At 63.2% G+C, this 54,910-nt stretch carries 42 protein-coding genes and 2 pseudogenes; 21 read left to right on the top strand and 23 right to left on the bottom strand.

Annotation, left to right across the window (positions count from 1 at the left end):
* Both AC630_RS01145 and AC630_RS01150 read right to left on the bottom strand, forming a co-directional pair.
* A partial coding sequence (locus tag AC630_RS01145; RefSeq protein ID WP_074116675.1) for an AsmA family protein occupies positions 1–3,489 on the bottom strand: 3,489 nt, incomplete at its 3' end.
* A 152-nt stretch (positions 3,490–3,641) separates the two neighbouring features.
* A complete protein-coding gene (locus tag AC630_RS01150; protein ID WP_074116711.1) occupies positions 3,642–4,874 on the bottom strand; it encodes a cytochrome P450 in 1,233 nt (410 codons plus the stop codon).
* Positions 4,875–5,003: 129 nt separating this feature from the next.
* On the opposite strand from AC630_RS01150, the gene AC630_RS01155 reads away from it, so the two are divergent.
* Positions 5,004–5,630: a TetR/AcrR family transcriptional regulator gene (locus tag AC630_RS01155; protein ID WP_074116676.1), complete on the top strand. Its 627-nt coding sequence runs from the start codon at positions 5,004–5,006 to the stop codon at positions 5,628–5,630.
* A 183-nt stretch (positions 5,631–5,813) separates the two neighbouring features.
* A complete protein-coding gene (locus AC630_RS01160; RefSeq protein ID WP_074116677.1) occupies positions 5,814–7,880 on the top strand; it encodes an adenylate/guanylate cyclase domain-containing protein in 2,067 nt (688 codons plus the stop codon).
* 169 nt (positions 7,881–8,049) lie between these two features.
* Here AC630_RS01160 and AC630_RS01165 read toward each other — a convergent pair whose 3' ends face one another.
* On the bottom strand, positions 8,050–9,372 hold the full coding sequence (locus AC630_RS01165; protein ID WP_074116712.1) for a TAXI family TRAP transporter solute-binding subunit: 1,323 nt from the start codon (positions 9,370–9,372) through the stop codon (positions 8,050–8,052).
* 175 nt (positions 9,373–9,547) lie between these two features.
* Between AC630_RS01165 and AC630_RS01170 the strand changes: the two genes are divergently transcribed.
* The 3 genes from AC630_RS01170 (at position 9,548) to AC630_RS01180 (ending at position 12,573) form a co-directional block, all read left to right on the top strand.
* Positions 9,548–10,309, top strand: coding sequence for a bestrophin-like domain (locus AC630_RS01170; protein ID WP_074116678.1), 762 nt, complete (start codon positions 9,548–9,550; stop codon positions 10,307–10,309).
* A gap of 167 nt (positions 10,310–10,476) precedes the next feature.
* Positions 10,477–11,463: a cysteine synthase A gene (locus AC630_RS01175; protein WP_074116679.1), complete on the top strand. Its 987-nt coding sequence runs from the start codon at positions 10,477–10,479 to the stop codon at positions 11,461–11,463.
* 354 nt (positions 11,464–11,817) lie between these two features.
* Positions 11,818–12,573: a ThuA domain-containing protein gene (locus tag AC630_RS01180; protein ID WP_074116680.1), complete on the top strand. Its 756-nt coding sequence runs from the start codon at positions 11,818–11,820 to the stop codon at positions 12,571–12,573.
* A gap of 304 nt (positions 12,574–12,877) precedes the next feature.
* On the opposite strand, the gene AC630_RS01185 is transcribed toward AC630_RS01180, so the two are convergent.
* Complete coding sequence (locus tag AC630_RS01185) at positions 12,878–14,161, bottom strand: serine hydrolase domain-containing protein (protein WP_167561108.1); 1,284 nt, start codon at positions 14,159–14,161, stop codon at positions 12,878–12,880.
* Positions 14,162–14,370: 209 nt separating this feature from the next.
* Positions 14,371–15,140: pseudogene (locus AC630_RS47965) on the bottom strand (molybdate ABC transporter substrate-binding protein).
* Between the two features lie 5 nt (positions 15,141–15,145).
* Here AC630_RS47965 and AC630_RS01195 point away from each other — a divergent pair.
* Positions 15,146–16,198: a LysR family transcriptional regulator gene (locus AC630_RS01195; protein WP_083636088.1), complete on the top strand. Its 1,053-nt coding sequence runs from the start codon at positions 15,146–15,148 to the stop codon at positions 16,196–16,198.
* Positions 16,199–16,558: 360 nt separating this feature from the next.
* Here AC630_RS01195 and AC630_RS01200 read toward each other — a convergent pair whose 3' ends face one another.
* Positions 16,559–19,642, bottom strand: coding sequence for an ATP-binding protein (locus AC630_RS01200; RefSeq protein WP_143197726.1), 3,084 nt, complete (start codon positions 19,640–19,642; stop codon positions 16,559–16,561).
* A 332-nt stretch (positions 19,643–19,974) separates the two neighbouring features.
* Here AC630_RS01200 and AC630_RS01205 point away from each other — a divergent pair, with 332 nt between their 5' ends.
* The gene (locus AC630_RS01205; RefSeq protein WP_074116682.1) at positions 19,975–20,295 is read left to right on the top strand and encodes a hypothetical protein; all 321 of its coding nucleotides are present in this window, start codon (positions 19,975–19,977) and stop codon (positions 20,293–20,295) included.
* A gap of 47 nt (positions 20,296–20,342) precedes the next feature.
* Complete coding sequence (locus AC630_RS01210; protein WP_074116683.1) at positions 20,343–21,071, top strand: sulfite exporter TauE/SafE family protein; 729 nt, start codon at positions 20,343–20,345, stop codon at positions 21,069–21,071.
* A 90-nt stretch (positions 21,072–21,161) separates the two neighbouring features.
* Here the strand turns inward: AC630_RS01210 and AC630_RS01215 are convergent, their stop codons facing one another.
* Complete coding sequence (locus AC630_RS01215; RefSeq protein ID WP_074116684.1) at positions 21,162–22,376, bottom strand: ABC transporter substrate-binding protein; 1,215 nt, start codon at positions 22,374–22,376, stop codon at positions 21,162–21,164.
* Between the two features lie 118 nt (positions 22,377–22,494).
* Complete coding sequence (locus AC630_RS01220; RefSeq protein WP_074116715.1) at positions 22,495–22,758, bottom strand: GlsB/YeaQ/YmgE family stress response membrane protein; 264 nt, start codon at positions 22,756–22,758, stop codon at positions 22,495–22,497.
* 280 nt (positions 22,759–23,038) lie between these two features.
* On the opposite strand from AC630_RS01220, the gene AC630_RS01225 reads away from it, so the two are divergent.
* Positions 23,039–23,218 carry a hypothetical protein gene (locus tag AC630_RS01225; RefSeq protein ID WP_074116685.1) on the top strand — a complete coding sequence of 60 codons (180 nt, stop codon included), beginning with the start codon at positions 23,039–23,041 and terminating at the stop codon, positions 23,216–23,218.
* A gap of 764 nt (positions 23,219–23,982) precedes the next feature.
* Here AC630_RS01225 and AC630_RS01235 read toward each other — a convergent pair.
* Positions 23,983–24,228 carry a DUF1127 domain-containing protein gene (locus AC630_RS01235; RefSeq protein WP_074116687.1) on the bottom strand — a complete coding sequence of 82 codons (246 nt, stop codon included), beginning with the start codon at positions 24,226–24,228 and terminating at the stop codon, positions 23,983–23,985.
* 122 nt (positions 24,229–24,350) lie between these two features.
* Here AC630_RS01235 and AC630_RS01240 point away from each other — a divergent pair, with 122 nt between their 5' ends.
* Together AC630_RS01240 and AC630_RS01245 are read left to right on the top strand one after the other, a co-directional pair.
* Positions 24,351–24,740 carry a GntR family transcriptional regulator gene (locus tag AC630_RS01240; RefSeq protein WP_074116688.1) on the top strand — a complete coding sequence of 130 codons (390 nt, stop codon included), beginning with the start codon at positions 24,351–24,353 and terminating at the stop codon, positions 24,738–24,740.
* A 5-nt stretch (positions 24,741–24,745) separates the two neighbouring features.
* Entirely contained in the window at positions 24,746–25,639 is an 894-nt protein-coding gene (locus AC630_RS01245) for a slipin family protein (protein WP_074116689.1), read from the top strand.
* Between the two features lie 127 nt (positions 25,640–25,766).
* Here AC630_RS01245 and AC630_RS01250 read toward each other — a convergent pair whose 3' ends face one another.
* The 5 genes from AC630_RS01250 to AC630_RS01270 form a co-directional block, all read right to left on the bottom strand.
* On the bottom strand, positions 25,767–27,065 hold the full coding sequence (locus AC630_RS01250; RefSeq protein ID WP_074116690.1) for an MFS transporter: 1,299 nt from the start codon (positions 27,063–27,065) through the stop codon (positions 25,767–25,769).
* Positions 27,066–27,153: 88 nt separating this feature from the next.
* The gene (locus AC630_RS01255) at positions 27,154–29,544 is read right to left on the bottom strand and encodes a bifunctional diguanylate cyclase/phosphodiesterase (RefSeq protein WP_074116716.1); all 2,391 of its coding nucleotides are present in this window, start codon (positions 29,542–29,544) and stop codon (positions 27,154–27,156) included.
* Positions 29,545–29,816: 272 nt separating this feature from the next.
* Positions 29,817–30,794, bottom strand: a complete 978-nt coding sequence (locus tag AC630_RS01260) for a hydroxyacid dehydrogenase (protein ID WP_074116691.1) — start codon at positions 30,792–30,794, stop codon at positions 29,817–29,819.
* Between the two features lie 12 nt (positions 30,795–30,806).
* Positions 30,807–32,660, bottom strand: a complete 1,854-nt coding sequence (locus AC630_RS01265) for a TRAP transporter large permease (protein ID WP_074116692.1) — start codon at positions 32,658–32,660, stop codon at positions 30,807–30,809.
* 7 nt (positions 32,661–32,667) lie between these two features.
* Positions 32,668–33,699, bottom strand: coding sequence for a TRAP transporter substrate-binding protein (locus tag AC630_RS01270; protein WP_074116693.1), 1,032 nt, complete (start codon positions 33,697–33,699; stop codon positions 32,668–32,670).
* A 416-nt stretch (positions 33,700–34,115) separates the two neighbouring features.
* Here AC630_RS01270 and AC630_RS01275 point away from each other — a divergent pair.
* Together AC630_RS01275 and AC630_RS01280 are read left to right on the top strand one after the other, a co-directional pair.
* A pseudogene (locus tag AC630_RS01275) lies at positions 34,116–35,608 on the top strand (caspase family protein).
* A 274-nt stretch (positions 35,609–35,882) separates the two neighbouring features.
* Positions 35,883–37,562, top strand: coding sequence for a SulP family inorganic anion transporter (locus tag AC630_RS01280; protein ID WP_074116694.1), 1,680 nt, complete (start codon positions 35,883–35,885; stop codon positions 37,560–37,562).
* A 6-nt stretch (positions 37,563–37,568) separates the two neighbouring features.
* Here the strand turns inward: AC630_RS01280 and AC630_RS01285 are convergent, their stop codons facing one another.
* The 3 genes from AC630_RS01285 to AC630_RS01295 all read right to left on the bottom strand — a co-directional run bounded on the left by AC630_RS01285 (position 37,569) and on the right by AC630_RS01295 (position 40,923).
* Positions 37,569–37,931 carry a hypothetical protein gene (locus AC630_RS01285; RefSeq protein WP_074116695.1) on the bottom strand — a complete coding sequence of 121 codons (363 nt, stop codon included), beginning with the start codon at positions 37,929–37,931 and terminating at the stop codon, positions 37,569–37,571.
* A gap of 116 nt (positions 37,932–38,047) precedes the next feature.
* On the bottom strand, positions 38,048–39,373 hold the full coding sequence (locus AC630_RS01290; RefSeq protein WP_074116696.1) for a Spy/CpxP family protein refolding chaperone: 1,326 nt from the start codon (positions 39,371–39,373) through the stop codon (positions 38,048–38,050).
* Positions 39,374–39,498: 125 nt separating this feature from the next.
* Positions 39,499–40,923, bottom strand: a complete 1,425-nt coding sequence (locus tag AC630_RS01295) for an FAD-binding oxidoreductase (RefSeq protein WP_074116697.1) — start codon at positions 40,921–40,923, stop codon at positions 39,499–39,501.
* Between the two features lie 107 nt (positions 40,924–41,030).
* On the opposite strand from AC630_RS01295, the gene AC630_RS01300 reads away from it, so the two are divergent.
* A complete protein-coding gene (locus tag AC630_RS01300; protein ID WP_074116698.1) occupies positions 41,031–41,531 on the top strand; it encodes a thioesterase family protein in 501 nt (166 codons plus the stop codon).
* Between the two features lie 124 nt (positions 41,532–41,655).
* Here AC630_RS01300 and AC630_RS01305 read toward each other — a convergent pair whose 3' ends face one another.
* Positions 41,656–41,826, bottom strand: coding sequence for a DUF1328 domain-containing protein (locus tag AC630_RS01305; RefSeq protein ID WP_074116717.1), 171 nt, complete (start codon positions 41,824–41,826; stop codon positions 41,656–41,658).
* Between the two features lie 240 nt (positions 41,827–42,066).
* Between AC630_RS01305 and AC630_RS01310 the strand changes: the two genes are divergently transcribed.
* The 6 genes from AC630_RS01310 (at position 42,067) to AC630_RS01335 (ending at position 48,255) form a co-directional block, all read left to right on the top strand.
* Entirely contained in the window at positions 42,067–44,667 is a 2,601-nt protein-coding gene (locus AC630_RS01310) for an ATP-dependent helicase (protein WP_074116699.1), read from the top strand.
* Positions 44,668–44,758: 91 nt separating this feature from the next.
* Positions 44,759–45,175, top strand: a complete 417-nt coding sequence (locus AC630_RS45135) for a hypothetical protein (protein WP_074116700.1) — start codon at positions 44,759–44,761, stop codon at positions 45,173–45,175.
* Positions 45,175–45,843 carry an OmpA family protein gene (locus AC630_RS45140; RefSeq protein ID WP_074116701.1) on the top strand — a complete coding sequence of 223 codons (669 nt, stop codon included), beginning with the start codon at positions 45,175–45,177 and terminating at the stop codon, positions 45,841–45,843. Before AC630_RS45135 ends, AC630_RS45140 begins: the two co-directional genes overlap by 1 nt.
* Positions 45,844–45,998: 155 nt before the next feature.
* Positions 45,999–46,535 (top strand): Mpo1 family 2-hydroxy fatty acid dioxygenase, encoded by a 537-nt coding sequence (locus tag AC630_RS01325; RefSeq protein WP_074116702.1) that lies wholly within the window; start codon positions 45,999–46,001, stop codon positions 46,533–46,535.
* Between the two features lie 30 nt (positions 46,536–46,565).
* The gene (locus AC630_RS01330) at positions 46,566–47,597 is read left to right on the top strand and encodes an NAD-dependent epimerase/dehydratase family protein (protein ID WP_074116703.1); all 1,032 of its coding nucleotides are present in this window, start codon (positions 46,566–46,568) and stop codon (positions 47,595–47,597) included.
* Positions 47,598–47,628: 31 nt separating this feature from the next.
* Positions 47,629–48,255: a methyltransferase family protein gene (locus AC630_RS01335; protein ID WP_074116704.1), complete on the top strand. Its 627-nt coding sequence runs from the start codon at positions 47,629–47,631 to the stop codon at positions 48,253–48,255.
* Between the two features lie 1,144 nt (positions 48,256–49,399).
* Here AC630_RS01335 and AC630_RS01345 read toward each other — a convergent pair.
* From AC630_RS01345 to AC630_RS01355, 3 genes are all read right to left on the bottom strand, one after another.
* Positions 49,400–49,594 (bottom strand): DUF2934 domain-containing protein, encoded by a 195-nt coding sequence (locus AC630_RS01345; RefSeq protein ID WP_143197729.1) that lies wholly within the window; start codon positions 49,592–49,594, stop codon positions 49,400–49,402.
* A 280-nt stretch (positions 49,595–49,874) separates the two neighbouring features.
* Positions 49,875–50,081, bottom strand: coding sequence for a hypothetical protein (locus AC630_RS01350; protein WP_074116707.1), 207 nt, complete (start codon positions 50,079–50,081; stop codon positions 49,875–49,877).
* 320 nt (positions 50,082–50,401) lie between these two features.
* Positions 50,402–50,884 (bottom strand): nucleotide exchange factor GrpE, encoded by a 483-nt coding sequence (locus tag AC630_RS01355; RefSeq protein ID WP_074116718.1) that lies wholly within the window; start codon positions 50,882–50,884, stop codon positions 50,402–50,404.
* A gap of 671 nt (positions 50,885–51,555) precedes the next feature.
* Here AC630_RS01355 and AC630_RS01360 point away from each other — a divergent pair.
* Positions 51,556–52,857 carry a PQQ-dependent sugar dehydrogenase gene (locus AC630_RS01360; protein WP_074116708.1) on the top strand — a complete coding sequence of 434 codons (1,302 nt, stop codon included), beginning with the start codon at positions 51,556–51,558 and terminating at the stop codon, positions 52,855–52,857.
* A gap of 2 nt (positions 52,858–52,859) precedes the next feature.
* On the opposite strand, the gene AC630_RS01365 is transcribed toward AC630_RS01360, so the two are convergent.
* Both AC630_RS01365 and AC630_RS01370 read right to left on the bottom strand, forming a co-directional pair.
* The gene (locus AC630_RS01365; RefSeq protein WP_074116709.1) at positions 52,860–53,684 is read right to left on the bottom strand and encodes an aspartate dehydrogenase; all 825 of its coding nucleotides are present in this window, start codon (positions 53,682–53,684) and stop codon (positions 52,860–52,862) included.
* Positions 53,685–53,791: 107 nt separating this feature from the next.
* The gene (locus AC630_RS01370; protein WP_074116710.1) at positions 53,792–54,733 is read right to left on the bottom strand and encodes a LysM peptidoglycan-binding domain-containing protein; all 942 of its coding nucleotides are present in this window, start codon (positions 54,731–54,733) and stop codon (positions 53,792–53,794) included.
* Positions 54,734–54,910 lie beyond the last annotated feature (177 nt).

Consider the following 54,910-nt stretch of genomic DNA (forward strand, 5'->3'; position numbering starts at 1 on the left):
GGGAGCCGCATGCGGGGCTTTCGGCGTCGGCGCGCCCTTGGGTTCACCCTTGGGCTTCGGCGGCGCGCGGCGCGGATCGCGACCCGGTATCGGCACGTCGGTCAGCGACGGCTCCGGCGCCGGGTCGGGAGAGACGAGCGTCGGCAGCGCGGCGGTCGCCGGCGGCGGCTCGCCGCGTTCGATGGCGTCGAGCCGGCGCGTCTCGCGGTCAATCGTGCGCACCGCAAGCCAGGAGGACAGCGGTGCGAGGTCGATGGTGCGGCTCAGCCTGTCCGGGGGACCTGCCGCGAACAACTGGATCTCCGGCGGCGCGCCTGACAGGCCGGTCATGATCGGCGTCAGGCTGGCGCGAATGTCGGCCTGATCGGCGGGAATATCGTAGCCGCCGGAGACGATGGCGCGGGCGTTCTTCGCCTCGAGCGGCGTCGCGCCGACGCGCAGCCGTCCGTCGCGGATCGTGAACGGAATCTGCGCCGAGGCGACTGCGATGTGACCTGCCAGCAACGCGGGCTCGACGAGCTGCCGCAACCGGTTGTCGTCGGTGACCTGACCGCTGTCGCTGGCGCGGATGGCGATCTCGAAGGCGCGCGGATTGAGGCCGGCGATCTCGGCGGAGTCCAGCGTCACCGTGCCGTTGCCGGCGAGCGCGCCGATCAAGGCCGCGACGCTGCGGCCCTGGCTGGTCAGCGCCATCTGCACCGACGCGCGTCCCTTGGGCAGCGCGAGATCGCGGTAGCGCAGCGTGGTCGCATCGACATTGGTGAGATCGAGATGCAGGTTCAGCGCAACGCCATTGGCGCCATTGCGTGCATCGAGGCTCGCCGACATCTCGCCGCCACCGATGCCGCCCTTGAGCGCATCGAGCGCGAGCGACTGGCCGTCGCTCCGGATCGTGCCGCCGACGGGGCGCAGCTCAATGCCATCAGGCAACGTGCCGTGCAACGCCTGGAAGGCGATCCGGCCGCGCCAGCCACCGAGAAGCCCCGCGCTCAACGGCTCGCCGGCGTCGCGTCCCGCCGCGCCGATGGCCATCGCGAGCGCAGGCATGAGATCGAGCGAGTCGAGGCCGACTTCGCCGTCGACGCTCTTCTCCTGATCGAGCGTCACCACCAGATGGCCACGCAAATGCGAGCCGGCCGCGCTGCTGTCGAGATCGTCGAAGGTCAGGCGATTGCCGGAGAGGCCGACGCGCGAGGACAGGCTGACGCTCTGCACCGACTTGTCGGCCGGGCTGGTCCCGAACAGCGGCGCCAGATTGGCGTTGCGCACGCGCAGGTTCACGCTGCCCTTCGGCTCGGACAGTTCGACATTGCCCTGCGCATCCGCGTCCAGTCCGCCTCCGCTGAGCTTGGCGTTCAATTGCAGAGGCCGGCGCCAGGTGCCGCTCACCTTGCCTTCGAACTGCGAGGCGCCCTCGCCTGCGGCCACCACGCGATCGAGACCGAGCAGCGCCAGCATCGCGCCGGCCTGCGGCGTCGAGACTTTCGAGACCAGCGTGAAGTCGCTGTTGCGCAGGCGGTCGAGATCGATGCCGTTGACTGCGGCCGCCGGCGTCTGAGCGGCCAGCGTCGCTGTGGCCTTGAGCTGCGGCGCGTCGAGATCGAGCACGACGCGGGCGTCGCTCCGATCGGCATGTTCGGCGTTCTTGTCGAGGCTGAGGTCCAGCTTCAGGCGGGTCGCGCCGGGCAGCGATGGGATGGCGTCGAACCGCGCGCGGACCGCGGGCGCAATCGGCTCGAGCAGCGCCGTGAGCTCGCGGAGCGAATTGGCCGAGGATTTCAGCGCGAGCTTGCCGGTGGCCCTGGTGCGGTCGAAGTTGCCGCTCGCCTCCGTGGTCACCCCGCTCGCCTGGCCGAACCGCAACTGCTCCAGCGACAGCGCCGCGGGATTGTAGCCGAGCTTCGCCGTGAACGGCCGCAGCTCCTGGCCGGCGGAGATCGCGCGGCCGATATCGAGCGAGAGCTTTGCTTCGTCCGGCCATTCGCCTTGCGGTCCGGCGAGCGCGCGCACGAAGCTCGCGGCGGCATCGAGATCGAGGCGGTCGGCCTTCAGCTCCGCGTCGATCCGCGAGCCCTTGCTCGCGCCGGTCTGGACGAAGCCGATGCGGCCCTCGACGGCGCCGCCCTCGATGTCGGCCTTCAGCCTGTCGATCGCGAGAAGGTTGGCCGCGATCGTCACGTCGCCTGTAAGGCGCAGCGGCCTGGTGCTGCGGCGGTTGACCTCGTTGCGGCCCTGGAGCCAGGCCATCAGCGTATCGGGGTCGGAGGATTCGACGCTGAGACGGCCACTGAAACTGTCGGCGCCGGGCGTCGCGCCGTTGAGCGAAAGCTGCGTCATGCCGGGCGCACGCAGCTCGAGCCGCCGGAAGGTCCAGGATCGGCCATCGGTCTGAAGCTCGGCCGTGATGTTCTGGAGCGGACGGCCACCGAGCATGATCTGGTCGGAGTTGAACTCGATCTGCGCCGGTATCGGCGCCTGCGGGATCGCCGCAAGACCCGCGCGTAGCGCCGGCAGGATGCGCAACGGCTCTGCATCGTCCTTGCCGGCCAGCCTGTCGGCATCGACCTGGCGCGCCGACAGCACCGCGCGCAGCAGCGGTGATGCGCCCAACCTGAGGTCGCCGACGCCGCCGAGCTTCAGCGCAGTGTGTTCAGTGCCGAAGCTCGCATCGATCTGGTCGAACTTGGCGCCGGCCGGGTCCGCCTTGAGTTTTGTCGTGAGCTTCCAGGGTGTCGGCCCCGCCTCGCCTAGCTTCTTGACCGCGGGCACGGCCAGCGTCAGCGCGCCGTCGAATTTCGGCTGGCGGTTGTCGAAGGCGAGCACGCCTTCGAGATCGGCCAAAATGGCGCGCTCGCCGGGATCGATGTTGAAGTGGAGGCGGGTCGCGCTGCCGTCGGCGCTCGGGCCGGAGGAGACGCGGAACGGATAGCGCACCCCGGCGGCGGTGAAACGGCCGTCGCCGCGCACCGAACCGGCGAGCGAGCGCACGTCGCCGGAGAAAGCGATGTCATTGAGCTCCAGCGTCGAGCGGCTGGCGGCATCATGCAGGGCGATGCGGCCGGTGAGGTTCAACCGCTCGATCGCCAGCGAGGCCAGGTTGAAGGTGCCGCTCGCGGTGGACGGCAGGTCGACCCGCCCGTTGGCGGCGAGGCCGAGGTCTGCGGCCATGCCGCCAACTGTCAGCTCGGTGGCGCGCCATTCGCCCCGCATCAGCGAACCCAGGCTGAACTCGACGTCGAGCTTGTCGGCGCGCAGGCGGCCGAGATCGTTGTTGCCGCCGAAGGCAACCGAGCGCAGCCGCAGCGTCGGCGCCGGCAGGAGCCGCGCGTCCAGCTCGCCCGCCACCCGCACGGGGACGCCGATGATCCTAGTCGCCTCTGCCTCGAACTGGGGCCTGAACTGGTTCCAGTCGATGAAGTAAGGCCCGATGAGCGCAGTCAGAAGCGCAATGATGAAGGCAATCGCCAATCCGAGCAGCGTCGTCTGCACGGGTCTCCCCTCGGCCAGACCGGCGTCACGACCAAACCTTGGCCAGACCCAAGCCTCAGGGGACTTCAGGCGCGCCGGAACAGCCCCTTTATAGAGGGAAGTGTGGCGAAGTCACAGCGACTGTTGCGCACGGAGGTTAACGCCGAACGCCCTCACCAGCTCGCCGGCAGCCGCTTCAGGCCACGCAGCACGAAGGTCGGCCGCCATTCCGGGTTCGCGACGTCGTCGATGCGCAGATCCGGCAGACGGCGCAAGAGCGTGGCGATGGCGATCTCGGCCTCGATGCGCGCCAATTGGGCACCCAGGCAGAAATGGATGCCGCCGCCGAACGACAGCGGCTTGACGTTGGCCCGGGTTACGTCGAGCCGGTCGGGGCGATCAGGATAGACCGCCGGATCGCGATTGGCCGAGCCGAGCAGGCAGAGCACGGTCTCGCCCTTGGGGATCTTCACGCCGCCGAGATCGTCGATGTCCTCCAGCGTGACGCGGCCAGTCATCTGCACCGACGAATCGTAGCGCAGGAATTCCTCGATCGCGCCTGCCATCAGCTCCGGCCGCGCCTTCAGGAGCGCGAGCTGGTCCGGATTGCGGTGGAGCGCCAAGAGACCGTTGCCGATCAGATTGACGGTGGTCTCGTGGCCCGCACCGAACAGCAGGATGATGTTGGCGGTCAGTTCCTCGTTGGTGAGCTTGTGACCATCCTCCTCGGCCTGCACGAGCTGGGTGATGAGATCATCCCCGGGAGTGCGGCGGCGCAGCTCGAACAGCTGTTGGAAGTACATCTGCGCCATCAGGTTGCCCTCGTTGCCCTTCTTGATCTCCTCGGGAGAGAGGGGCACCGGGTCGAGCAGCCGTCCGCCGTCGCGCGAGCTCTTGTAGAAGACCTCGCGATGCTCCTCGGGGATGCCGAGCATGTCGCAAATGATGGTGACCGGCAGGCGGAAGGCGAAATCCTCGATCAGGTCCATGTGCCCGCGATCGATCACGGCATCGATAGCCTGGTCGACGATCTCCTGGATCCGCGGCCGCATATCCTCGATCCGGCGGGCGGTGAAGGCCTTCACGACGAGGCCGCGCAGGCGAGTGTGGTCGGGCGGATCGGCCTGCAGCATCCAGTGGCTCATGCTGCGGAATACCGGCTCGTCCATGATCGCAGGGCTATAGCGGCGCTTGGAGCGCTCAACGAAGTCCTTGCCGAAGCGCTTGTCGCGCAGCACGAGGCTGACCTCGGCGTGACGGCTGGCGACGAACTGGCCGAACGGGGTCTCATGGATCGGATCGATCGTGCGCAGCCGGTCGTAGTGCGGATAGGGATCGCGGATGAAGTCTGGTGACAGCGGGTTGAACAGCGGTCCGCCGCCGCCGGGTTGCACTTGCTCGTTCATGGTGACCTCAAATCGGTTGCCGCATGACACGAATACGCAGGCAGCCCCGATGCCCGGCGTAACCATCCCCTGGAATTATCAACTCGATACATTGTTGTATCGAATTGCATTCTGCCCTAACCTGCCCCGATGTCAAGAGTGAGAACCAGGCCGACCAGGGACGACACGCGCGACAAGCTGTTCGAGGCGGCCGCGCGCGTGTTCGAGGAGGACGGCATCGGCGGCGCCAGCATCGAGGCGATCGCGACCGCGGCCGGCTTCACCCGCGGCGCGTTCTATTCAAACTTTGGGAGCAAGGACGAGTTGATCATCGCCATGCTCGAGGACCATGTCGAACAGTCGATCCGGCGCAACCTCGACATCCTCGCGCGGCACAAGAATCTCGACGACTTCATCGCGGCCCTGAAAGCGATGGATCGCGCCCGCCAGGACCCCCTCACCCGCTCGCCGCTCCTGCACATCGAGATGATCCTCTATGTCGCGCGCGCCGAGAAACGGCGGCCCGAGCTTGCCAAGCGCCTGCGCGCCCGGCGCAAGATGATCGCCGACATCGTCGAGGCGACATTGAAGAGCAACGGCCAGAACGACACGCTGAACCCGGCATGGATCGCCTCCGTCGTGCTGGCGCTCGACGACGGCTTTCGCCTGCACCGGCTGATCGATCCGGAGACCGCGCCGGCCGACAGCTTCTGGCGCGCGATCACCGATCTCCGGCGCAGCACGGGGCTGTCATCGGACCAGGGCGCCTCTTCATAGTCCAACGTCGGAGAGATTGCTCGGAATCATCACGGCCATCCAAACGCAATCCGCCGAAGGTGCATAGCGCCACCGGTCAACATCGATCAGTTGTCACCGATGCGGCTACCAAGTTGAGCATAGAGAATGCGCCCTAATCGCTGGAATACCTCGAACTTTTCTGCGTTGCGGCTAAGCGCGGCGATGTCCGGATTGTTCGTCCTTCTGAGCATTCCCGTACTGATCTTCATCCTGATCTACAACTACGAGCGCAGCTCTGCCGCGATCAACGCTACGCTGAACGACGTTGTGACCAAGACCAAGCAGGCAAGCATCGAAGATGCAAAGAACCTGATAGATCCGGTCGCAACCACACTCGGACTCATCGCAGCGCTTTCCGCAGAAGACCCGCAGTTCTTCAGGAAAGAGGAAAGCCGTGAACTGCTCTACCAGGCGCTTACCTCGGGGCGACAAATCGATGCGGTCTTCGTCAGTTTCGAAGACGGCTTTCATCGGGTTGTCACCCGGATGGACGATGACCGCAGGCGCTCCGATCCGAAGATTCCGTCGTCAGCAAATTGGCATTCCAGCTACATCGATAGCTTTGCCGGCCGGCCGCGACGGGTCCGGCATCGCACGTTTTACGATACCTGGCCCCACGTCGTAGGCAGCTATGACGTAGATACCATTGAGGACATCAGAGCGCTCGCTGGCTACCAGGCGGCGAAGAGCACTCTCAAACTGGTCGTGGAGGGACCTTGGCCAAATCCCGATACCGGCTATCCGGTCATTACCCTGAGGATCCCGATTGTCGCACACGGCCAGTTTATCGGCTGCGCCTCGGGCAATATCACGCTCAACGTGCTTTCAGATTTTCTCACGAGCCACCGCGCCAGTCCCCACAGCACCACGGTGATCGCTAGCACGACCGACGCCACGATTATCGCCTATCCAGATCCCAAAAAAGGCGTGCGGCTGGAGAACGGTCGACTCGAACTCGCCAGACTCGACACTATTGCCGACGACGACCTGCGCGAGGCGTATCGACTTCGCCACGAGACCAAGCGGGACAACTTCTTCTTTCACTCACCGCAGCACGGCCAGGAGATCAGTGCGACCTTCACCCGTTTTCCAGAAACTTTCGACAAGCCTTGGGAGGTGATTACTCTTACGCCGACGGACGATTTTGTCGGCACCCTCAAGCGGACTAACCGGCAGATGATCGCCGTGATCGGCGTATTGACGGGGATCGAATTGCTGCTGATCTATTTCCTCTCGCGGCGGTTGTCGCTCCCCATTGAATCCGTGTCGTCGGCGCTACGATCGGTCAAGGATCTGACGTTCTCGCACGCGGGCGCGATGCCGCCGCCATCTTACATCCGGGAAGTCAAGGAGCTGCAAACAGCCGTTTCGCTGTTCGAGACCTCGCTCCGCTCGTTCTCCTCGTTCGTGCCGCTGGATGTCGTTAGAAAGCTGATCAAGACTGGAATGCCGCTTGGCCTCGGCGTCGAGCAGAGATTCATGACGGTGATCTTCACCGATTTGAAGGATTTCTCCACGTTGTCGGAGCAAATGGCTCCCAATGATCTGCTTTCCCAACTCTCGGTCTATTTTGAAGTCGTCTCGAACGCCATAGCGGAAGAGTCAGGGACAGTCGACAAGTTCATCGGTGATGGCGTTATGGCATTCTGGGGCGCTCCGGTCCATCGCGAGGACCATGTGCTGCGTGGCTGCTGTGGCGCGATGCGAGCAACGCGTCGCATGGAGCAACTCAACGCAGACTGGCGCAAGGAGGGCCGGCCGCCGTTTCATCTCCGCGTTGGCTTGCATTGCTCGGACGTACTGGTAGGCAATGTCGGGGCAACCGAGCGATTGAGCTATACCGTCATGGGCGATGGTGTAAACGTCGCGGCGCGGTTGGAGGGCATCAATAAGACTTTTGGCACGACGATCTGCATCAGCGACAGCGTGTTCGAGGCTGTCGAGCCCGAAATCATCGCAAGACCAATCAGGAAGGTTCAGGTCAAGGGCCGCAAGCGCGAGTTCATGATCTACGAGCTTCTGGGCATCAAGGGCAATGATGATCCCGAGCTCAAGGTCACCGAGCACGAGATTGCACTGTGCGATCGAACGAGGGAAGCCTCAATCTACTTTGAGCGAGGAGAACTGGATCAAGCCGCGCGACACTACGAAGATATTCTGCGAGACTTTCCCGACGATCCAGTTGCAACGTCGCTGCTTGCCATGTGTCGCGCGAAAGTGCCCATCTAAGGCCAGGCTGCCGCGCAAGGCAGCGGTGGAAGACAAGATCACCGGGCTCAGCGCCAAGCGAACAGTAGTGATGTCCGAGCAGGTCACTGCCATGTCCCACCGCGAATAGCCCAATCATAGACCGTCGAGTCGACTTTACGCTCAGCGTCCAAAGCGGAAGCCGCCGCCACTACGATCCGGCCTTCGAGGTCGGTGCAGCAAGCGCTGATCTGCGATCATGGATAAGATTCTCGAGACGATGAGCGGCTACGTTCAGGGTAGCGGCATCCAGTGCGTTCTCGTCGTCCGTTGCCGCTCTGGCGCGTTGCGCGCGCAGGACCTCGTCGATTTGATTTTCGATCTCTGACAAATCGGATTCCGTCTCGGCGTTCCGGATCTTCCGTCCCAGCGCATAAAGCGAATCCAGCGCCGCTTCTTTGGTCTGGAAATCGCCCGACCGGAGAAATCTCCAGGCCGTCGCCAATACCGTGACGAGCGCGCCCAATGCCATTGGAGCCAGGAAAATCAAGTTGCTCCACTTGTCCAGGAAGCCTTGCTGCGTGCCATTGTAGTACTCTGCCGCACCCGCATGAACCGGAAGATATGCGCCGGGATCAGTGTCCGGCGCCTTGACCTGCGCGAGGATTGGCTCCTCGCGCAACAGGTCCCTGCGTGCACTCATCAAGGCTTGCGTAAAGTCGGCGACCAAATCGTTATCGAGGCTCTTCCTGGCGACGAGGTAAAACGAAACCCTCAGCGTCGTGACATCGTCTTCCGGATTCGGAGGTGAGCCTCGCAACGTTCCCTTGGGGATGTCGAAGCTCTCATAGGCGCGTTCTTCCTCCGCAATTGCTCCCGCATTCTCGATCGGGATCGGTGTCGGCGCCGCTTTCGCGTTTTGGGCGAAGAGTCCACGCACCATTGACAAATATTTCTCGGTGAGTGGCAGGACGAGAAGAACGGCACGCACCTCCTTGGTATCAAGCGCTCGACGTATGTCCGCCGGCGCAAAGTTCTTGAACACGACATTGGCGCGATCAAGGTTGTATGCCTTTGTAAGCACGCTGACGATCTTCTGATTGGTCTCGCCCCCGACCACGCCGACTGTTACGCGCTTCAGGCCGGCCATGTCCGTAATTGAGGATCCCGGGGGCGTGACGAGCAACGCCACAGCTTGAGCGAGGACAACGACTGCCTGTGCCTGCGACAGGTCGCCGACGTCTCCACGAACAACCGCGAGGTCCGTCTTGCCCGTCGAAAAGGCGCTCGCGGATTCGGCTGCGCCGGCGGTTTCGACGATTTTGAGCCGTACCGGAGCATTCGTTGCGGCAAGCCGGCTCGCAAGCGCTGATAGAACCCTTGGAGCTTCGCCGTCCAAAGATCCGACCGCGATCGATAACGTCACCGGCCGAATGTACCACCGGTAAGCGACGTAGCTTGCGCCCGCAGCCAAGGCGACCAGCCCTGCAACCACAACAATGCGCAGCCAGATCGGTAGCCTGAACGCACCCATGTTCTTTCCCAACAAGCAGTCGATATGCCGAATCTCGACAACCGATAACTTCAAGGTGCCCAGCACCGAGGATTGTATTAGCTTGCCAATGAGGCGGAGAAGCAATTGACATAGATCAACGAGCTTACCCCTCTGCCGGTCCCTAAGGCAACGATTGCGCAGGGAGTTGATTGCAATGAGCCCAATAGTGGTGTCCTTGATTGCGCTCGTGGTTATTTTAGGAGGCGCGCTCTTTGGCGCGTTGCTGCGCAACGCCTTGCCGGAGCACCATCTGGCGGACGACACGAGGGATTACGTGCGGCTCGGGACCGGGCTGATCGCCACCATCGCGGCGCTCGTGCTTGGTCTGCTGATTGCCTCGGCGAATAGCTCGTACGATACCGAGAGCAGTCAAGTGCGGCGCTTGACCGCCGACATCATACTACTCGACCAACTCCTGGAGCAATACGGGCCGGAGTCACGTGATGTCCGCGACCTTTTGCGGCGTGCGGTCGAGCCCCTTGTCGAAAGGATCTGGCGCCAGGACATTTCGGAGTCCACGAAGGGAACGCCCTTCCGGGCGACCGCCGTGTCGGAAGATGCCTTTGCAAGAATTCAGGCGCTGTCGCCAAAAACCGACGCGCAGCGTTCGCTCAGGGATCGGGCAATACAGGTCGCTACTGACACGGCACAAACGCGCCTGCTGCTGTTTGAACACGCGGACAACTCGATCCCCATGCCCTTTCTCGCTGTGCTCGTATTCTGGCTTGCCGTCATTTTCATGAGCTTCAGCCTGTTCTCGCGGCTCACCCCGATCAACATCGCTGCAACGCTGGTGTTTGCGATTTCCGCTTCCGCAGCGCTTTTCCTGATCCTGGAGTTGAGCCAGCCGTTTGTCGGACTGATGCAGCTATCCAGCACGCCGCTGCGCAACGCTCTTGCGCCGCTTGGATCCTAGCCAGCCCCCGGGCTGGCCGTGAGCAAAGCCCTGCGCCGTCAGCGCAAGAATAGAAATGCCGATTGGGAAGGTCGCACGCCCAAAACATTGCACAGATCGCCTGAACTAGAGAATCGAATTGCCCGCCTGCGAGCCTAAAGTTGCAGGAGTGCAAAGGTAGGCAGGCGATGAACGGTATCCGAACAGGCTTCCTGGACTCCATCGGCAATACGCCATTGATCAGGCTGCGAATGCCCTCAGAGGCCACAGGTTGCGAGATCTACGGCAAGGCCGAATTTCTCAATCCCGGCGGTTCGATCAAGGATCGCGCGGCCCTGGCCATGATCGACGACGCCGAGCGACGCGGCAAGCTTGGGCCAGGCGGCGTCATCGTCGAAGGGACAGCCGGCAATGTCGGCATCGGCATAGCGCTGGTGGCGAATGCACGCGGCTATCGCAGCGTGATCGTGATGCCTGACACGCAAAGTCAGGAGAAGAAGGACATGTTGCGGTTGTGTGGCGCCGACCTGCGCCTGGTGCCCGCCGTGCCGTACTCCAATCCCGGTCACTACGCGCGCTATTCCGGTCAGCTCGCCGAGGAGCTCGGCGCTTTCTGGGCCAATCAGTTCGACAACGTTGCCAATCGGGAGGGCCACTATCGTACGACCGGGCCGGAGATTTGGGAGCAGACTGGCGGACGAATCGACGGCTTTACCTGTGCCGTTGGGAGCGGCGGCACTTTGGGTGGGATCGCGCGGGCCCTCAAGGAGCGAAATCCCGGCATTCAAATTGCGCTCAGCGATCCGATGGGCGCCGCTCTCTATAACTGGTTCACGAAAGGCGAGCTCACGACAGAAGGCGACTCGATCACCGAAGGTATCGGGCAGGTCCGTGTGACCAAGAACCTGGAAGGCACGCCGATTGATGCGGCATACCAGATCACGGACGAAGAAGCCCTGCCTGTTCTGTTCGACCTGATCGAGCATGAAGGACTGGTGTTGGGCGGCTCGAGCGCCATCAACGTCGTTGGAGCCATGCGACTTGCGCGCGACCTCGGTCCAGGCAAAACCATCGTGACCATCCTCGCGGATGGGGGCCAGCGCTATCAATCCAAGCTGTTCAACCCGGAATTCCTGCGCAACAAAAACCTGCCCATACCACGGTGGATGGGATAGCGGGCCGCCATTGGCCATGCTGCTATCCGTTCTTCTATTGATCAGAATCCGACACCATCCCGATGCTTCGGCAAGCTTTGCTATCGGTCAAGGCGGCCATCGACCAAAACCGGCTCAACATCCGCTTCGAGCCACGAGCGGAAGTGCTCCGACGATCCGGCCGCGAGATAGTTGCGCGTCTCACGCCGAGGACTCTGTAGGTCGCAGCTGTTACAAAGAAACGACGCTGGGGGCAAGGAATTGAACGTGGTCGCTGCATAGGACGGCGAAGGGCGATGCGACGGAGCCAACGCTCCGCCGATCTGTGCTAAGCTTCTTTCTACGCGTGACTGGTTCGGTTTTGCGGAGGCGATTGTGAGGCGACGTGACTTCATCGCGCTCCTCGGCGGCGCAGCAGCAGTCCAACCACTTGCCGCGCATGCGGAGCGCCCGCAAGAGCGCATCCTCTATTTCACCTACTCGGCTGGCTTCCGGCATGATGTCATACCTCTTTCGAAGGCAATCCTGACCGGGCTTGGACGCAATTCGGGTGTTTTTGAAGTCACTGCAACGGAAGACACGTCCGAATTTTCCAGCGAGAACCTCGAGCGATACGCCGCGGTGATGTTTTACACGACCGGCGAACTTCCGATGAGCGACGCGCAAAAGACAGCTCTTCTCGACTTCGTGCGCTCGGGCCGCGGGTTCATCGGTGTTCATTCGGCTGCGGACACGTTCTACACTTGGCCGGATTATCTCGATCTGCTCGGCGGCTACTTCGACGGTCATCCCTGGCACCAGGCCGTAACAGTCGAGGTGCTTGACCCCAGCAATCCCCTGGTGGCTTTTCTCGGGAATTCGCTGCAAGTCGAGGACGAGATCTACCAAATCAGCGACTTCGACTATCGTGGATCACGCGTGCTGCTGCGCCTCGACCCAAGTTCGGTGGATCTTGGCAAGACCGGCGTGCATCAACGGTTCTATGGTTGGCCTCTCGCATGGACCCGACGTTACGGCAACGGACGAGTATTCTACACGGCGCTAGGCCACGAGCCGGCAGTTTGGCAAGACGCTCGCTACCAGCGAACCCTCACGAACGCTATTCTCTGGTCCTTGCGAAGGTCGCCCTAGCAACTTCGCATTTGCGCCACCCAGCTAATGCCCGTGCCGGAGGTTCGGACCGTCTTGGCTTGCGACTTTCTGTTTCGGGGTCAGAAGCGACGGTCAGCCCAGCGATCCTGTGGCGTCCGGTTTCCCGCAAACCAGCCGACATGGCAGCGGCTGTTGCGTTGTTCAGCTCAGGGCCAGAGTCGGCAGTCGCGACCCATGCCACATACTAGTACGCTTTCCCTGAAAGCGGCCTTCACGGCGAGTTCGGCCGCAGTCCGCTGGGGCGGCATCTCGACCGTGCATTTCGCCACGCGATAGAGCCCACCTATCGCGCGCCGCGACCGAGTTGGTCAACGACAGCGAGCCACAGTGCAATAGTCTCTGCTGAGGCGTCCGTATCGACTGCTTTCGGACGCACTGCTGTATGTACCATCACCAGCTTGGTCGCCGGATCGACAAAGATCATCTGGCCGCGGATGCCAAGCAAAACGAACTGGCGTTTGGCGCCGGGCAGCAGCCAGACTTGATAGCCATAGCCGTAGTACTTTGTGGCCACACCTGGCGCGAGATAGGTGTCGGACGAACGTACCGTTGTCGCATCAATCAGCCATTGGCGTGAAATGATCTCGCGCCCGTTCCACATGCCGTCATGTGCGAGCAGGCGACCAAAACGGGCGTAGTCGCGCAATACGGCGTTAAAGCAGCAGAAAGTCACCTCCTGGCCGGTACCGTCGATCGCCCACGAGGCGTCGGCCTCGGTGCCGATCCGCTGCCATATCTTCTCACTGAGGTAATCGGCAACTGGCTTGCCTGTCGCAGCACGCAGGACGAGTCCAAGGATCTCGGTCTCGGAACTGGCGTAGTGCCATCGCGTATCTGGCGGCGCGACGCGGGTGTTGAACTGCGCGATGCTGACCTCAGGGGCCTTGCCAGGCCGGCCGAACAGGTCGCGCCCGAGGCGCGCGATATCGTCCTGCCCGTCGTAGATCTCCTTGAAGTCGACACCGGAAGACATGTGCAACAGCGCGCGGATCGGTGTCTTACCGTACTCGGTTCCTGCGAGCGCAGTTACATAGGTCGCGACGTCATCATCGATCGATTTGATAAGACCGTCGGCCGCAGCGATTCCGATTAGCATCGCGGTGATGGTCTTCGCCATCGACTGGGAGAGAAAGCGATCGCCGGCCGATCGCGCGTATTGATAGTGTTCGTATAAAATAGTGTCGTCCCTGGCGAGCAGCAGTCCGGTCGTCGGCTGTCGGCTGAGATAATCCGCGATGGTCCGGCGCTCGCCGCGGAAGCTGTAGTAGATCTCAGGTTCGGCGGCGCGCTGAAACGACCAGGCTGCGGCTGCACGTCCAACGATGTGCGCGGGCGTCAGTTCGTCGAAATGACTATAGGTGGCAACGAGATGCCGCATCTCCGCTCCGACCGCCAATGTGCCAAGGGGATATCCCTCATTAGCGCCATAAGCGTTCGCATCGTAACCCGTGTTTGAGAAGACCGGTCCGGCAGCAGAAAGCTTGGCGGCTTCTTGCGCGCTCGTGATGCCGGACGCCGCGAGCATGGCCATCGCAATGATCGTAACCCGCACCGCTCCCGTGTTCATCGCAGCCATCCACGCGTTGATTGAACAACCAGAGTGGATTAGCGCAGCTGTTTCATCAAGGGGTACGACTCCCGAAATGGGCCATTTACGGTCTCATGCACCGCAACAACAGAACGCTTGTTCGATCGCCTCGTCGGCGCGCGATTCGCCATTCCAATTGGACATCGATCCGGGCGGCGGCAATTGTAGTCAACACCAGGGGCAGAGGTTCAGGGGGCAATGGGCTCCAATCCTCTGCTCCGAATTGCAGCGAGGGCAGTTGGCGAGCGCAGGAATGCGATCAATTGCTCGGCGGCCGCAGGCTCCTTGGCGTTGGCGCTGAGGCCTATACTGAAGGTGGTGTAGTTCTGCAGCTCCTCGGGAAGCACCCCTGCGAGGACGACGCCCTCGACCCCAATGATGTTCGGCACAGTGATGACGGTCAGTTCCGCCTCGCCGCGCGCGACGGCCTCTACCGGACTTCGCCCTGTCACGGCCAGGAGCTTCGGCCTGACCTTATCCTCGATTCCGAGGCGATCGAGCAGATGAAGAAAATAGCTTCCGCTCACGCTGTCGCGCGAATAGGAGATCGTTCGCGCCGCAACCAGTGTTTTCTTTAGGTCCTCGATAGAGGAGACCGGAGGTTTCGGCACGCCCGTCCGGGTCGCGACGCCGGCGGCCGTGCGGGCAATATCCGCACGAGTGCCTGCGCAATCTTACCCAGCTTCGCAAGATCATCGACCGCCGCCGGCAGCAGGACGGCGGCATCGAACGTCTCGCCTGCCTCGATCTGCCGCTTCAACACCGGCACCCCCTCGAAAGTAAGTATCAGCGTGTGGCCAGTCGCGCGCGTAAAGGCCGGCGCTAGCTCATCCAGTGCGCTCTTCATCGTCGGAGTGCTGAGGACCTTGACTTCGGCACAATCGGCGGCGGCCGCATTGGCCGCCAGGATCAAAGCTGCAACCGCGATGCGAATGTGCCTCATCACCCTCTCCTGCATTTGGCATGGGCCGGAAGGTCCGGCTGGAAGCTGGAGTCAGCGGCAAATTGGGAGTATCAACAAGTTTGATTTTTCGACGTGGTGGTAGCTATTTGGGTACGTCGCTCATGCGCTGGGCAGATCGGATTGGACGCCTTCTCAAGCCTCGTGATCTCCACATCTTCATGACGGTGGTCGAGGAGAGCAGTATGGCGAAAGCCGCCGAGCGCCTGGCGATCTCTCGGCCGGTGATCTCTCGCACCATCGCCAATCTCGAACACGTCCTCGGGGTCACGCTACTCGGCCGCACTGCGCACGGCATCGAGCCCACCGTGTTCGGCAAAGCGCTGCTCAGGCGCGGGATCGCGGTCTTCGACGAGCTTCGGCAAAGCGTCGAGGAGATCGCCTATCTCACAGATCCCCAAGCCGGCGAGCTGCGCATAGCCTGCACGGAGGTTTGGGCGGCAGGCCTCGTACCGGCAGCTCTCGAACGATTGTCGCGACGACTTCCGCGTCTGCGCGTCACATTGGAGCAAGGTGTCGCGCTGAATCAGTTCAACCTGCTCCGGGACCGCCGATCCGAAATCGTGATCTCGCGACTGCTCACGGAGGCACCCGACTCCGACATTGAAATGGAGCCGCTGTTCTACGAGCCGCTGCTTGTCGTTGCCGGCCCGAAAAGTCCTTGGGCGCGCCGCCGCAACCTGAAGCTCTCAGATCTCGTCGAGGCGCCCTGGATTCTTTCAACGCTGGAGACAGAGCCGGGCTCGCGCTTCGTCGAAGCATTCCGTGCCGCGAAGTTGCCGGTTCCTGCGGCAACGATCTTCAGCAACTCATTGCACCTACGCATCAGCCTGCTTGCGACCGGCCAGTACCTCACTCTTGTGCCGGGCTCGGCACTGCGGTTCGGTCCCGGAGCCGGCCTGATCAAGCCGCTTCCCGTCGTATTGCCGCGGTGGCATCTGCCGACCGGGATCTTCACGTTGAAGGGCCGAATGCTGAGCCCGGTGGCGCAGGTGTTTGCCGATTGCATTCGCGACGTTGCCAAGCCGCTTGCCCGTAGCGACGGGGCGCCATGACACCCACCATTGCGCCCCTGCCAAGGACTCACGGCCGAGGTGAAGGGCGGGCAAGGTCGGATCGCAGGCAGGGCGGCAGCTTCTGGAATAATGCCAGCATGTACCGAGCTGTTCGCTCGCGCGGGCGCGAGGAACGGTCTTGTTTCCAAGCAGTAATATCCGCTTCGGTTCCCAAGCGGTCATCGACCAAAACCGGTTCAACATCCGGTTCGGGACAAAGCGGACATCAAGTGCTGATGATGCGCATTCACTTTGAATGCGGACCGACGTTCGCTTTGGCGGTACTTCCAATGCGACAAAGCCCCCCGCTGGCCAGTATCGAGAACGCCACTCTCGAACGCGTACGGCAAGCTCTGTCGGCTAATCGGGCCGCGAGGGCAGAGAGTTCATCGCTGCCAGTTGCGTCGCCAGCACAGCGAGCAAGCTCTTGTGCAGGCGGTCTTCAGCTTCGAAATTTTGCGCGAGCCTTCGGACGGTCTCGACAAATCGAATGCGATACGTCGCTGCCCTGTCGGCGTCTCCGCACTTCGCGAAGATCTCGGCCGCCGTGCGGTACACCCGCCACGAAGCGATCGGGAAGTCGGCATTGTCCACGATCTCCAGCGCGCGGGATAAGTGCAGCAGGGCTTCCACTGGATCGCCCAAGCCAACCGCGATACGCGCGAGCAGCCCGTGGGCCTGGGCCAGGTGATTGAGATCCGGCGCCGATGCCACATAGTCGTGGAGCTGGCGTGCACAACTCTGAGCCTGCGCAAAGTCGCCGATCAGCAAACAGTATTCGCCGAGGCAATGATACACTTGTGTCGCGGCAGTAAATTCGATGTCGATGCCTTCTTCATCCCTGCGGCGCTCAATATCGTCGAACTGCCGACGAGCTCCCGACGGATCGTTCAGGCCGACATAGGCCTTCGCAAGGACGGCCCGTTTGTGGAAATACGTCGACTGATCGCCGACCAGCAGACTATCGTCGACGCTTTCGCAGAGCTCGCGAGCTCCATCGAAATCCATCGCTTCGACATGCAACCACGCAAGCGTCAGACGGCACAATGCGCTTCCGGGGCCGTTCGCGTTCTTGATGGCCAGTTCGAGGCCGGCCGTGATTTCGCGCCGCAATTCGCGCCACTCGCCCAGATGAATGAGCGCGATTGATTCAAGCACGCTGAACAGGACAAAGGTGTAAACATCGCCAGCCGAACGTGCCAGCCGCTTTCCTTCCGTGCCGGCGCGGCGGCACTCTTGGTATCGTGACCTCCAACAATCAACGATACCGGATATTCCGTTGCGCCTGATCAGAGTGCCATAGTTGGTGGCGCTGGCGCTCAGCTCGATCGCCTTGTCGCAGAGTGCGGCATCCTGTTTTCGCCAGCCGTTGAGGAACAGGTTGACGCTCGCGCTACTGCCCTGGACCAGAGCCTTGAATGTGTCGTCCGCAAGCGCCTGGCTCCGCGACAACACGTCTTCGGCCGCCTCGAGGCAGGCGTGTCGATCGACGCGCAAACAGAGGCTGCTCACTGCCGTGAGGCCGTTGAGTTGCTGCTTTATCTCACCCGCCTGTTCGGCGCAGGTAATCATGTCTCGCAGATCACGGATGGACCCGACGAGGTCGCCGCACGAGCGAAGAGCCCAGCTTCGCTGCCGCAGAAGAGCGATGCGGGTTGAGAACTTGTCGATAGCATCGAAGCGATCGAGTATGCCAAGCGCGCGGGTGAGATAGCTCGCGGCCTCGGCATGGCCGAGACGTTTCGTCGAGCTCTCAGCCGCTTCCCGGAGGTAGCGCAAGGCGCTGGGAAAGTCGCGGCCCTGCTCAAGGTGAAGTGCGAGTGCAGGCGCTATTTCGTGGGTGCGGCCGGCATAGGCCTCCTCCAGTCTGTTGCCCAAGCGCCTGTGCGTTTGTGCGCGAAGTCCGGGCGGCAAATTCTGATAAATAATATTCTGATAGAGAATATGCCGGAAAGCATATGAGCCCGAATATGTTCCATCGGGCCACTCGGAAACACCCGAACGAACAAGGATATGATCCTTCCGGATCGACGCTTCGATGTCCCTTTCAACGTCGATCGCATCGTCGGACAGGCCGGCGGCAACGATGGCCGCAGAAAACTCCTCGCCGGCAACGCTGGCCACATCAAGCAGACGCCGCTCATTATCGGTGAGGCGATCGAGTTCATGGCCGATCATGTTCAGGAGGCTGTCTGGAATGCGATCTTGAGTGAATGCTGCGGGTAAAGACAGGCGCCATCTGCCGTCCGTTTCGACTATCGACTCCTGGTCGATAAGGTGTTTGAGCAGCGAGGCAACAAACAAGGGATGCCCCAGCGTTCGCTCGAATACGGGCTTTGACAGGCTGGAGGCGAGTTCGTCGTCGTCGAAGCGCAATGCCAGATAGCGGTCGACCTCCGAACGCGACAATCGATCGAGGCGCAATTCGCTGCAGCACCCATGAATCTCGAGATCCCGGTGCAGGCGACGGATGGGATGTCCGCCGACGGCACTCTCGGCCGGACGATAGGAGCAGAGGACCAGCACGCGCGCCTTGCCGGTCCCGCGCGCGAAGCGAGACAGCACGTCGAGTGTCGCGAAGTCGCTCCAATGCAGATCTTCGAGAACAAGGACCCAGGGGCGGCCGATGCTCAGCGCCTCCAGAAGATCGCAAAACTCGCGTAGCATCCGCTCGCGCGTCGCGCCGAACACTTCATCCTGGAAAGCCGCGCGCTCCGATGCGTCGATGGCGCCTGGCAATTGCAGTATCCAGGTGGGCGCGCGTGCGCGAACAGCCGATATCAGTTCCGGACCGTTTGCTCGAAAACGGCTCACCAGCGCATCGATGAGCGGCAGAAAGACTTCGTCCGTTCCGAATCGTTCGGTGCAGCGCCCATAGAGCTGATCGAAGCCCTGTTCCGTGAGCTGCTCGATCGTCTTGGCGATGAAGGCCGTCTTGCCAATCCCGGCTTCTCCCGTGACAAACGCCATCTGCCGTTTGCCGGACAAGACGCGCCGCGTCATCTGGTCGATTGTCTCGAAGGATTCTGTCCGGCCGACCACCAGGGCGGAGCTTTCGATCTTCGGGGGGGCCACCGCGCTCTCGACCTGCCTGACTGCCTCATGCACCGTGCCGACAAAGCGGAAGCCTTTGCGCGGTAAAGTCTTGATCAGCCGTTGCGCCTCGCCGGAATCGCCGATTCCCGTGCGAGCTGCGTTGATGCGGGTGGTGAGCGCTGACTCCGAGACGATGCGCCCGCCCCAAATTGCACCGATCAGATCGTCCTTGGTCACCACCCGGGCGCGGTGGCGGATCAGATATTCGAGGAGGTCAAAAACCTGAGGCTGCAACGGAATCGGATATCCGTCACGGCGCAACTCCCGCCGGTCGGCGTCGAGAACAAAATCTTCAAATAGATACAGCAAAACAATGCCTTCGGAGGTCCGGGCGAGGCGGATATTCAACCCGTACGCCGGCCCGAAATCAAGCACACCGTTCAAAATCAAGGAAACGATAAGGGAAAATCAAGCTCGCCTTAAAGCGTGGCGTGGCGTCCCATTCGATACTTCCAGCCGCGTTCAGTCACTCACACAAGGTGTTCGTGTCATGCGCATGGAAGAAAAGACACGGCGTCTGGCTCGCGCGTTCTATGGGTTGCTGCTTCACAAGATGCTTCAGTCGATCGCGCGATCCTCCGTACCATTGTTTAACGGCAGAGCTTCAACCAGGAGCGATGCATTGTTTTCAGCGAATTCATTTGTCGCCTCCAAGAGCTCTTCTCGAAAAGAAGGCTGGTATGGGCGCCTCCTTCAAGCGCTCCACCATTCGCGACGGCTGCAGGCAGAGCGCACCCTTCGACAGTATCGTCACCTCACCGACAATAGCTGGCGCCAGTTTGACTCTCGGTCAGACATTGGAGGACGTGACAATGTCGCTCAGTGAAAAGTCGTCCGAACGCCTACCCCGGATTTCGGCACCGGGCGAGACCAGGCTGCTGGCAACGATCGCCATCTGCTTTGTCATTCTCCACATCCTTGCAGCCACGATGCTGACTTCCGCCCGCCAGAGCGATGCCGGAGCTGCGCCTGAGCCGCCCTCACTGTCGTTCGGGGACTAATCGCCAAGTCGCTATGCCGGGATTTTACCGACCGAAAGGGTTAGTTCATGGGCGATATTGCGTCGCTTTGCCTGCTCAGTATCGCTGTGTTCTGCGGTGCCTTCGTCTCGGGCCTCGCGGGCTTTGCCTTTTCGGCGGTGGCCGGCGCGATTCTCCTTCACGTTCTCCCACCGCTGGAGGCGGTCCCGCTGATGATGGCCTGCAGCATCACCGTTCAAGCCACGAGTCTTTGGGCGTTGAGAAAAAGCATCTGCTGGAAGCAGAGCTCGGTGCTGGTCGTCGGTGGGCTGCTTGGCGTTCCGATCGCCGTGTGGTTGCTGCAAGCTGCAGATGCGCGGTTCTTCAGAGAGAGCTTTGGTCTCGCCGTCGCCTGCTATGCGGCCTACACGTTATTCCGGCCGGTGCTTTCTCAGCGCCTGCAGATGAATGCGGGACGTAATGCACTAATCGGCTTCGGCGGGGGCTTTGTCGGCGGATTGACGGCAATGCCGGGTGCAATACCGACGATATGGTGTGACATCCACGGAGTGCCAAAAAATGAGCAGCGCGGCATAGTTCAACCCTTCATCGCCGCCATGCAGATATTCGCACTCGTTCTTATGCTGATCCGAAGAGATCTGTCGACAAAGGTCCTGGTTGACTTCGCAGCCAGCCTCCCGGCACTCCTCGCAGGAGCGGCGCTCGGGATTTTTGTTTTTCGCTGCGTCAATGACGCGCTGTTCCGGCGAATTATTCTCGGCATCTTGCTGGTTTCGGGACTGATGCTGGTCTTCTAGTTACGCCAGCACGTATCGCAGCAAACAGCGATCCGTCGGGACGCAGCTAAATCGCTGCGTCCCTGGCTGCGAGCCACCTGTCGCCTGTCGTCAGCGCGATGCAGTGCTGAGGTTCTCTCCGAAGAACTTCCAGGTCTTGCCGTCGAACTTCGCGAGCTTGAACGTGTCGAACGTCGAATAGTCCATTGGCGTTACCGACACCGTGATTCCGGGAAGGAATAACGGCAGCGATACCTTGCCCAGGTTCGTGGCCTGCTTCAGCACGTTCTCGCGCGTCAGCACGTCTCCGCAGTTCTTCAGGATGATCGCTGTGAACTGTGCAGAGGTGTAACCGATCTGGTTGCTGCCATCGATCGGATTTCCTTCGGGATACCACTGCTTCATGAACGCCAGATAGTCCTGCACGCCTTGATCGGAATCCCATGCAGGATCGCCGACGACCTTGGTCGCCAGGGCCGTGATGAGGCCGGTGGAAGCTTCCAGTCCGGCAGGCTCAAGCACGCCGCCGATCGAGCTGGCGACAGACACGATGAAATGCGTCGGCTTCCAGCCGAGATCGGTTACCTTGCGGATCGCCTGAGCCCCGAATTTCGGCGTCGTGATCGTCATCAGGACGTCGGCACCCGCTGTCTTCAGATTGACGATCTGGGAATCGATCGTGGGATCGGTCACCTCATAACTTAGCTCCTTCACGATGAGATCGGCCTTTTCGCCGAGTGCCTCCTTGAAGCCCTTCAGATAATCCTTGCCGAAATCGTCGTTCTGATAGATCACGCCGATCTTCGCGTTGGGGAGCTCCTTGAGGATATACTTGCCGTAGATCTTGGCTTCCTGCGCATAGGGCGGATAGAAAGGCGTCGTCCAGGGGAAATTCTTGGGATCGTTCCACTTCGAGGCGCCGGTGGAGATCAGTATGTGAGGAATTCTCTTGCCGTTCAGATATTTCTGAATGGAAGAGTTCGTCGGCGTACCCAGCGATCCGATGTCGGCAAGGATCTCGTCCTGCTCCACGAGCTTGCGCGTCTGCTCCACCGTCTTCGGCGGGCTGTAGCCGTCGTCCATGCTCAGGAGCGTAATTTTCCGGCCGTTGATTCCGCCCTGGCTATTGATCATCCGCCAATAGGCGGCCTCAGTCCTCCCCTGCGTGCCATACGCAGACGCAGGGCCACTATAGGGCATCGTCTGTCCGATCTTGATTTCGGTATCGCTGGCGCCGGGATCGTACTTTTTGTCGGCGGCCAGAGACGCCGAAGTTGACATAATGCCGAGGGCGGCGACGACCGCCACCGCAGTGCAACAACGCATATTAGTTTCTCCCTGTAGCGTCGCTGTTTGCCGCGACGTCCGGCGGGATAATGATCTGGCCTTTTCGAGATGTCGACCTCTAAGTCGTGCCCTCCGATCCGGAGACCGGCGGACAGCTTCAGGCGCGCCCCTGGCGACCCACGATCATGCCATACAGGAAGAGGAGGATGATCGCTCCGACGATACTCCCAATGAATCCTGCGCCCTCGCCGAACCGATACCATCCCACGGCTTGGCCGAGATACGTCGCAACGAATGCACCGACAATTCCCAAAACTGCCGTCAAAATGAAGCCCTTGGGCTCGGATTTGTCGCCGGGCATGATGAACTTCGCGATCACTCCAACAATAAATCCAATGATGATCGTCCAAAGGATGCCCATTTTCATCGCTCCATTCGGTTGATTTGCGTATCAGCGACTGAAAGAACGCGTGACCATTGAGGTGGATCAAGCTTCGAGTGGCCAAACTCATCGTGGATGACGCAGCAATTGGGCGCTGCGCGTCAAAACGCCCGTCCGGCCAGTTCGGGAATGAACCGAACGATCTCGTCCGGGCGATGTTGATCTAGATCAATGGCCTGGGGGCAGCCAAACCGAAATCTGGCAGATGTGAAGAAGTAACAGCGTCCGCATCGACGTCTCATGCAAGGGAGAAGGCGGCATGGCTGACACCACGAAGCTTTCCGTGGAGAAGGCGCTCAACAAGCTCCGCGATGCGGATGCTGCACCGAAATCGAAGGACGAGCGGCGCGACGCGGAAATGGATGCGCTCAAGGAGGAGATCGCGCGCTCGAAGGCGCAAAGGCTGCGGTTGGAGCGGCGCCAACGCAAGACCGACTGAGACGAATGGAAGCCTGCAGCGGTGGCGGACCCGGCATGGCGCGGCCGCCGCTCGGCAACGCATGGCCGATCCTTGGCACGGCGGGTGGAGTCGCGATCCTTCGGAGGGACACGCTAGCGGTCGTTGCCGACCTGTGCCGATCGTTTCACCGCGTCGCCACCGGCCCTCCTGGAGAATGGTTTCGCGGGAAAACAACATTGATGGGCGCCGGCACAAGGGATTGATAGTCCGTCATGCTCGCTCAGTAATGCACGACTGACGTCTCCGCAGGTTCGACCTTATTTGTCCGCACGAACAGAAAACGGGATCCAACGAATATGCGGCGTCGGCTCGGCCGTCTTGACCAATGAGAAGGAGTCCAGCGCCGCCATTGGCAACGGTCAGGATGACTGGCTCGCCCTCCCAGGTATTGATCGGCTCCATTCCGATGATGAGAAAGGAAACGTCCCTATTGCAATCTTCTTCCACACGGGGACATCGACGGCTGACGCGATTGGAATTCGGGGCTGACCGGCTTGGGAAGCCTCCTTGTGCGTCAGGCGATTTTGCAAGACGTCTCGCGCTCTACACTGACCTCGGGCCTCGCTCATACATGCGAGAGCGCACGCGTTGCACAGTACCGCGACAATGATCGCGCGAGCGATGGTCCACCCGTTCAGTCGCATCGGAGAACCTCTCCGATCGGATTGATCGCCGGCGATCATCCGTATTTTCTCAGGACATGCTGACATGGACGGCTCCTTTGGATGCCGAATATCTGACAGTCACCGAACGGTGGATCTGACGCCTCGCGGGTCGTAAGAGCGGTTCGAGGCAACGTAGTCGACCTCGCCGCGCGTAATGCCGATGTCCTGAAGCTCCCTGTCATTCAGAGCGCACAAGTCCGCGCGCAGCCTCTCGCGTTTGCGCCATTCTTGAAACGCGCCACGATATGTTCCGAAGTGGCTGAAGAGGTGCCGCTTCGTTCTGGTCGTCCGGAAAAAGGTCGTTGTGCTGAAGGTCGTGGTCATTGCAGCGCCTCCTTGACAAAGCGTTCGCTTCGCTTTTTCGGAATTGGCACGGCGCGTCCGGGCTTTGCGCGCGGACGAAAAGAAGTTGACGAGATAATACCTGATGTGTAGTGTACTAGTCAATGCATACACTACTAGAATCGCTTCGTCTCGAAAATTCGGGCGTTCCCATCTACATCCAGCTTCGGGAGCAGATTCTGCGCAACCTCGGGGCGGGCGTGCTGGCGCGCGGCGACCAGATGCCAACAATGCGCGAAGTGGCAGTTGCTCTGAAGATCGACCTCAATACGGTCCGGCACGCCTACGACGAGCTCGAACGAATGGGCGCCATCACCCTGGTTCGCGGCCGAGGAAGTTTTGTCGCCCAGCCGCCGCCCGCAATCAGTGTTCGCGAGCAAGCGAAGCAGATTGACAGTCTGGCAAAACAGACTCTCGCTACGGCCGTTGCGGCGGGCATCGATCCCGTCGCCCTGGCCGATCGGATAAAGGCCCTCGCAAGACAGGAGGAATAGTCGCCATGCACAACTATTTCAAAGCAAACGGCGGGAGCCGGCTCTCCCTGGTACTTGCCGCGACAGTTTTCGCATTTGCGGCTCTGGTCGCCTGGCTCGCCTACGACGGAAGTTCGCGCGGCGGCTATGCAGTCGCCGGTGGCCTGGCGATCGTCGCATTCCTGATCCCGCAGGCCATCCTGGTTGCGGGGCAGTGGGAGCGAGCGGTCGTCCTTCGCTTGGGCAAGCTATCCGCAATTCGCGGCCCCGGCTTGTTCGTGATCGTACCGTTTATCGACGAGGTGGCCTCCTGGCTCGATCAACGCATTCAGACCACGGAAATCAATGCTGAAAAAGCGCTCAGCAAAGATACCGTGCCCGTGAATATAGACGCGATCGTATTTTGGCAGATCCATGATCCCGAACGCGCCGCGCTCGAGATTTCAAACTACCGTCAGGCTATCACTCAGGTCGCACAAACCTCACTTCGCGAAATGGTTGGGTCGTCACTGCTGTCGACGTTGTTGTCCGAGCGCAAGCAGGGCGATCAGCTTTTGCGCGATGAAATTGGACGCAAGACAGCCGAGTGGGGCGTGGCTGTGATCTCGGTTGAAATCAAGGACATCGGCGTGCCGCCTGGATTGCAAGACGCGATGAGCCGACAGGCGCAGGCCGAACGCGAGAGACTGGCGCGTGTGCTGCTTGGCCAGGCCGAACAGGAGATCGCCCAAAAATTCGTGGAGGCGGCCGACATCTACGCTCGTAGTCCGGCTGCTCTGCAGCTGCGCGCCATGAATATCATCTATGAAACGACCAAGGAGCGTGGTGCTACAATTCTCATTCCGACAACGATGATTGATGCCATGAATCCCGGCGCGGCAATGGGCATTGTTGCCGCCACGCGCCCGTTGCCGGCTTGATCCAACAAACCGGAAACTGTGAACGCTCCACGAATCGCCCGCTCCGGGCCATAAGTGACATTCCGGGGGCGTCGCCGTGTGCCGCCTTACGCTCGAAAGCAGACATCCCGGATTGATGGGTACACGCCTACTCCGCAGTTTCCGCCTGCAGCTTGTGCAACCGGCCGGCCACGGCCCGCACCTTGCGTGGGGCGGCCCGCCAGATCGAGAGTGCCGACAAGCCGCTCATGACGATCGCGATGCCGAAGGCGAGCGTGTAGTCGCCGGCGCGATCGTAGAGGAGGCCGGTTACCCAGGGACCAGCCGCGCCGCCGGCCAGCGCCGCCAGCATGATCGTGCCGAAGATGCTGCCCTGGTGCCTGCCCTGGAAAATCTCGAAGACGACCGCGCCCATGATCGAGGTGAGGCCGTAGCCGAGCGCGCCCTGCGTGAACACCATCACGTAGACCAGCCACAGCGAGGGCTGGAACTTCAGCGCCATCAACGCCGCAAAGCAGATCGCAAAGCCGGCGCAACTGATCGCCCAGACCCACTCCCGCCCGATCCGGTCCGAGACATGACCGAGCCATATCTGGCCGGGAATGCCGAGCAGGCTGACGATACCGAGCGCCCACACCGCAACGCTCGGGCTGAAGCCGATGTCGAGCAGGAATTTCGTTTGATGCACCTGCACCGCGTACCAGATGTACAGGCCGCAGAAATAGCCGACCGCGATCCACCAGAAGCGCGCGGTTGCAATCGCCCGCCTCAGCGTCCAGTCGATGCCGACCCAGACGGGATCGACGATGTTGGAGACAGGTCGTGCCGCACCCGCGGCCCGGGCGCCATCGCCATCCGGCTGCAGGCCGATATCCTCGGGGCGCTTGCGCAGGAACAAGTTGATCGGCGCCAGCACGATCAGGACGAGCAGACCCATCGCGGTGCAGGCGGTGCGCCAGCTGGTCTGCTCGATCAGGTGCTGCACCCATGGCAGCAGCGTCACCGAGCCGATGCCGACGCCGGCAAAGGCGATGCCGATGGCAAAGCCGCGCTTGCGGATGAACCAGTTTGGCAGGTACAGCGACTGGCCGGAGTAGCCGAGGCACACCGAGCCGGCGCCGACCATGACGCCGATGGTCACGTAGAGATGCCAGGGTTGGCTGGTGAGCGGGGCGAGCAGCAGCCCGCCGCCCATCAGCACGACGCCGAGCTCCATCACCGCGCGGGGACCTGCGCGGTCCATCAGGCGACCGATCAGCGGGCTGACGAAACCCGACACCACGAAGCCGAAGGAGAAGGCGCCCGCGGTGATGCCGCGCTCCCAGCCGAATTCAGAGATGATCGGCGGAAAGAACAGCGAGAAGGCGGTGCGCGCGTTGACGCCGATGGCCATGGTGACAAAAGTCACGGCGACCACGACCCAGCCGTAAAAGAACGGAAGCCGCATGTTGTGCCTATTTCATCCCTGGACGGTCCTACCGACCATCCGGGGATGCCTGGGTCAAGCGATTTTCACGCATGCCCCTCGGGCGTGCTCAGGCGGCGTCGAGCTGCGAAGGTTGGACCGGAGCATCAAATTCGATCCGGGCGACCAGCTGCGGACGCCCGAACAGATAACCCTGCGCAAAATTGACGCCGAGCGCCTTCAACGCCTCGAACTCCTCGAACGTCTCGACCCCTTCGGCGGTGACCGACATGTCCAGCCCGCGCGCCAGCGTGACGATCGCGGCGATGATGGCAGAGCTGCGCGGCTGATGCGTGAGGTTGCGGATGAAGCACTTGTCGATCTTGATCTTGTCGAACGGGAACGCGGTCAGATAGCTGAGCGACGAGTAGCCGGTGCCGAAATCGTCGAGCGCGAGCTCGATGCCGACGCTCTTGAGCCGCTCCATGAAGGCGTGGTTCTCGACCCCGCGTTCCAGCAGAACGGATTCCGTGATCTCGATCTCCAGCCGCTGCGGCGGCAGGCCGGAATCCGCGAGCGCCGCGCAGATCATCCCGAACAGCTCGGCTTCCTTGAACTGGATCGGCGACAGGTTCACGGCGACCATCAGATCGGAAGGCCAGGTCGCCGCATCCGCGCAGGCGCGCCGCAGCACGAATTCGCCGAGCGGCACGATCAGCCCGGTCTCCTCCGCGAGCGGAATGAACTGGTCCGGCGGAATCAATCCGCGCGTCGGATGCCTCCAGCGCACCAGTGCCTCGAAACCGCGCCGCGCGCCGCTGTTGGCATCGACGAACGGCTGATAGTGCACTTCGAGCTGGCACCGCGCGATGGCGTCGCGCAGATCGCCTTCCAGCGTGCTGCGCGCCTCGAGCTCGGCCGACATCGCCTCATCGTAGACGGTGAAGCAGTCGCGGCCCGCCGATTTCGAGCGATAGAGCGCAAGGTCGGCCTTCCTCAGCAACTGCTCCTGGTCGCTGCCGTGATCCGGTGCGATCGCGATGCCGATGCTGGTGCCGATTTCGACGCGATGTCCGGGCAGCAGAAACGGTTCGGCCACGAGCCTGGCGATGCGTCCGGCCAGTTCGGTTGCGCAGGCCCGCTGATCCTCGCAGCCCTCAAGGATGATGGCGAACTCGTCGCCGCCGAGCCGCGCCAGCACGTCGGTGGCGCGCAGCGCCGATTTCAGCCGCTGCGCCACCTGGCGCAGCAGCACATCGCCGGCGCCGTGGCCGAGGGAGTCGTTGACGTTCTTGAAGCGGTCGAGATCGAGTATCAGAATCGAGAACGTCGAACCGCTCGCCTTCAGCGCTTTGTTCATCTCGTCGAGCCGCGCGAGGAAGAAGGCGCGGTTCGGCAGCCCGGTCAGGATATCGGTCTGGGCGAGCTCGAGCACCCGGCGGTTCGCCAGTGACAAGCGCCGCGAACTGCGGCTGGCGAGCATGAGATAGGTTGCAAGCGACAGGGTCAGCAGCATGCCGACGATGAGGACAGCGGCGGAGCGATCGTAGGCGGTCTCCAGCGAACCGCCGGCGGTCGGCATGGCGCGCACCTGCCAGTCGGTGTCGCCGATCTTGAGACTGCCCGACCAGTGCAGCGCCCGCGCGACGTCCCGCATCGACTGCGGCGCCGTAGCCGCCGACGAATAATCCGGCAGGGCTTCCGCCAGGCTGACGATCTGCCCCGTGAAAGGCGGATAGACGTTCACACTGACCGCAGGACTTGCTCCGGTCGTCACGCGAATGGACTGGATCAGCAGCGGAAGGTCGAAGACGCCGACGACGAAGCCGGCGAGATTGCGACGCCGGTCCGCGACCGTGTCGCGCGACGTCCCCTTGGCGTAGACAGGAAGGGCAACGAGGACGTCGGGCAGCCGGCTGCCTTCCTTGGGTTCGTAGAGGTGCATGCGGAGGGAAGCGACGCGGTCGTTGTCGCGCGCGCGCTCCAGGACCGTGCGGCGTTCCGGAACGCTCGCGTAGTCCATACCGTAAACCGGCGACGTCTTCGGCTGGGTCGAGTAGAACACCGGATAATACTCGTCGCTCTGCGGCGCGACCGCGAAGGCATCGCCCATGAGCGACTTGACGCGATAGCCGGACACGCCGTCCGTGATCGCCGCGGCCTCGTATTTGGCGCGCTCCTCGCGGTTCACCCGCGGCAGCCAGGCGATGCGCAGCATGCCGGGATGGCGCTCGAACAGCCGGGCGCTGAAGGTCTCGAATTCGCTGCGGGTGATTGCCTCGTTGGTCGATTCGAACAGCGTGCGCAGCGCAACCAGCCTGCTGATGTACTCGCTCATGCCGTTCTGCATGACGATCGCTTCGGTTTCGGCCGCGTTCTCGAATTCGATCCTGTTGACGCGGTCTTCCCATCGCGCAACAGCGGCCGCGCCCACGAGCGAGAACAGAAGCCCGACGCCGGCCGCGACGAGCGCAGGACGATAGAGCCCAAGCAGCGGCGAGGCACGCCACCATCCGGCCATGCGCTTCCGATCGTTTTGATCGCGATCGCCCATCTTGATCTGCACGTCCCCTCGCCCCGGCGCCCCGAACTTCTGGTTGAGCCGCCGTAACTTCTATCGGACAAGGAACGGGGTTAAGAACTGCACAATTTCGGAACCGGGTTATTCCGCATTACGCGGCGTAGTTAACGATTGACCCGCAAATTGCGGCACTCCGGCAATAGGTTGCAGGTTTCTCCCAGGAGTTTTACGGACCTCCGGAGGGACGGGACGTTCAGAGCTGTCGACCGGCTTCAGGGCCGCCGTGTCCAGCGCTCGGCATTGACGGCGCCGTGGGGGACCTCGCCTTTGACGATCGCTTCCACCTGCCGCACGGTTTCCAGCGACTGATATTCGATCGCCTGCGGCGTCAGCCCGCCGACATGCGGCGTCGCCACGACGTTGGGAAGCTTCGCCAGCTCCGGCGTCGGCATCTGGTCCGGTGCGCGGCCGACATCCATGGCAGCGCCGGCGATGCGATTCTCGATCAGCGCCTTGGCGAGCGCCGCCTCGTCGACGAGATTGCCGCGCGAGAGATTGATGAAGACGGCATGCCTCTGCATCCGCGCCAGCGCCGCCTCGCCGATCAGGTTCTCGGTCTGCTCGTTGGCCACCGCAAGGCAGACGACATAGTCCGATGCGGCGAGAAGCTCGTCGAGACTGACCTGCCTGATGCCGGCATCGCCGACGGTCGCGAAGGGATCGGAGACCAGCACCTCCATGCGCAGCACCTTGGCGACCTCGGCGAGATAACGCCCGATGCTGCCATAGCCGATGATGCCGATCCGGCTGCCGGCGAGCTGGCGGCCCATCCGCGCTTCGGGCTTGCGGCCGGCCTGGTAGTCCGCCGTCGTCCGCGATACGCCGCGGGAGAGATCGACCATGAAGCCGAGCGCGAGTTCGGCGACGGCCTGCACGAAGCCGGGACCGGCGCGGGTCACGAGCACGCCGGCGCTCGAGGCCGCATCGACATTGACGTTGCGGATGTCGACGGCGCAGCGGACGAAGGCGCGCAGGCGCGGCAGTTGCGCAAAGATCTCGTCGCGTCCCTCGGTCATGCGATCGGCGACGATGATGTCCGCATCCTGCGCCGCCTGCACGAGGCCCGCCGCGTCGAGCGGCTGATCGCCCTCGTGCAGGATCACCTCGGCGGCCGCGCGCAGACCGTCCAGGCTGCGATCACCGTAGTAGTTCCGGCGCATCTCCGGGGTGTGAGCGAGCAGGACCTTCACGGCAGCACTCCTTCAATAGCCGAACGCGCGCGGCAGCGCCGTCGAGAGCCACGGCACGAAGGCGATGACGAGCAGGCAGAGGAACAAGAGGCCAAGATAACCCATGATCGGCTTCACCGTCTGCTCGATCGGCACGTTGCCGATCAGGCAGGCGCCGTAGAGTCCGAGCCCGAGCGGCGGCGCGAACAGGCCGATGCCCATCGCGATGACCAGCACCACGCCGAAATGCAGGGGATCGACACCGAGCTGCACCGCCACCGGCAGCAGCAGCGGCCCGAAGATGATCAGCGCGGCCGCGCCCTCGAGCACCGAGCCCATCACGATCAGCACGGCGATCGCGAGCAGGACGAACAGCCAGACGCCGCTGGTCTTGGACAATCCGAGCATGAAATCGCCGACGGCATGCGGTATCTGCTGCAAGGTCAGCGTGAACGCCAGCGACTGCGCGGCGGCGACGATGAACAGCACGAGCCCCGCGCGCGTTGCCGCCTGGATAAAGCTGTGCGCGGCCGATCTGAAGCTGAGCTCGCGGAACACCACGCTGCCGACCACGAGCGCATAGGCCACGGCGAAGGCCGAGATCTCGGTCGCGGTGGCAAAGCCGCTCTTGAAGCCGAAGAAGATCATGAAGATCAGGCCGAACGAGGCGATCGCCCCGCTCCACAAGCCCGACACCGGCATCTGCGGCTCGACGTCCTCGGCATCAGCCGGGCGCTTGCCGAAGATGATGGAGACGGCGATCAGGACCGCCGCCATCAGCGCCGCCGGCAGCAGGCCGGCGACAAACAGGCCGCCGATCGACAGGTTCGCCACGAAACCGAGGATGATCAGGTTGATGCAGGGCGGAATGGTTTCCGCCATCACCGCGGACGCCGCGAGCAGCGCCACCGCGCCGCCCGGGTTCTGCTTCGAGCGGCGCGCCGCCGGGATCAACACGGAGCCAACCGCGGCGACATCGGCCATCTTCGAGCCCGAGATGCCGGAGAACAGCACCATCGAGGCCACCATCACGACGTTCAGGCCGCCGCGCATGCGCCCCACGGCGCGCTGCAACAGCTCGATCAACCGCACCGACATGCCGTTGGCTTCCATGAGGTAGCCGACGAGGATGAAGAAGGGGATCGCGAGCAGCACGAAATTGTCGATGCCGCGCGCCATTTGCTGCGCGAAGATGACGCCGGGCAGCGCGCCCTCGACCCAGATGAAGATCAGCGCGGCCAGCGCCAGCGCGAAGCCGATCGGCAATCCGCCGAACAGCGTTGCGAAGAAGCCGATCAGCATCAGCGTGCCCGCAGACGGCGCAGAGGACGGCGACAGATAGTCCCAGGCAAGATAGAGGCCGGTGACGATCACGATCGCGACGAGACCCCTGACGATATCAGGAAGCGGCCTTGCGCAGAGATGGTCGATCGCGAACACCGTCATGAACAGCGCGCCGATGCCCATCGGGTAGAAGGTCAGCTCCAGCGGCAGGCCCGATCCAGTGGTCTGGCCTGATGTCAGCGAGCCGAGCTTGATGGCATTGTAGGCAACATAGCCGGAGATCAGCACGATCAGGAGCGCGCTGGCGGCATCGACCAGCGTGCGCAGCCGCACCGGCAACAGGTCGCGGAAGAAGGACACGCCGACATTCTCGCCGCGCGCGAGCGCGCTCGCCGCACCGAAGAAGGCCGAGCCGACCATCAGGCCGCGCGCGACGTCGTCCGACCATTCCACCGGAGCGTTGAAGAAAAAACGCAGCAGCACGGAAGCGCACACCACCACGAGATCCGCGGCCAGCAGGATGGCCGCGATCGCGTCGCTGCAGCGAAGCAGTAGCGTAGTGCTTCCGTGGCGGCCGCCCGAGAGGGACGCGGCGCCTGTCATCGGTACCTCAGGCTTGAGTCGCGCGGATGATGTCGATTACGGCCTTAGATTCCGGCCGTGCCTTGATGAAGTTCTCGGTCTGCGGCGCCACGCGCTTCTTGAACGCCTCGCGGTCGCATTCGGCCACCGTCACGCCCTTCTCGGTCAAAGCCGACAGCGCCTCCTTCTCGACCGCAAGCCCATGGGCCCGCGTGTCCGCCGCGGCCTTCTTCGCGGCATCGAGAAAGCCCTCGCGCAGCTTCGGATCCATGCGGTTATAGGTCATGTCGCTGAAGTAGATCGCGAGCGGCGAGAAATTGTGCTGCGTCAGCGCATAGTATTTTGCCGTTTCGAAGAACTTGCTGGCAAGGATCGTCGGCGGATCGTGCTCCAGCCCATCCAGCACGCCGGCCTGCAACGCTGTGTAGATTTCGCCGAACGCAAGCGGCGTCGCAGCCGCTCCCATCAACCGCAAGCATTCCGTGATGACGGGATTTGGCAGGGTGCGGATCTTGAGGCCGGCGAGATCCTCCGGCGTCTTCACCGGCTTCTTCGCAAGTACGCTGCGCGAGCCGAAATTATAGGCCCAGGCGATAATGCGGATGTTGCTGCCCTTGAGCAGCGCGTCCTCGATCGGCTTGGCCGCGCCGGCGTCGAACGCCTTGGTCTGCTGCGGGAAACTCGAGAAGAGAAAACCGAGGTCGTAGGTACCGACCAGCGGTACCAGATTGGCCGAGATCGACGAGCCCGATACCATGAGATCGATGACGCCGAGCTTGACCGAGTTGATGACGTCGATCTCCTGGCCGAGCTGGTTGTCGGGGAAGAAGGCGACCTCGACCTGCTCGCCGAGCCCATTCGCTTTCAGGTTCTTGACGAGGTTGTCGTAGTAGACGCGGCCGTTGGCGAATTTAGGATCGTTCGGCAGCGAGGAGGAGCATTTCAGCTTCGTCGTCGCCGCTTCAGCACGGCCGATGATCGCGGGAGAGAGCACGAGGCCGGCGGTCACCGCCGTCGACGATTTGATGAACGTGCGACGGTTCACAGGCACGATGGTCATGAATCTCTCCCCAGGCGTTTTTGTTTGTTGTCGCGAACTGTTGCGCGGACTGTATGGCCAAAGCGACAGGGCAGGCAAGGGTTGCGGCCAGCTGTCACGAAGCGGCGCGCGGCGAATGGCGATGGCATGGACGCCGTACGTGGCAGCCATGATTTTCCTGGAATTTTCGATGAGGATCGGCTTGCGGCCTTATGTGCGAGAGGACGCTTCCACGCATCAGCAAGCATCGATCCAATTGGCGCATGGATCAATGCGCAATTCACATGGATGGCGGCAGAACGATGCGCCGCCGGCTCCGGCAGACCCCCTGCCCCATTTTGCCGCAGCTCGCAGCGTGATCCAGTGCACAGACAGATGCGTAGCGGCGACCTAGAAAAGCTGACATCATCGCATGCATTGCCGATGGAGGTGACACCATGCGCCGTCCAGTCTCTTGCAATTTGCTTCTTGCATCCGGCCTTCTTGCTCTCACACAACTGATGACGCCGACGGACGCGGCTGCCGAAGCCCGGCTCGCGCTCGTGATCGGCCAATCCGCCTATCGCACCGTGCCGGAGCTGCCCAACGCCGCCAACGACGCCAGGGGCATGACCGAGCTGCTCGGCAATGCCGGCTTCAGCGTCACCACGGCGGACAATCTCGCGCAGAACGACATGCGCCAGGCGATCTCGGATTTCGCCGGCAAGGTCAGCGCCAGCGGCGCCGACACCGTCGCGCTGGTGTTTTATGCCGGCCACGGCCTGCAGATCGACGGCGAGAATTATCTGGTGCCGGTCGATCTCGATCCGAAACGCGAGGCCGACATTCCGCTGCAGGGCGTGCGGCTGAACGACCTCCTCAACACGGTCGGCGCGCTGCCGACGCGGGCGCGCATCTTCATGCTCGATGCCTGCCGCAACAATCCGTTCCCGGCGCTCAGCGGCGCCGGCCATGGGCTCGCGATCGTCGACACCAAGGCCGGCGCACCCGGATCGTTCATCTCCTATTCGACCTCACCCGGCGCGGAGGCCGAGGACGGCAACGGCGCCGACAGCCCCTACACGACGGCGGCGCTCACCGTCGCCAAGGAGCCGAACCTGCCGATCGAGGAAGTGTTCAAGCGCATCCGCATTGCCGTGGCGCAGTCGACCGACGGACGGCAGATCCCCTGGGAAAGCTCCTCGCTGACGACCGACTTCAGGTTCTTCGGCGACGGCAGCCAGCCATCCTCCATTCCGGGCGCATCCTCCATGGCACTCGCAAGCGGCACGCGCAGCGTCGAGGACTGGCGCAGGGATCTGCAAGGCAAGGATCCGAAGGCCGCCTATGAGCTCGTGATCGCCGACGACACCGTGCCGGCGTATCAGGCTTACGTCGAGCTGTTCGCGCAGGCCTCCTTTACGCCGCGCCTGCGCACGATCCTGGAGCGCCGGCGCCAGATGCTGGCCTGGGAGCGCGCGGTCTCGATCAACACCCGCGCTTCGTTCGAGGCGTATCTCGCCAACTGGGACAACAGCGATCTCGCCGCGACGGCGCGCAGGCTGCTGCTCCGCGTGCAGAACCGCGATTATGGCTTGCCGGTCGCAGCCGCTGCGGCCCCTGCTCCGGTCGCCGTCGCGATGGCGCCGACCTGTCCGTGCTCGGCGCCGTCGACACCGGCAACGCCGGTGAACCCCGCGGTGGCACCCGTCATCAAGAAGCGCGTCGACGACACCCCGCCGCGGAAGCGCAAGGTCGTCGAGACGCCGACGAAGCCGCGCCGGCCGCCGCCTGACGAAGTGGTCGTCGAGCGCGCCCCGCCCCCCCGGCCCGCCTCCCGCCGCCATCATGCAAGGCATCGGTCTAGGGATTGGTCTTGGCATGGGTATGGGGCGGAGGCCGTGGCGGAGACATGGGACGCGGCGGCGACGGCTATCGCAGCAGATACTGAGACCCAGAGTCGCGAAGCGAAGGGACGTCCGCAGGCCTCGGCCTGCGGACGTTCTTGTTGATGGTGTTCGTGCCCCGGACGCAGCGTAGCGGTGCGCTGCAGAGCCGGGGCCCATGCGGCAGCGAACTGTGCGGCATCCTGGGTCCCGGCTCAGCGCAGCAACGCTGGCGCGTTGCAGCGCGTCCGGGACACGAGGGTCGCGCATATTCGCCATCTGTCACCTTCCGGAAATGCTGTAGTCTGATCGGCCGACACAGGATTTCCGGGGACCTCGATGCCGCACAACGCTCACGCCAAGGAATCATCGAACACCTCTTGGCCGCTGTTTCGGTCGCTCGCGTCCTATTCCCTGCCCGGCGACGTCATGGCGGGGCTGACGCTGGCGGCGATCGCGATCCCCGAGCAGATGGCAACGGCCCGGCTCGGCGGCTTCGCACCGCAGATCGGCTTCTTCGCCTTCATGGCGGGCTCGCTCGGCTTTGCCCTGCTCGGCGGCAATCGCTTCCTGTCCTGCGGTGCCGACTCCACGATCACGCCGATCTTCGCCGGCGGACTCGCAACGCTCGCCGCAGCCGGCTCGCCCGAATATCAGGGGCTTGCGATCGCGCTGGCGCTGATGGTCGGCGCGATGATGCTGGCCGGTGGCGCCTTCCGGCTCGGCGGCATCGCAAACCTTTTGTCGGTGCCGGTCATGGTCGGCTTCCTCGCCGGCATCTCCGTCCACATCATCGTGTCGCAACTGCCGGGCGTGCTCGGGCTGGAATCGCCGAGCGGGCCGACGCTCGATCGCATCGGCGTGCTCGCAACCGAACTCGGCCGCACCAATCCCTTCACGCTGTGCATCGGCCTCGGCGTGCTGGCCGTGGTCTTCTTCTCGGAGAAGATCAGCGCAAAAATCCCCGGCGCACTGATCGGGCTTGTCGCCGCGACATTGGCCACAATCGCGCTTGGCCTCGAGAGCAAGGGCGTCAATGTCGTCGGCGCCGTTCCGGGCACGCTGCCGCGGCCGACCCTGCCCGAGCTTGCGCCGGAGTTTTGGGTACGCCTCGTGCCGCTCGCCTTCGTGATCACGGTCGTGGTGATGGTGCAGACCGCGGCGACGACGCGGTCGTTCCCGTCCGATCCCGACAAGCCCGCCGATGTCGACCGCGACTTCCTCGGCGCGGGCGCCGGTAGCGTGCTATCAGGCCTGTTCGGTGCGTTTCCGGTCAATGCCAGCCCGCCGCGGACCGGGATCGTCGCGGAGACCGGCGGACAATCGCAGCTTGCGGGCCTTGCGGCTGCGGCAATCGTGCTGGCGCTGCTCGCATTCGGAACGGGATTGTTGCGGCACGTGCCGGACGCCGCGCTCGGCGGCATCCTGCTGTTCGTGGCGCTGCGCATCATCCGCCTGACGCAGATCGTCACGATCTACCGTCAGTCCTTCAGCGAGTTCCTGCTCATCGTCGCCACCGCCGCGCTGATCATCGTGCTGCCGATCCAGCAAGGCGCGTTCCTCGGCATCGTGCTGTCGCTGCTGCACGGGATCTGGAGCACGACGCGCGCGCGGCTCGTCGAGTTCGAGCGCGTCCCGGGCACCACGATCTGGTGGCCGGCGCATCCGCATATCACCGGCGAGCGCGTCGCCGGGGTCGCCGTGATCGGGCTGCAGGCTCCGCTCTCGTTCCTCAACGCGCCGGGCTTTCGCAGCGACGTGACCAAGGTGCTCGGCGCGGCACCTCCGCAACTGCTGGTGCTGGAAGCGAGCGGCATGGTCGAGATCGACTTCACCGCTGCGCAAATCCTGCTCGACATATTCAAGACGTGCAGCGAACAGGGCGTCACGGTGGCGCTGGCACGACTGGAATCGGTGCGCGCCCAGGACGCGTTCGAGCGCTTCAGGTTGTTCGACGCCCTGCTCCGCGAGCACGTCTTCCACAGCGTCGACGAGGCCGTGCGCAAGCTGGCGAAATAACCAGTTTCACTGCGCCAGTGTCGGGTGATCCCGCTGCACCGTCTCGCGGATCCAGCTTGCATGGATCGCACGAAACAGGATCTGCGCGGTCTTGAGGTCGTCCGCCTTCATGCAGAGATCGACGATGCGATGGACCGCATCGTCGCGCATCAATCCATCCGAAATCTTCATCGCGATTTCCATTGCGACCTTCGCCGCGTGCTCGTAGCGCTCGCTTTCGCGCTTGTCGTTTCGCGCCGAACCCGCTGCGCTTGCGGCGGCAGCCTCACAGATCGCGCGGATGCGCCCGGCGGCTTCGATGTCGCCGAGCGGGCCCTCGATCGCTTCGTCCCAGACGTCCTCCTGCTTGTTCCTTGCGAACCACTTCATCACCCCGCCACCCGTGGTCTTCCGGCCACCGCATTGTCGTGCTCAAGCTCCACCCAGCATAGAGAACCGCAGCGAGGTCGGCGAGGCAGTTTTTTCCGCGACATTTTGTTCCGCGCTCAGGACGTCCGACGTGGCCCGATCGCCTCGAACTGCGCCTTCTGCTCGTCATTCAACGTGCCATAGAAATCCTCAAGCGCAGCGCGCACTGACTTGACGCCATCCAGCATCACATCGAGCCGCTTGTGGACCGCAGCCATCCGCGCCGGCGGCGTCATCACGTCGTTGGGCTGGCACACAGACTTGAGCGCATCATTGACCCTGGCGCTGGTATCCTGAAGCACTTGCAGAGCGGCACGTTGGGTCTCGCTGGGGTGGAGCCTGGCCTCGATCTCGGCGCCGGGCCAATCGAGCGCGACCGGCCCACCGCAAGTCTGCGCCGGCGATGCATTGGCGTTGCTCGCCGTTGCGCGGCGCTGGTCCTCGGCCAACGCATTGAATCGTGCCTTCTGCTCGTCGGTGAGCGACCCATAGAATTTGTCGAGCGCCGGTTGCACCAGCTCGATGGCCTTCACCATCGTGTCGACACGCTGCTGCATCGCCGCCAACCGACCAGGCGCCGTAGCCGCGACCTGCGTTGGGCATGACGCACGGATGATCGCGGCCGCCTGGATCGAGGCGTTGCCGAGTTCGTCGAGATTCGCGCCCTGTGTCTCCGTCGGCTGCACCGCGGCTGCAATCTGATCGACCGGCAGGCCGGCGATCTCGCGACGGTCGCTGCCGCAGAGCTGATCAAGCGGAATGCTCCTGGCCTGTCGTCGCCCCGCGGGACGTTGTGGCAGGTAGGTCGCAAGACCGTCATAGCCATAGGGGCCGAAGATGCCGGCATAGATGTCCGGATAGCCATAGCCCCAGAAGCCCAGACCGTCGCCCCAGATGGTGTAGTCGTAGAGATCGTTATAAGCGAAGGGCCAGAACAGCGGTCCGACCCAGCCATAGAAGCCGCCGGGGTGCTGCCACCATCCGTTGCCCGCACCGTGCCAGCCGACCAGCGCGGCTGTGGCCGCGAGCTGGGCCCGCGCCGCGGGATTGCCGATCAGGCGGCCATTCCGAAATGCGCCGGCGTGCAGGTTCAGCGCATTGCGGAGATTGGTGGTATGCACGGCCGCATTGCGGATATGACCGAAGTTCGGACCGCCATGCCGCCCGGCGGCTCCAAACCCTCCCCAACCGTGATGCCCGCCGCCGATATGCGCATGACCAAAACCATGATGGCCGAAATGGCCGCCGCCGAAATGACCGCCGCCGTGATGCCCGCCACCGTGACCACCCCCGTGGCCACCGCCGTGGCCACCACCGTGACCACCGCCGCCCTTCGCCAGAGCCCCGCCTGCCAGCATGCAAGCCAAGACCACCGCGGCAATTCCAAGGACTGGTCGCAACATCTTACGCTCCCGTAGATCCGCACCAGTGAGGCATCGGAACGTGTCGGGATTTGGAACCGGTGCGCGGGCCAAAAGTTCCCGCGCCGGCCGCGTTACGCGGCCGGTCGCTCCGCGACAGGCTGACGCTACGCCTCCGGCACGATCTTGCCGGGATTGAAGATATTGAGCGGATCGAGGGCCTTCTTCAGCGCCCGCATCGCATCGAGCGCTTCAGGCCCGAGCTCCGCCTTGAGATATTTCTGCTTGCCCTGGCCGATGCCGTGCTCGCCGGTACAGGTGCCGTCCATCGCCTGCGCCCGCTCGACGAGACGATGCATGAATTCCTCGCCGCGCCCCATCTCGTCGGCGTCGTTGGTGTCGCAGACCAGCGAGCAATGGAAATTGCCGTCGCCGACATGGCCGACGATCGGCGACAAGAGGTTGAGCCGCTTGAGATCTTCCTCGGTCTCGCTGACGCAATCGGCAAGGCGCGAGATCGGCACGCAGACGTCGGTTGCGACCACGCCCACGCTGTCGCCGGGCCGCAGCGCCTTCACCGACCAATAGGCATCATGCCGCGCCTGCCAGAGTTTCGTGCGATCCTCCGGCTTGGTGGTCCAGGAGAAGTCGCCGCCGCCGCACTCCTTCGCGATCTCGCCGAACGCCTTGGACTGCTCGGCGACCTCGATCTCGCTGCCGTGGAATTCCATGAGCAGCAGCGGCGTCTCCGGCAGCGTCAGCTTCGAATAGGCGTTGCAGGCCTTCACCTGCGCGGCATTGAGCAGCTCGATGCGTGCGACGGGAATACCGGTCTGGATCGCCAGGATGACGGCCTGACACGCCCCGTGCACGGTCTCGAACGACACGGCGCCGGCCGCGATCGTATCGGGAATGCCGCGCAGGCGGATGGTCAATTCCGAGATGATGCCGAGCGTGCCTTCGGCGCCGACGAACAGATGCGTCAGGTCGTAGCCTGCCGACGATTTCTTCGCGCGTGTGCCGGTGGTGATGATCTCGCCGTCGCCGCGCACGACCTTCAGTGCCAGCACGCTTTCGCGCATGGTGCCGTAGCGTACCGCATTGGTGCCGGAGGCGCGCGTCGAGGCCATGCCGCCGAGCGAAGCATCCGCGCCGGGATCGATCGGAAAGAACAGGCCCTGGTCGCGCAGATGCTCGTTCAGCGCCTTGCGGGTCACGCCGGGCTGGATCACGCAGTCGAGGTCCTCGGCATGCACCGCGAGCACCTTGTTCATGTCGCGCAGGTCGATCGAGATGCCGCCGGCGGGCGCGTTGACCTGGCCCTCGAGCGAGGTGCCGGTGCCGAAGGCGATGACGGGCACGCGATTCCTGGCGCAGATCCGCACCACGTCCTGGATGTCGGCGGTCTCCTGCGCCATCACCACGCCGTCCGGCGGCTGGTTGACGATCCACGTCGTGGTATGGCCGTGCTGCTCGCGGACGGCCTGCGAGGTGATGAGGCGATTGCCGAAGCGTGCGGCAAGCTGTTCCAGCGCGCTCGCGAGGGCTTTCGGCTCCGGCCGCGGCGGATTATTGGTGATGGTCGTACCCACGGAAATTCCTCCCGACAGAAGACCGTGGCAAAGGACATATGCCCGGTCAAGTCAAGGGACCGGACGCGTGTCAGGAAGAAATTGGTGAGGGAAGGAAATAACCAGAGATGACCGCTGATGCACTCAAGGCCGAACCGTTCCGCGCCTCGATCATGCAGATCGAGCCGCAATGGATCGACTACAACGGCCACCTCAACATGGCCTATTACAACGTGATGTTCGACCGGGCGATCGACCAGATGTGGCTGCAGCTCGGGATCGGACCGGGATACATGAAGGAGCGCAACGGCTCGACCTTCACCGCCGAATGCCATGTGCGGTACTTGCGCGAGATCCACCTCGGCGATCCCGTGCAGGTGTCGGTCTGGTTGCTGGAAGCCGACGACAAGCGACTGCACACGTTCGAGGAGTTGCGGCACGCAACCGAAGGCTGGCTGTCGGCAACCTCCGAAAACATGTCGCTCCACATCGACATGGGCTCGCGAAAGGTGGCGCCTTTTCCGCCCGATATAGCCGAGCGCATTCGGACCGTCGTCGGGGCCCACAGCGCCGTGCAGCGGCCCGAGGGCATCGGCCGGAACGTGGCGATGCCCTCGAAACGGGGCTAACGGGTCCCCTGTACCCCCTCATCCTGAGGAGCCCGCAAAGCGGGCGTCTCGAAGGATGCAGGCCACAGTCGGGCCTCATGGTCCGAGACGCGCTTCGCGCTCCTCACCATGAGGAGTTACACCGCTAGATTCTGCGGCCGCGGGCCAAGCCAACCACGGCCGAAACCAGGAACAGAACGACCGCGATGAAGAAGATGATCTTGGCGATTTCGATCGAAGCCCCGGCGATGCCGCCAAAGCCCAGGATACCCGCGATCAGTGCGATAATCAGAAACGTCACAACCCAGCCAAGCATGGTCAAAACCTCCATCTTGATGTCTGTCTGTGATCGGCGCGGCTGACGCGCCTCACTTGCCCTGACAATCTCGACGTGGGAACGAAGGTTCCGGCCTACGCCAGGTGGAAATTTGCGCCGCCTGACGGAACAAATCGACCTGCCCTGTACGTGGAAAACCTCGCCTGGCCGCCCCATATAGGGACCAATCCCTGTTAAGAAGGCTCCCTCCCACGACCCCGCGGTGCCATCGTGGGGCCAATGATTCGCATGACCGAGCCGAGCAAGATCACGTCCCAGAGCGTCCCCGACCACCAGCCCGCAGCCGGCGGCATCGCCGCGCGCGCTCGCGCCTCGGTGGGCCCGAAATATCTGTCCGGGCTCAATCCCGAGCAGCGCGAGGCGGTGGAGACCCTGGACGGCCCGGTCCTCGTGCTGGCCGGCGCCGGCACCGGCAAGACCCGCGTGCTGACCACGCGCATCGCCCACATCCTGAGCCAGGGCCGCGCCCGGCCCGGTGAGATCCTGTCGGTGACCTTCACCAACAAGGCCGCGCGCGAGATGAAGCACCGGCTCGGCCAGATGCTCGGCCACGCCGTCGAAGGCATGCCGTGGCTCGGCACCTTCCACTCCATCGGCGGCCGCATCCTTCGTACCCATGCCGAGCTGGCGCAGCTCAAATCGAATTTCACCGTGCTCGATGTCGACGACCAGGTGCGGCTGCTCAAGCAGTTGCTCCAGGCCGAAAACATCGACGACAAGCGCTGGCCGGCGCGCATGCTGGCCGGCCTGATCGACGGCTGGAAGAACCGCGGCCTGATGCCGTCGCAGGTGCCGTCGGGCGAGGCCGCGATGTTCGCCAACGGCAAGGGCGGCAAGCTCTATACGAGCTACCAGGAACGGCTGAAGATCCTGAACGCGGCCGATTTCGGCGACCTGCTGCTGGAGAACATCCGCATCTTCCGCGAGCACCCGGACATCCTGCGACAGTACCAGCAGCGCTTCAAATTCATCCTGGTCGACGAGTATCAGGACACCAACGTCGCGCAGTATCTCTGGCTGCGGCTGCTGTCGCAGGCGCCGGCAAAGCCCGCCGCGCCCGCCGTCATTCCGGGGCGCGTCGAAGATGCGAACTACGACGTGCAATTGCACGTCGGAGAATCCAGCAGTGAGTCCGACGATCGAGATTCCGGGCTCGATGCTGCGCATCGCCCCGGAATGACGGTTGCTCCTCCTGCTGGTCCCACCAAGAACATCTGCTGCGTCGGCGACGACGACCAGTCGATCTATGGCTGGCGCGGCGCGGAGGTCGACAACATCCTGCGCTTCGACCACGATTTTCCCGGCGCCAAGGTCATCCGGCTCGAACGCAACTACCGCTCGACCGGACATATCCTCGCCGCCGCATCGCATCTTATCGCGCACAACGAAGGCCGGCTCGGCAAGACGCTACGCACCGAGGACGTCGAGGGCGAGAAGGTCACGGTCACAGGTGCCTGGGATTCGGAAGAGGAAGCCCGCGGCATCGGCGAGGAGATCGAGCAGCTCCAGCGCCAGGGCGAGAAGCTCAACGAGATCGCGATCCTGGTACGCGCCTCCTACCAGATGCGCGAGTTCGAAGACCGCTTCGTCACGCTCGGCCTGCCCTATCGCGTGATCGGCGGTCCGCGCTTCTACGAGCGTGCTGAAATCCGCGACGCGCTGGCCTATCTGCGCGTCATCAATTCGCCCGCCGATGATCTCGCCTTCGAGCGCATCGTCAACACGCCCAAGCGTGGGCTCGGCGATGCCACCGTGCAGATGCTGCACGACCACGCCCGCAAGCGCCGCATTCCGCTGTTCGAAGCGGCACGGGCGGTGGTCGAGACCGACGAGCTGAAGCCGAAGGCGCGCGGGTCCTTGCGCGATCTCGTCGCCCAGTTCGACCGCTGGCGCGCCCAGCGCGAAGTCACCGCGCACACCGATCTCGCCCAGATCGTGCTCGACGAGAGCGGTTACACCGAGATGTGGCAGAAGGACCGCTCGGCGGACGCTGCGGGCCGGCTCGAGAACCTGAAAGAGCTGGTGCGCTCGATGGAGGAGTTCGAGAACCTGCAAGGGTTCCTCGAGCACATCTCGCTGGTGATGGACCGCGACGGCGGCGCCGAGGAAGACGCGGTGTCGCTGATGACGCTGCATTCGGCCAAGGGGCTCGAATTCGACAATGTGTTCCTGCCGGGCTGGGAGGAAGGCCTGTTCCCGAGCCAGCGCACACTGGACGAACAGGGCCGCGCGGGCCTCGAGGAAGAGCGCCGGCTCGGCCATGTCGGCCTGACCCGCGCCCGCCGCCGCGCAAAACTCTATTTCGCGACCAACCGGCGCATTCATGGCACCTGGTCGACCACGATCCCGTCGCGCTTCCTCGACGAATTGCCGGCGGCCAATGTCGAGATCACGGAATCCAGGGGCGGCTCCGCCTGGGGTGGCACTGGCGGCTATGGCGCCTCCCGCTTCGACGACATGGAGGCGTTCGGCTCCAGCTATTCGACGCCGGGCTGGCAGCGGGCGCAAGCCAACCGCAACCGTGGCGGCGGCCGCGGCGGTGGCGGCGGCTTCGAGGAAGAGGCTTCGTCATTTTCGCCCTCGTCGTCCTCGCCCGATTTCGGCAGCTTCTCATCGCGCCGCCGCGGGCCGATGACGATCGAGGGCGAACTGGTGGCCAAATCCACGGGCACGACCTCGGAATTTTCGCTCTCCGACCGCGTCTTCCACCAGAAATTCGGCTACGGCCGCGTCACCAAGATCGACGGCAACAAGCTCACCATCGCCTTCGACAAGGCCGGCGAGAAGAAGGTCGTGGACAGCTTCGTGCAGCGGGCATGAGGGCCCGCCCTGTTGCGGCGACGTAACGCCGCCGCGTTTCTTCACTCCACGCCCCTTGACCATCCCGAACTTCCCCGTATCAGATGCATCCATGGTCCGGGGCTCCGTCACACTGATCGTGCTTGCATTGGGGATGCCGTCGCTTGCGACGGCGGAGACCATGAGCTTTGGCGATTCGATCGGGCTGCTGGCCAGGAGCTGCGGTGCGGAAATCGTCGCCAATTGCCGCGGCGTCAATCCGGACTCGACCCGGCTGAAGGAGTGCCTGTCGCGCAACCGCGACGTACTGTCCCAGCAATGCCAGAGCGACTATCTCGGCGCCTTCGACGCCATCCAGAAGCGCGTCGCCGCGCGCGTCACGGTGGCGAACGCCTGCCAGCGCGAGATCGTCAAGGTCTGCGGCGGCTCGACCAAGGAGACCAGCAAGTCGATCCCCTGCCTGGTCTCGACGCCCAAGGGCATCAGCAACAACTGCCTGAAGGCCGTCGACGACGCGGGTTATCGCTGATGCGCGCGAACAGACTCTCCACCGCCGGAATCTGCATCGCGCTCGGCCTCACCCTGCTTTCGGGCGCGACAGGCGCGCAGACGGCGCCGACCCGTGACGACATCGTCGGCCAGCTGAGCCATTTCGAAGGAGCCGCCGAGGTCGAGCTTCCCGCGCTGAAGCAGCAGGTGATGGAGCGCGCCAGGGCCAGGATCAAGAACGATCCCGGTCCGGTGAACCGACCGCTGATCGCGCCCGATCTCGCCAAGCTGCCCGCCTTCAACGCGCAGATCCAGTTCGACGCCGACACGCCGATCATCCAGCCGGCCTCCTACCAGACCGTCGGCCGTATCGCGGACGCGCTGGTTCATTCCTCGCTGCTGCCCTACACGTTCCTGATTGTCGGCCATGTCGAATCCAATTCGAAGACGCGCGAGGCCAATGCCATCCTGAGCCAGCGCCGCGCCGACGCGATCCGTGACGTCCTGGTGAACACGTTCAAGATCTCGACCAAGCGGCTGCACCCGATCGGCCTCGGTGAAGAGCAGTTTCTCGACCGCGCCAAGCCGACCTCAGCCGTCAATGGCCAGCTGCAAATACTGACCTTTGCCAAGCTGCCGGAGGACGAACCTGCGCGCCCCGCTGCGGCTCCCGCGCCTGCGGCGAAAAAGCCCGCCAGGAAGCACTGAGCGAGGGCGTCTCGGCGCCTGACGGAACCCCTTGAAGTCGTGACCGTTTTGCGGCCTGTTCCGGGCGCGACAGCCATGCTTGGCGCGACACGCGTGCCGGTTTGTGCACTGCCCAGTCCGGTGCTATAGCCTGATCTCGCCCTTCCCCCGACCCCATGCTGCATGAGACTGAGATGGCTGGTTATTTTCAACGCCAACTGGCCGACTACGTCGAGTATCATCGCGATCCCTGGAACTGCGCGATGCACGTCGTCGGCATCCTCCTGCTCTTCACCGGCGCCGTACTGCCGCTGACCCTCGTGCATTTTCCTGTATTCGGGATCGAGGTGAGCCTGGCGGTGATCCTGGCCCTGCCGGTGCTGGTCTATTGGCTGATGCTGGACGCCGGGATCGGGCTCGGCATCCTCGCCGCGATGATCGTGCTGCTTTCGGTCGCAACCGCAATCGGCAATCAGGTCTCGATCGCCATGATGTGGACGATTTTTGCCCTGCTGATCGGGTTTGGCGTCACAGCGCAGATCGTCGGCCACAAGGTTTTTGAGGAACGGCAGCCGTCGATGGTCGACCACCCCACCCATTTTCTGCTTGGTCCTATGTTTGTCATGGCAAAATTGTTCATTGCATTGGGCTTCCGTCGCGACCTTGCCGCGATTTTGGCGCCTCTTCCGACCAATTCCCTTTCAACCCGATAACTTCCAGACGCGGAACAGCAAACTTTCTTCATGGCTCTCGTACTGGTTACCGGTGGCAGTGGCTTCATCGGACATCACCTCGTAGAAGCGCTCCGCGCCCGCGGGCAGCGGGTACGCGTTCTCGATGTCCGTTCGCCGGCCGCGGCGAACGCGGACGTTGAACATATCCACGGCTCGGTGCTGGACGGCGCTGCGGTCGATGCGGCGATCGCGGGTGTCGATCAGGTCTATCACCTCGCCGGACTGCCCGGCATGTGGGTTGCCAACAAGCAGGACTTCCATGACGTCAACTGCCGCGGCACCGAGGTCGTGCTCGCGGCGGCGATGAAGCGTGGCGTGTCGCGCTTTCTGCACTGCTCGACGGAATCGATCCTGTTCCCCTATTCCGACCTGGGCGGCGTTGCCGCCGAAGAGGCGCTGCAGCCGGCCGACGCGATGCCCGGCGCCTATACGCGGTCGAAGTCGCTCGCCGAGCATCACGCGGCGAAGGCCGCGGCCAGTGGCTTTCCGCTCGTGATCGGCACGCCGACCATGCCGATTGGCGCCGCCGACCACAATCTGACGCCACCGACCGCGATGCTCTGGTACTTCCTGCAGAAGAAGGTGCAGCCGCATCTCAACTTCCTGGTCAATCTGGTCGATGTCCGCGACGTCGCCATGGGCTTGGTGCTGACCATGGAGCGCGGTCGCATCGGCCAGCGCTACATCCTCGGCGGCGACTGTGTTCCGCTCGGCCACATCCTGCGGATGATGTCAGCGATGAGCGGCCGCCGGCAGTTTCCGGTCGTCGTGCCCGGCAGGATCGCCGAGCTCTCCGCGATCATGCTCGAACATATCTCCGATCGCATCACGCGCCGGCCGCCCAACGGCACCGCCGAGGGCGTGCGCATTGCGCTGGCCGCAAGCGACCTCTCGATCGGCAAGGCGCGCACCGAGCTCGGCTATTCGCCGCGCCCGATCGAGCCGGTCTTGCGCGAAACCATTACCCATCTTCTCGCCCGCGGAAGCCAGCAGGCTTCCGGCGCCATCGAACATCACGCGCTCTCCTCGCGCGCGAGCTGAGTTCTCCGTCCAACGCAAAGAACCTTTCCGCATGTCCTTCGATTTCAGCAAGCTTCTCTCTGTCGCCTGGGGTGGCTGGACCACGACCTGGCCGACGCAACTGCTCGCCCTGATCTGGCTCGCCTGGCTTGCAAGCTGGGTCGGCGCCTCGTTCTGGCAGGGCCGCACCCAGAAGCAGGTGATGACGCTGGAGTCCGGCCGCTATCGCATCCCGATCCTGGTCGGCGGCATCCTGTTCACCCCTTGGACCGCGGAAGTGCTCGGCGAGAAGCCGCTTTGGGTGTTCAGCAACGCCGGCGTCTACATCGTGGCGCTGATCGTGCTCGCCGGCATCTCGTTCACCTGGTGGGGACGGCTACACCTCGGACAGTTCTGGTCCAACACCATTACGCACAAGGAAGACCACCGGGTCATCGACACGGGTCCGTATGGCATCGTGCGTCACCCGATCTACACCGGCCTGATCGCCGGCATGCTGGCGACCGGCATCGCGGTCGGCACGGTGACCGCGATCCTCGGCGCGATCCTGATCTCACTCGGCATGTGGCAGAAGGGCCGGATGGAAGAGGTGTTCCTGTCCAAGGAGCTCGGCGAAGACGCCTACGGTGCCTATTGCCGCCGTGTGCCGATGATCATCCCGTTCCTGTCGCCGCGCTGAAGCGTCGTGAAGGCGCGGTCGCTGCCTTCCGCTTTCTCTGCACGACCTTATTGCTAGTGTGGGACTTGCGCTCGATCCAAGCTTGCCATCAGCCGCTTGCTTGTCAGCCAGGCAAGCGACAATACGAAATATCTCGCCGGACGAAAGCAGGTCTGCGAGGGCATCCGCCTAGCCGGGGTGCCAGAGGAGTGATGTCCGTAAACTGACAACGCTGCGGAGAAGCCTGTTATGCAGTTGTCAAAGGTCGCCGCGTTGGCGCTTATTGCTAGCAGTCCGAGCCTACTGTCTGTATCTCGGGCGGGGGCCGTTTCTGAATGCTCAATCTCAGGGACACTAGCGGATTGGGGCGAGAACTCGACGGCCGACATTGACCTCACGTCCGGAGGAAGTTGCCAATTTCCAATCAAGATGCGCGGCACTGTGAGTGGCTCGGACATCTCTCAAAAGCCGTCACACGGCAAGCTGAAAAGGCTCAACCTGTCTACGTTCGAATACAAAGCGAAGGCCAAATATAAGGGGAGCGATACTTTTGCCATCAGAGCAACGGGTCAGGGGCCGACGGCTTCTGGCACGTCGGTCGTTACTGTGCACGCGACGATCAAATAGCGTTCCTCGCATCGATTGCATGGTGAACGCGTAAGCGACAGCCGCAGGATGTCTCGCGCCAATGGCAACACAATGAGAAGGGACCATCGGAGCGACCGATGGTCCCGAAGGCCTCAAAGGTTCTTCGTTAGCAAAGGCCTTGCTATGTCTTGCCAAGTTTGGCTGCGAGCAGACTTGGCGGGCTGCTTGCAGGGTTGATGCTCGCTTTACGCTGGCCTTCTGGACCCTGGCCTCCTTGACGCTGGCCTTACGGACACTGGTCCCGTCGGACACTGGTTGCCATCGGCTCTGGTCACGTCGGCGCTCGTCGCTCTCGGCGCTGGATGGTGCGAGAAACCGACTCGATCAACCAATGCCAATTGAACTGCCGACCCGACGAATAGTCTAGGTGTTGTTATCTGTTCCTCTCGAAGAAATTTGGGTTAGCGAGGCTGCCAATTCCCGCATCGTTGGATGTCGTTTCTAACGACAACCGGCAGGCCCGCCGACCGAATTGCGAACGGCGCACGTCCTCGCGATGGACCAGTCAGCGCGAGTTCTACTTTTTCGGGGATCGCGCCCTTCTGGCCGGTTTTGTCACTGCAATGTCAGCCACGGCAGGGCTTGCGACTGACGACGCGAGAATTTCGTATTGAGCATGCATCCAATGGACTTCCGCCTTTCCGTCGGGTTGACCATCGGCGACCCAGAGGTGGTAGGCGCGCTCGCGAATTGCCTCTTCCAGATTTGGCATGGGATTTTCCTTGCGAATGATCCGCCCGGCCCCGTCCAAAAGACTTGCTCTCGTAAGGTTAATGAAATCTTAACGGGGCAGTGGAAGTTAAGCGTCGCGCGGGTGCGGCCCAAGGGCGGTCGGCGCTCTTTGCGAGCAATCTCGGCAGCCTCGCGGACGCCTGTCGCAACGAACGGCAATCCGCATCCGGCTACCGGCATCAAGCTCAAGCGTACAGAAAGGCGAAGGGGCCGTGCACGGGCCGCCTCTTGGGGGGCGTGGGACCGCACAGCGAAACTAGTCAGTCGATTGGCGCGAGCCGTTCGTTCCACCGCGCCGCAAGGTTTTTGATCTGCTCGAACTTCAGAATCGCCGGTTCACCCTCGCGGACGATTGTCGTCCGCTTGCGTTCTTTGGGTAGCAACGTCATCGCGCGCGATACTGCCGAGCGCAGTTTCATCGAGCCGTGATCTGTCAGGGTGACGAGTTCTTCCGGGTCAAGGGCCATGGGTCCACGCCTACGCTACCGGCTGGCCCGCAAGCCAGCACACGCGCCCCGAATGCCCAATTCTCCAGATAGCCCAACATGGTTAATAGTTCGTTATCGTTTGGCTCTCTCATTTGAATTGGCGCCGGTCACGCGGCGTGTTGTCCCGTAGGTAAAATTGAGCCTCTCAGGCTTCACCGGCCCCTATTTGGGTCGACCCCCATCCCACCCGATTTCAAATGCTAAAGGAGGTGGCTACCGCCAGGCTCACAGCCGGGGTAAGTTCGCCCGTGCCGCGCCTGCGCGCGCGGCACCCAGTGAGCCATTGCAGTCGCAATCGATCAGGCTACCGCTGCCAACCTGCCATCGGCATGCGGGTTTGCGCAAAGCAGACGCTTGCGAATGGCCTCTTCAACGAGCGCGAGCGCTTCCCTGGCTTGTCGCGCTTCAGCCTCCGCAACTTCGGCGCGGAGCTCTGCGGCCGTCAACTTGTCCTTCTGGGCTTCAATGCAGCATTGGGCTTGCTCCAGCGCTCGGCAAGCATCTTGTAGCTTACGTTCGGTGGTGACGGTGAGTTCACGGTGTGCCCGCTCGGCGGCCTCCGCTCGCACTTCGGCCAGCCGCAATCTTTCTAAGGCGCTTGTGCAAAGCGATTGGGCACGGGCTTCGGTCTCGCGGGCGCGCTTCTCCATATCGCGGAAGACATCGGCCGCTTGATATACCAGATCGAGGGCTGTTGCTCCCTTGTCTGGTGCCAGCGGTGAGGGAAAGCTCTGGACGCCCTCATCCCCTCCAACTGGCGCTCTGGAACCACGCTGCGCCATTCGATCAAGCTCGTCGCGAACACACGCTACGAACAGTATCATGAACAGCTGTGGTTAACGGATGGTTAAACAGTTGCACGCCTAGAGATGTCGCGACGGCGCACGGCGGGCAATGGCACGCAAAATCAGTCAGCAATGTCCTTTGGGCGTACCTAGCGTAGGAGCAGAGGCTCGCGCCAAAAGCGCTTTCGGCTCCATAAGCGTTCTTTTGCCCGATCACCGCCGACGGGCGATAGCCGGGGCCGCGCATCCTTCGAGGCCTCCGCTACGCTCCGGCACCTCAGGATGACGGTGACAGATTGGTGCAGGTAGAACGTCCTCAGGAAACCGCCGTTCTTCTGGCTCGTTGCCGCTCCACACAAGCGCAGAGCATCGAGCCATGTCGGACGCCTACGACGTTTTTAGCGCAGCACGGCGGCTCGACGGGAACATCGACCGCTGATCTTCCTCTCTCCATGCAAATTTGGTCGGCTGCCATTCCACGGGAATAGAGCTCAGCCGAGTTCCGCAACGGTTGACCTTTTTACCGCTACCCAGTTGGATGCGCGCGCAACGAGGCACGACGACATCTCATCGTGGATCTGGAGAGGTCGACGATCAGGCCTGAGCCCGCGCGGGGCTCGGTGCGATCCGGCGTTGGACTGTGCCGCAGGATTCGACAGGGGCTTCTCATGAGTTTTTCCAGCATCTTTGCGCAGTTCGTCGCATTCGTCGGCGGCATCGCACTGCAATGGCGGAAGCTGTCGGGCACCGAGCCCGCGCCGGCCTGGGGCCAGACCCCCGCCATTCCCGAAGCCAAGCCGCAAGGCGCCATCCCGACGCTGAAGATGCCGACGGCGCGCGGCTGGAGCGAGGGCCAGAAACCGACCGTCGCGCCCGGGCTCAAGGTCAATGCGTTCGCGACCGGCCTCAACCATCCGCGCTGGATCGAGGTGCTGCCCAATGGCGACGTGCTGATCGCGGAAGCAACGCAGATCGCAGGCCCGCCGCGCACCGTGTTTCACTACGCAATGCAGGCAACGATGCGGCGCGCCGCCGCGCTCGGTGTCAGCGCCAACCGCATCACGCTGCTGCGCGACAAGGACGGTGACGGCGTCGCCGAAGTGCGCGGCGCCTTCATGGAAAACCTCAGCCAGCCGTTCGGCATGGCACTGGTCGGCGACACCTTCTATGTCGGCAACACCGACGGCGTGATGGCCTTTCCCTATGTCGCGAATGCCGACCGCATCACCGCGCCGGGCAAGCGGCTCACCACATTCAAGCCGAGCGGCCACTGGACACGAAGCCTGCTCGCAAGCCCCGACGGCAAGAAGCTCTATGCCGGCGTCGGCTCGCTGAGCAACATCGCCGAAATGGGCATGGAGGTCGAGGAAGGCCGCGCCGCGGTCTACGAGCTCGATCTCGTCGCCGGCACGCATCGCATCTTCGGGGCGGGCCTGCGCAATCCTGTGGGCCTTGCCTGGGAGCCAACTACGTCCGTGCTCTGGACCGTCGTCAACGAGCGCGACGGGCTCGGCGACGAGACGCCGCCGGACTATCTCACCTCGGTGCGCGACGGCGGCTTCTATGGCTGGCCCTATTGCTACTGGGGCAAGACGGTCGACGACCGCGTGCCGCAGGATCCGGCGATGGTCGCCAAAGCGCTCACGCCGGACTATGCGCTCGGCGGCCATACCGCTTCGCTCGGCCTATGCTGGATGCCGGCGGGCACGCTGCCCGGGTTCCCCGACGGCATGGTGATCGGCCAGCACGGCTCGTGGAATCGCAGCAAGCTGTCCGGCTACAAGGTCGTGTTCATCCCGTTCGAGAACGGCAAGCCCTCCGGCCCGGCGCGCGACATCCTCTCGGGCTTCCTCGCGCCGGACGAGAAGGAGTCCTACGGCCGTCCGGTCGGCGTCGCAATCGGCCCCGACAAGTCGCTGCTGATGGCAGACGACGTCGGCAACGTGATCTGGCGCGTGACGGGCGCGTAAGTTTACGTCCCGACGCAGAGCGTGGCGCGCTGCTTGCGCAGCAGCGCAATCACGGACAGCGCCGTGATCATCCCGGTCTTGGGATTCTCGGACGGGATGTTCTCGATCGACATCGAGAAGCGCGCCGAATCCGCCTCGACCTCGATGCGGTGAACGTTGCGCGTCACGGTCGGGTCCGCCCAGATCTGCACTTGAGTGCGATCGGGACCGACGCCCGCGAGCGACAGTGCCACCGCGACGTTGAGATTGGCTGGAAAGCCTTTTGCCGCCTCGCGGGCCGTGCCCTCGAACAGCTTGAGCGGCTCACGCAGATTGTCGATATCGATATTGTTCTCGACAATGAACGGCGCGCCCTTCAAGCCGTCGATCGGCTTGCGCGTGACCATCCTCACGGAATTGACGGTGCCGACAGCCGCGGCGTTGACGGCGTCGAGGCCGATCAGCGCGCCGGTCGGCACGATGATGCGGCCGCCACTGGCACGGGCGAGATCGATCAGATCGGAATTGTCGAGCAGCGCACCGACGCTGACGACGACAGCCGCCTTGCCGCGCTTCACCGCAGGCTCGACGATCTCGCGCAGATGCCGGCTCGGCGCGCATTCGACCACGATGTCGGCAGCGTCGCCCAGCTGATCGATCGGCAACACCTGCGGCGGGCGGCGCAGGCCGCTGACGAACGCCTGATGTTTTGCGGGATCGCGCACGGCCACCGCCGAAAGACTAAGTCCCTCGATGCCCTGATCGAGTGCGGTCGCGATCTTGGTGCCGATCGAGCCCAGCCCTGCGATGGCAACCCGCAATTCGTTCGAAGCTCTCTGTTCAGTCATCGCGCCCCACTTTCCCGCCAGGCCAATGTCATAGCCTGTCACGCCTCCCGCGCATAGCTGCGCAGGCGCGCCTCGACCGCAAGCGGGGCGAGATGAAGCGACTTCTCCTACCTTCGCTTCGGCGGAGGCGTCACCATCGCGGTGGCCGGCTCGGGCGGCGTCAGATGGCGCGGGACGATGATGGACTGGCCGGGCGTGAGCGGTGCGTTCTCCGGTAGCGAGTTGCTCTGCGCGAGCGTCCACAAAGGCACACGATGGGCGGCTGCGATGCTCTCCAAGGTATCGCCGGCGCGTACGGGCACCCGAACGCCGGAGTCCCACAATTCCACCAGCGTATCCGCGGGCACGAGATAGCGCAGCGGCACCGCGTCGGCCTGGGTCTGCGCGGGGATGCGCGGCAGCTGCGTCACCATCTCCACGATCTGGCGGTGGATGTCGTCAGACTTCTCGATGTTGATGTGGGTGACGCGGCTGTTCTCCTTCAGGTCATAGCTCGCATAATGGCCGCGATAGCCGGGCACGGCCACGACGTCGCCGCCGCCGAGCACGCTGTCGGAGAGGAAGATGTTGATGAAGCGCTCGACATTGAGCGGCACGTCGCCGGTCGCATGCGCGGGGTCGATGGCGATGACGAGGCTGATCGGGATGTTCTCCTTGGCCGCCATCTCGGAAATGACAATCGAGCACAGCCCGCCCATGGAGTGGCCGATCAGCACGATCGGCGCCGGCGTCTCCTTGTAGCTGGCGATGGCGCGGTTGCCGATCAGCCGACAGATGGTGAATTCATAGACATCCGCCGAGAAGCCGGCCTGCGTCAGTTTCTCGCTGAGCCGGTCAATGCCGGTCGAGAAGATCGGTCCCATGGCGCCGCGAAACAGGTAGATCTTCGGCGACGGTAGCGGTTCGACAGGTGGAGCGGGAGGCGGTGGCGGCGCGATGGCCGCGACTGCTGCGCGCTTCGGCTTGGCGGGTGAGGCCGCGGTCGCGGCCGTGCCCAAAGCAAGCAGCGCAATCGCTGCCAGCACGACAACTCGCCTCAAATCGATCATCGGTCCAGCAGTCCCGCCACGGGAGGCGATCGCCTCCCCAAGCGGGCTTAGTGACCACCGATTGGGTGGTTTTTGGGGCACAAACAACACCGCCGTCGGCATGGCTGCCGACGGCGGTCGATCAATATCCGGAATCAACGACTTAGTTGCGCGCCGGCGCCGTCGCGGCCGCCGACC

The organism is Bradyrhizobium sp. AS23.2 (assembly GCF_001908185.1).
GTDB lineage: Bacteria > Pseudomonadota > Alphaproteobacteria > Rhizobiales > Xanthobacteraceae > Bradyrhizobium.

Excerpts from the sequence above, each read along its gene's own strand:
- AC630_RS01150 (WP_074116711.1), bottom strand. The coding sequence starts at position 4,874 with ATGAACGAGCAAGTGCAACCCGGCGGCGGCGGACCGCTGTTCAACCCG.
- AC630_RS01155 (WP_074116676.1), top strand. The coding sequence starts at position 5,004 with ATGTCAAGAGTGAGAACCAGGCCGACCAGGGACGACACGCGCGACAAG.
- AC630_RS01160 (WP_074116677.1), top strand. The coding sequence starts at position 5,814 with ATGTCCGGATTGTTCGTCCTTCTGAGCATTCCCGTACTGATCTTCATC.
- AC630_RS01165 (WP_074116712.1), bottom strand. The coding sequence starts at position 9,372 with ATGGGTGCGTTCAGGCTACCGATCTGGCTGCGCATTGTTGTGGTTGCA.
- AC630_RS01170 (WP_074116678.1), top strand. The coding sequence starts at position 9,548 with ATGAGCCCAATAGTGGTGTCCTTGATTGCGCTCGTGGTTATTTTAGGA.
- AC630_RS01175 (WP_074116679.1), top strand. The coding sequence starts at position 10,477 with ATGAACGGTATCCGAACAGGCTTCCTGGACTCCATCGGCAATACGCCA.
- AC630_RS01185 (WP_167561108.1), bottom strand. The coding sequence starts at position 14,161 with ATGAACACGGGAGCGGTGCGGGTTACGATCATTGCGATGGCCATGCTC.
- AC630_RS01195 (WP_083636088.1), top strand. The coding sequence starts at position 15,146 with ATGGGCCGGAAGGTCCGGCTGGAAGCTGGAGTCAGCGGCAAATTGGGA.
- AC630_RS01205 (WP_074116682.1), top strand. The coding sequence starts at position 19,975 with ATGGGCGCCTCCTTCAAGCGCTCCACCATTCGCGACGGCTGCAGGCAG.
- AC630_RS01210 (WP_074116683.1), top strand. The coding sequence starts at position 20,343 with ATGGGCGATATTGCGTCGCTTTGCCTGCTCAGTATCGCTGTGTTCTGC.
- AC630_RS01215 (WP_074116684.1), bottom strand. The coding sequence starts at position 22,376 with ATGCGTTGTTGCACTGCGGTGGCGGTCGTCGCCGCCCTCGGCATTATG.
- AC630_RS01220 (WP_074116715.1), bottom strand. The coding sequence starts at position 22,758 with ATGGGCATCCTTTGGACGATCATCATTGGATTTATTGTTGGAGTGATC.
- AC630_RS01225 (WP_074116685.1), top strand. The coding sequence starts at position 23,039 with ATGGCTGACACCACGAAGCTTTCCGTGGAGAAGGCGCTCAACAAGCTC.
- AC630_RS01235 (WP_074116687.1), bottom strand. The coding sequence starts at position 24,228 with ATGACCACGACCTTCAGCACAACGACCTTTTTCCGGACGACCAGAACG.
- AC630_RS01240 (WP_074116688.1), top strand. The coding sequence starts at position 24,351 with ATGCATACACTACTAGAATCGCTTCGTCTCGAAAATTCGGGCGTTCCC.
- AC630_RS01245 (WP_074116689.1), top strand. The coding sequence starts at position 24,746 with ATGCACAACTATTTCAAAGCAAACGGCGGGAGCCGGCTCTCCCTGGTA.
- AC630_RS01250 (WP_074116690.1), bottom strand. The coding sequence starts at position 27,065 with ATGCGGCTTCCGTTCTTTTACGGCTGGGTCGTGGTCGCCGTGACTTTT.
- AC630_RS01255 (WP_074116716.1), bottom strand. The coding sequence starts at position 29,544 with ATGGCCGGATGGTGGCGTGCCTCGCCGCTGCTTGGGCTCTATCGTCCT.
- AC630_RS01265 (WP_074116692.1), bottom strand. The coding sequence starts at position 32,660 with ATGACAGGCGCCGCGTCCCTCTCGGGCGGCCGCCACGGAAGCACTACG.
- AC630_RS01270 (WP_074116693.1), bottom strand. The coding sequence starts at position 33,699 with ATGACCATCGTGCCTGTGAACCGTCGCACGTTCATCAAATCGTCGACG.
- AC630_RS01280 (WP_074116694.1), top strand. The coding sequence starts at position 35,883 with ATGCCGCACAACGCTCACGCCAAGGAATCATCGAACACCTCTTGGCCG.
- AC630_RS01285 (WP_074116695.1), bottom strand. The coding sequence starts at position 37,931 with ATGAAGTGGTTCGCAAGGAACAAGCAGGAGGACGTCTGGGACGAAGCG.
- AC630_RS01290 (WP_074116696.1), bottom strand. The coding sequence starts at position 39,373 with ATGTTGCGACCAGTCCTTGGAATTGCCGCGGTGGTCTTGGCTTGCATG.
- AC630_RS01300 (WP_074116698.1), top strand. The coding sequence starts at position 41,031 with ATGACCGCTGATGCACTCAAGGCCGAACCGTTCCGCGCCTCGATCATG.
- AC630_RS01305 (WP_074116717.1), bottom strand. The coding sequence starts at position 41,826 with ATGCTTGGCTGGGTTGTGACGTTTCTGATTATCGCACTGATCGCGGGT.
- AC630_RS01310 (WP_074116699.1), top strand. The coding sequence starts at position 42,067 with ATGATTCGCATGACCGAGCCGAGCAAGATCACGTCCCAGAGCGTCCCC.
- AC630_RS45135 (WP_074116700.1), top strand. The coding sequence starts at position 44,759 with ATGGTCCGGGGCTCCGTCACACTGATCGTGCTTGCATTGGGGATGCCG.
- AC630_RS45140 (WP_074116701.1), top strand. The coding sequence starts at position 45,175 with ATGCGCGCGAACAGACTCTCCACCGCCGGAATCTGCATCGCGCTCGGC.
- AC630_RS01325 (WP_074116702.1), top strand. The coding sequence starts at position 45,999 with ATGCTGCATGAGACTGAGATGGCTGGTTATTTTCAACGCCAACTGGCC.
- AC630_RS01330 (WP_074116703.1), top strand. The coding sequence starts at position 46,566 with ATGGCTCTCGTACTGGTTACCGGTGGCAGTGGCTTCATCGGACATCAC.
- AC630_RS01335 (WP_074116704.1), top strand. The coding sequence starts at position 47,629 with ATGTCCTTCGATTTCAGCAAGCTTCTCTCTGTCGCCTGGGGTGGCTGG.
- AC630_RS01345 (WP_143197729.1), bottom strand. The coding sequence starts at position 49,594 with ATGCCAAATCTGGAAGAGGCAATTCGCGAGCGCGCCTACCACCTCTGG.
- AC630_RS01350 (WP_074116707.1), bottom strand. The coding sequence starts at position 50,081 with ATGGCCCTTGACCCGGAAGAACTCGTCACCCTGACAGATCACGGCTCG.
- AC630_RS01355 (WP_074116718.1), bottom strand. The coding sequence starts at position 50,884 with ATGGCGCAGCGTGGTTCCAGAGCGCCAGTTGGAGGGGATGAGGGCGTC.
- AC630_RS01360 (WP_074116708.1), top strand. The coding sequence starts at position 51,556 with ATGAGTTTTTCCAGCATCTTTGCGCAGTTCGTCGCATTCGTCGGCGGC.
- AC630_RS01365 (WP_074116709.1), bottom strand. The coding sequence starts at position 53,684 with ATGACTGAACAGAGAGCTTCGAACGAATTGCGGGTTGCCATCGCAGGG.
- AC630_RS01370 (WP_074116710.1), bottom strand. The coding sequence starts at position 54,733 with ATGATCGATTTGAGGCGAGTTGTCGTGCTGGCAGCGATTGCGCTGCTT.